Raw genomic sequence first — 54,462 nt, forward strand, 5'->3', positions numbered from 1 at the left:
AAAGCCGCCGATGCCGCCGTCCGTCACCGGTGTCCGCCTCAGGAACACGGTGACCGGCGCGGTCTCTGACATGGCGATCGACGGCGTCTTCGTCGCCATCGGCCATGCCCCGGCGGTCGAGCTCTTCAGGGACAAGCTGAAGCTCAAGTCCAACGGCTATCTCTGGACGGCCCCTGACTCCACTGCGACCAGCGTCGAAGGCGTCTTCGCCGCCGGCGACGTGACCGACGACGTCTACCGCCAGGCGATCACCGCCGCCGGCATGGGCTGCATGGCCGCTCTCGAGGCCGAGCGCTACTTGACGGCCGTCTCCACCCGAGCCGAAGCGGCGGAGTGATCATGATGAGAGGCGGCGGAATGCCACTGGACTGGGACAAGCTGCGCATTTTTCATGCGGCAGCGGAGGCAGGCTCGTTCACGCATGCGGCGGACAAGCTGCATCTGTCCCAGTCGGCGATCAGCCGCCAGGTCAGCGCGCTGGAACAGGAAGTCGGCGTCAAGCTCTTCCACCGCCACGCGCGCGGCCTCATCCTCACCGAGCAGGGCGAGCTCCTCTACCGCACCGCCCACGACGTGCTGCTGAAGCTCGAGACGGTGAAGATGCAGCTCACCGAGACGACGGAGAAGCCGAGCGGCAAGCTCCGCGTCACGACGACGGTCGGCCTCGGCCAGGGCTGGCTCACCGACAAGATCCAGGAGTTCCTGCAACTCTATCCCGACATGTCGATCCAGCTCATCCTCGACAACGAGGAGCTGGACGTGAACATGCGCCATGCGGACTGCGCGATCCGCCTGCGCCAGCCGCAGCAGTCGGATCTGATCCAGCGCAAGCTCTTCACCGTGCACATGCACGTCTACGCGGCCCCCTCCTATATCAACCGCTACGGCGAGCCCCAGTCGATCGAGGACCTCGACAACCACCGCATCATCACCTTCGGCGAACCCGCGCCGATCTACCTGCTCGACGTCAACTGGCTGGAAGTCGCCGGCCGCACCTCCGATAACCCGCGCCAGCCGCACCTGCAGATCAACAGCCTCACTTCGATCAAGCGCGCCTGCTTGCTCGGGATCGGCATCGCGATGCTGCCGGACTATATCGTCGGCCGAGATCCCGGCCTGCTGCAGCTCGTGACTGGCGCGGACGTGCCGTCCTTCGATACCTATTTCTGCTATCCGGACGAGATGAAGAACGCGGCGAAGCTGAAGGCCTTCCGTGATTTCATCGTGGCGAAGGCCCGAAACTGGAACTTCTAATTCGCGCGGTGCGTGCGGATTTTGCAAGGTCTGCAACATGTGCATGCCAGACATGCATTATAATGCATTGTTCACTGCACAAATAACGACCATATCGCACATAGCTGATGCACATGGTGGCTTTTCCTCCCAGTTCCACCGCAGCAGCTGTTCCCCTCTGGAGGTTTTTTTGACCTTCACACTTATAGGGCCCTGGAGCGATCCGGTGGCCCTCTTTTTTTGTCCTTTTCCGCTCCCCTTCGGGGCTGGCGCTATCTCGTATTTTCGAAATATATCGCATTCGCAGGTGTTGATTCTCGGGCGCAGGCTCATATGTCAACGCGGGAGACGCGGAAAGGGAAACGACGGAAATGAACCTCGACGAAGTCCTCAAGGCGCTTGCTCATCCGGCCAGGATCGAAATGCTGACCTGGCTGAAGAATCCGCATGACCACTTCGAGAGCCAGCAGCATCCCTTCGACATCGGGGTGAGCGCCGGGCAATTCGAGCGGTGCGGGCTTTCGCAGTCGACCGTCTCGGCGCATCTTTCGACGCTGCAGAGGGCGGGCCTGCTCTCCTCCACCCGTGTCGGCCAGTGGGTTTTCTACAAGCGCAACGAAGAAACCATCGGCGCGTTCCTCAGCGCCCTTGCCTCGAAACTCTGATTCCTGCCATTCTCCCCTCGCGACGGTCGTCCCGCCCTCCTCCCATCGGCGGATGAGCCGCCTCCTTCCGTTCCGAAAGGCATCATCCCATGACCACGCTCTTTGATCCGATCCAGCTCGGAGATATGCACCTGCCCAATCGCGTCGCGATGGCGCCGCTCACCCGCAACCGTTCGCCGGGTGCAATCCCGAACGACCTCAACGTCACCTATTACGTGCAGCGCGCGACGGCGGGCCTGCTGATCAGCGAAGGCACCGCGATCACCCAGCAGGGCCAGGGCTACGCCCAGGTACCGGGCCTCTACAAGCCGGAGGCGCTCGCCGGCTGGCGGAAGGTGACCGACGCCGTTCACCAGGCCGGCGGCCACATCGCCGTCCAGCTCTGGCACGTGGGCCGAGTCTCCCACACCTCCTTGCAGCCGGGTGGCGGCGCACCGGTCGCCCCCTCCGCGATCCGCGCCAAGTCGAAGACCTACATCATCGGTGAGGACGGCAGCGGCACCTTTGCCGACACGTCCGAGCCGCGGGCGCTCGAACTTTCGGAAATCCCCGGCATCGTCGAGGACTACCGCCGCGCCGCCCGTGACGCGATCGATTGCGGTTTCGACGCGGTCGAGGTTCACGGCGCCAATGGCTACCTGATCGACCAGTTCCTGCGCTCCGGCACCAATCACCGCACCGACGCCTATGGCGGATCGATCGAGAACCGCGTCCGCTTTGCGCTGGAGGTCGTCGCTGCCGTGACGAAGGAAATCGGCGGCAAGCGTACCGGCATCCGCATCTCGCCGGTGACACCGTCCAACGACGCCTCCGACCCGGACCCGCAGCCGCTCTTCAACCATCTCGTCGAACAGTTCGCGGCGTTCGACCTCGCCTTCATCCATGTGATCGAAGGTGCAACCGGCGGCGATCGCGATTTCCGTCAGGGCGACAAGCCCTTCGACTGGGCCGGACTGAAGGCCGCCTATCGCAGCAAGGGCGGCAAGGCCGTCTGGATGGTCAACAACGCCTATGACCGCGACAGCGCCATGGCCGCGGTGGCGAGCGGTTATGCAGAGATGGTCTCCTTCGGCCGCGAATACATCGCCAACCCGGATCTCGTGCGCCGGCTGCAGGAAAACGCCGAACTCAACACGCCGAACCGCGCCACCTTCTACGGCGGCGGCGCCGAAGGCTATACGGACTACCCCTTCCTCCCCTGAGAAGGGCATGCCCCGCAGCGTCAGTTGCCGGGCAACCGAAATGCTCAACCGCGGGCGGCGACGAGCCGCCCGTCCGCCTGCTGTCGGCTTGGCAGGCAGCCGAGGCTTGCCAGCGTCTCGGTGACCGCCAAATCGAGTGGCGTGTGCGGTTCAGCACCGAGCACCTTGACGAGACGCCGGTTGCTCATCCGCAGCGGCACCTGCCAGAGATAGCGCATCTCCATGATCTCCCGGAAGAGCGGGACGAAGGGCGCGGCAAGACGCACGAAGAGCCACGGGAAGCGCCGGATCGGCAGCCTCGGGTCACCGACGACGCGGCGGATCGCTTCGGCAAGCTGCAGGCCGTCCGCATCGAAGACGCCCTCCATATGAAACCGTGCGAACGTCGGCAGACCGTCGGCGCGCTCGACGAGCTGCATCATCGTTTCCGCAACATCCGGCAGATAGGCCCACTGGTGACCGATGCCGGGCGCTCCCGGAAGTGTGACCACCTTCAGCGGCGCCCCGGGCTTGACGAGTCCCAGGGCGAACCAGTTGTTTCCGGCGCCGGGTCCGAAGAAGTCCCCTGCCCTGACGATGATCACCGGCACGCCCTCTGCCGCAGCGGCTTCGAGACGCTCTTCGAGCGCGACGCGAATCTTGCCCTTCACGGTCGCCGGCCGCTGCGGGCTGTCCTCGTCGAGGACCGGGAAGGCGTCGGGACCGAAATTGTAGACGTTGCCGGGCATCAGAATGCGCGCACCGGCCGCCTTCGCCGCAGCGATTGTGTTGTCGATCATCGGCAGCACCAGACGCGCCCAGTCGCGATAGCCGGGCGGATTGACGGCATGCACGATCAGTGACACGCCTTCCGCCGCGGCAACGACGTCGGTGCGGTTCATGGCATCGCCCTGCCGCCAGTCGATCGAGGGATCGCGCGCCGCCATCGCCGCGGCATTCCTGTGCAGCGCGCGGACGCGGTAACCGCGGGCGGCGAGCTTCGCAGTCATGGCACTACCGATGCTTCCCGTTGCGCCGAGAACCAGCGCGACGGGTCGTGAAATCAGTTCCTCGGTCATCATCCTGCTCCGTGTGTCGTCGAGATGAGCGAAGCATGCGTCACGGCAGAGACATACGGAATTGCGATATTTCGTTCATCGGCTATACATATTTGCATGATGAAGGAAACCGAAAGCTGGGACCACTACCGCACCTTTCTCGCCGTACTGGAGGAAGGGTCGCTCTCCGGCGCCGCCCGCGCCCTCGGCCTCACGCAGCCGACGGTCGGGCGCCACATGGACGCGCTTGAGGCCGCAAGTGGCGCGCCGCTCTTCCTGCGTACGCCGCGGGGCCTGCTGCCGACCGAGACGGCACTGCAGATGAAACGCCACGCCGAGACGATGGCCGCCACCGCCGCGGCATTGGCGCGGGTAGCAAGTGCGGCGCCGGGCGAGGTAAAGGGCACCGTGCGCATCAGTGCCAGCGAGGTGATCGGGGTCGAAGTGCTGCCGCCGATCCTCGCCGAGCTTCAGGAGAGCCATCCGGGACTTTCGGTCGAACTCTCGCTCTCCGACGCGGTGGAGGATCTGCTGCGCCGGGAAGCCGACGTCGCGGTGCGCATGACCGCGCCCCGGCAGGAGATGCTCCTCAGCCGGCACGTCGGCGCGATCCCGCTCGGCTTCTACGCCCACAGGCGCTACCTCGCCCGCCACGGCACACCCGCAAGCCTGAAAGACCTTGCCGGCCACCGGTTGATCGGCTTCGACCGGGAACTCGCCTATGTGCGCGCACTGCTGCGGGAGAAGCCGGATTTCGCAGCACTCGATTTTTCCTTCCGCACCGACAGCAACCTTGCCCAACTGGCGGCGATCCGCGCCGGCATCGGCATCGGCATGTGCCAGACGGGGCTCGCCCGCCGCGACAAGGATCTTGTCGGGTTGCTTGCCGGAGCGCTCGACCTGAAGCTCGAGACCTTCGTCGTCATGCATGAAGACCTGAAGACGACGCCGCGATTCCGGGTCACCTTCGACGCGCTTGTTAACGGGCTGCTCGCCTATATCGCCGAAAAATAGCGGTCAGATCCGGGCGTGGGTGCAGAACCCCACCGCCTCGGAAGACGCTGTCATCGGGGATGAGCTGATGCCGCCATCTCCTTGATACAGCTCGATGGAAAGACCGAAGCGCCACGGCGATCGTGGCGTCGTCCGCCGCAGGACTGAGGGCACCGAAACAGGTCGCCGGCGAGCTTAAACCGAAGCCTCGCCGGGACGAAACCGGTCTATGATCTCGACCTCCGGCCGGTCGCCGCCGTCGCTGTACTCTTCGCGCCACTTGCCGGACTCGTCCTGGTAGCTGATCTCGACCGGCTCGTCGCCGACCTGCTGCTCCTGGACCACGATACGGACAGCTTCGAGCGCCTCGTCATGGCTGGCGAAGGTCTCGGAATAGACATCACCAAGCTTGTACGCCCATCCACCGTCGTGCGGCACGATTTCGTAGGTGACCTTGACCATGCATGTCTCCTGGATGCGTTTTCTCGCCCACGGCACTATCTCATCAAAGCCGCCGATCTGCAAATTGCGGGGGCGGCACGAGGATCATGATACGCCGAAAAGGCTATGTCCGGAACACCTTGCAAAATGCCTGCGGCGGTACGACGCCCCTTTCTTCACGAGGCGCTCCGGGAAACGAGATCACTTCCGCGCGAGCTTCCGAAACCTTCGGTCCGCACCGGCCGTTTCTTCGGCCATTCCTTGCAGCCACCGGCGTGCTGCGCCGCAATCTGACCAAAATGCGCGACAACAACGCTTCCGCGCGGGATGGGGCGAAGCAAGTCGGGAGCACGGCTATTGAAGAGACTGGACCTCATCGACGGCATGCGAGGCTACTTCCTCGTCTTCATGCTGCTCAACCATCTGGTTTTCGCCGGCGGGCTGTGGCTTGTCCAGATCAATCACCGCAACCTCGCCTTCGTCGAGGACGCCCAGGGCTTCGTCTTTCTTTCCGGGCTGCTGTGCGGGATGGTCTACGCACGCAAGATGCTGAAGAGCGGCTATGCCGCCGGTCGCGACGGGCTTTGGGCGCGCGCCCTCGAACTCTATCGCTACGCTATGGGTATCGTGCTCGTCATACTTCTGCTGCAGCACCTGCTGCCGGGCGCAGCGGCAATCTGGAAGGACTGGCTCGGCGGCACCCGGTTCGACGATCCGCTGCGACTCGGCACGATCGCGGCCTTCTTGTTCCAGCCGACCTTCATGGACATCCTGCCGCAATACATCGTCTACATGGCCGTGGCGCCGGTCGTGATCCGGCTCTGCCTCGACGGCCGCTGGCGGACCGTCGCCATCACCTCGCTGCTGGTCTGGATGACCGGCCAGCTCGGCCTGCATCGCCTCGTCACCTATCCGCTCGACGGCTGGCTCGGCGCCACGCCACAGAAGGAAGGCATCCGCGCGAGCTTCAACCTGCTCGGCTGGCAGATCGTCTTCTTCACCGGGATCATCGCCGGCACGCTGACCTCGACGAAGAAGGTGGATTGGAAGGAGGTCTTTCGTCCCGACCAGACTTTTCTCGCCAAGATGTCGCTCGCCGTCTGCCTCTTCTTCCTGCCGCTGAGGCTCCTGACAGCGCATGACCTGATGCCCGGTTTCGTTCTCGAGAAGTTCGGACTGATGGAGATCCGCGCCGATTTCGGACCGGTCTACCTGCTGAACTTCGCCGCCGCTGCCTATGGCGTCGCCTGGCTGCTGATCGCCGGTCCCCGCCATCACCGGGCGGTGATCCGCCGGATCGCGTCGATGCTGGCCGGCCTCTTCTCGCTGAATTATCTGCAGCTCCTCGGGCGGCATTCCCTGCAGATCTACGTCTGGCACGTGCTGATCGTCTACGTGATCTTCTATCTCGACGGACGCACCGGCGAATTGACCCAGTTCACCAAGACGGTGATCGCGCTCGGCGCGCTGGCGCTGCTCAGCCTGCCGGCCCTCTGGCGGGAGCGCGACCGCTTCCTCGGCCCGCCCTCGAGCCCGGCGCCGAGCGTCGCAGGCTGAGGCGCCTATACTCCAAAGAAAAAGGGCGGAGCCACGAGGCCCCGCCCTTTCCGGTTCTTATCGTCCGGCCGATTACTTGCAGTCGGCGCAGAAGCGCTGGATGCGGCGGCAGGCTTCCTCGAGCTTGTCGTTCGAGGTCGCGTAGGAGACGCGGAAGTTCGGCCCGAGGCCGAAGGACGAGCCGTGAACAGTCGCAACCCCTTCGGTCGCGAGCAGTTCCATGACGAAGTCCTCGTCGGTCGCGATGACCTTGCCCGACGGAGCCTTCTTGCCGATCAGCGCCGCGCAGGACGGATAGACGTAGAAAGCGCCTTCCGGCTTCGGGCAGACGAGGCCGTTCGCCTGGTTCAGCATGGAGACGACCAGGTCGCGGCGCTCCTCGAAGGCCTTCTTGCTCATCGGAATGAAGTCCTGCGGGCCGTTGAGCGCCTCGACGGCGGCCCACTGGGCGATCGAGCAGGCACCGGAGGTCTGCTGACCCTGGATCATGTCCATCGCCTTGATGAGCTCAATCGGGCCGGCGGCGTAGCCGATACGCCAGCCGGTCATCGCATAGGCCTTGGAAACGCCGTTCATGGTGAGCGTGCGGTCGTAGAGGCCGGGTTCCACCTGCGCCGGGGTGTAGTAGACGAAATCGCCGAACACGAGATGCTCGTACATGTCGTCCGTCAGTACCCAGACGTGCGGATGCCGCATCAGGACGTCGGTCAGCGCCTTGAGTTCGTCATAGCTGTAGGCAGCACCCGACGGGTTCGACGGCGAGTTGAACATGAACCACTTGGTCTTCGGCGTGATCGCCTTTTCCAGCTGTTCGGCCGTCAGCTTGAAATTGTTCTCGATCGTCGTCTCGACGAAGACCGGCGTGCCGCCGCACAGCGCAATCATTTCCGGGTAGGACACCCAGTAAGGCGCCGGGATGACGACTTCATCCCCCGGATTGATCGTCGCCATGAAGGCGTTGAAAAGAATCTGCTTTCCGCCCGTGCCGACGATCGTCTGGCTTGGCTTGTAGTCCAGCCCGTTCTCGCGCTTGAACTTGGCGGCAATCGCCTCGCGCAGCGGCTGGATACCCGAAACCGGCGTGTACTTCGTCTCGCCGCGCTGGATGGCCGCGATGGCCGCATCCTTGATATTCTGCGGCGTATCGAAATCCGGCTCGCCGACCGACAGCGAAATCACATCCTTACCCTGGGCTTTGAGGTCCCGGGCCATCTGCGTGACGGCAATGGTCGCGGAAGGCTTGATGCGCGAAAGGGCGTCGGCGAGAAATGCCATGATTTGTGTGTCCTGAAGCTGTTGAACGGGGGAACCTCGTGGTGCAGGGCTCCAGGTTCAAGTTCTATGGCGAAATCACTCCGCTGTTTCAAGCCCAATCCGGCGTCAGAGCCGGGAAAACGCAAGGCCGGCGGACGTGCCGCGCAATTAATCGGCAGGTAAGCCTTCCGCGATAGAACGGAGGCATGCGTGCAGAATTTCATCCGTGCGGGCCGTTCTGAATGACCACAGCGAGCATCTTCAACAACCTGGTCCGGGGCGAGGACGGCGCGTGGTCGACCGTCTACGGTCCATTTGTTCTCAGGTGCGCGCTGCAACCGGTCTTCCGCCGGCTCTCCCCGAAGGTGCTCGACATCCATTCGTTCCAGGGTCTGGTGCGCGCGGAACGCAATGGCGAGCCCTTCGCGCCGGCGCACTTCTTCCCGCTGGTCGAGCCGAACGACCTCCCGGAAATCGAAAGCCTGCTGCGGACCATCCACATCCTGAATGCCGGCCTGCTGCACAGAAAGCGGGCCATGGCGCTCGTCAGCTTCAACCCGGCGCTCTATCCGGACCCGACGCGCCTGCGCGTCGAATTCGACCGCATTCGTCTGGCAAGCCACAGTGCCGGGCTCGAACCCGGCCGCGTCATCTGCGACATCTCCGGTGCATCCGGGATCGAACTTCCACGGCTGACGCGCCACGTCGAGCGCCTCAAGGAAGCCGGCTTCCGCGTTTCGCTCACCGACCATGGCGCCGGCGACACCGACATCGAGCGGGTCCGCACGCTGCGGCCCGACTTCGTGCGGCTCGACGGCGACTGGGTGCGCGACTACATGCACAATTCCGCGGGCTTCGCACTGCTGCGCGTGGTCGTGCGGCAACTCTCCGAGCACGGCACAGAGACGATCCTCGAACGCCTCGAAGAGATCTGGCAGGTCGACCTCTGCGAGGAACTCGGCGTGTCGCTGATGCAAGGCTATGCGCTCGCAAGGCCCGAAATCGCGCCCACGAACTTCAACGCGGAATATCCCGAGATCATCCTTCCGCTCGCCGGCCGCCACCCGGACCTGCCGGCCCCGGCGCAGACGGCGATCCCTGCGACGACCCAGCCCGCCGCGAAGGCGGGTCCCCAGCGGACCACGCCCGTCTTCGGCAAGCGCCGCAGCTGACGACGGCGACCGGCGCGCGGCGTTGACGAAGCGTTAAGCTTGCCGCGCAATTGCCGCGGAAAGACACACCGACGCCACATTCCCGTCCCGGAGATGTCCACAAAGGCGGCGCACTATCCGAATGGATCCGGCAAACAGGACGTCGGAGTCTGCGAGAATACCAGCTTCCCATTTCCGACGCCCGTCTGCCGTCCGCCGTGTCGGCCGAGCTTCGTGACCGGGAGGCAAGATGCGTCCCCGAGGGCTTCAGTCATGCTGATCGACAACGAAGGAAAGACCGCACGCAAGAGAACGCGTGCGGGTATGACAACCGTTCTTCTCACCGCAGTCCTCCTGCTTCCATCCGGGGTGGGCCTTGCCGGGACGCCCGCGCGCGCCGCCATGCAGGTAACCGTTGCACAGGCGGCTCCCGCGCCTCCGGGGCCGAGCACCCCCGCCCCGCCCTCCGCCGGCATCACCGAGGCGCCGGAGCCCGACATCTCGCCACTCACCACCGGCTCGATCACGCCGGCCATCCGGCCGCAGAGCGCCGGTGTCATGGGGTCGATCGACCGGCGCCTGCTGATGGCGCTGATGATGATCGGCTTCGTCGGGATGGCATCGGCCAGCGTCTCCCTGTGGCGCCGCAGCATTCGTGATTTCATCCAGGCAGAGCGGAAACGCCGCGGCCGATAGAGCGCGCCGCCGGCTCTTCGCCGACGACGATCTTGCCAATCGGCCAGAGCTCTCCAATATTCGGGATGGAGGAAGCGACAACGGCGGGAATGGGAGGCGTCATGCACATCAGGCGATCGTTCGACACGCGAATACTCGTAGCGGTCCTGCCGCTGCTCGGCTTCGGCGCTTCCTCCTCCTTCGCCGAGGAGTATCCCTCGCAGAAGGCCGAGCTGGAGGTCACGAAGATCGCCGGCGGCCTCGACCATCCATGGGCCGTCGAAGTCCTGCCGGACGGGGCCTATATCGTCACCGAGCGACCGGGACGCCTGCGGATCATCCGCGACGGCAAGGTCGGCGAGCCGATCTCCGGTCTGCCGAAGGTCTACGCCGAAGGGCAAGGCGGCCTTCTCGATGTCGCCCTCGCGCCCGACTTTTCCCGCAGCCGCAAGCTCTACTTCACCGCTTCCATCCCCGGCCCCGGCGGACAGGGCACCGCACTCTTCAGCGCCACCCTGTCACAGAACGAGGATCGCCTGGAGAACCTTGCCAAGATCTTCCAGATGAACCGCTTCACGGAAACCGATGTCCACTTCGGCTCGCGGATCGCCATCGCCGCCGACGGCAGCCTCTTCTTCGGCATCGGCGAGCGGGGCGAGATGGACCGTGCGCAGGACCCGCGCGACCATGCCGGCTCCATCCTCCACATCGAGCCGGACGGGAGCATCCCGCAGGACAACCCCTTCGCCAGAAGCGAGACGGCCGCCCATGAAATCTGGTCGATCGGCCACCGCAATCCCCAGGGAACCGTCATCGATCCCGCGGACGGAAAGCTCTTCGTGGTCGAGCACGGTGCCCGCGGCGGCGACGAAATCAACGCCGTGACCGCCGGCAAGAACTACGGCTGGCCGGTGATCGCCTACGGCAAGCACTATTCCGGCGCGGAGATCGGTATCGGGCAGGCGGCAGAAGGCTACGAACAACCGATCTACTACTGGGATCCGTCGATCGCGCCGGGCGCCATCGACGTTTATCACGGCAGGATGTTCCCCGAATGGGAGGGAAATTTCCTCGTCGCCGCGCTCAAATACCAGTTGCTCGCGCGCATCGAGCGCGACGACAGCGGCACGCCCGCCCACGAGGAACGATTGTTCGAGGGGGAATTCGGCAGGCTGAGAGACGTCAAGGTCGCGCCCGACGGTGCGGTGCTGCTGGTGACCGACGAGGACGACGGCACACTTCTGCGGGTTTCCCGCGCCGGCGCGCCCTGACCCTCGCGGCTTGCCTGCCGCCGGCGCTTGCTGCCTGGGAGACCTCCTGATAACTCTTGCCGCCTTCGAACCTCCCCGAGAGAAAGCCTGTCCGCGATGTCACGAATTCAGGCCAACCTGATCTTGCTGCTTGCCGCCGCCATCTGGGGTGGCGGTTTCGTCGCGCAATCGAGCGCCATGGACATGCTTGGGCCGAACTGGTTCAACGGCATTCGCTTCGGCCTCGCCTTCCTCGCCGTCGTCCCGTTCGCCTGGCGCGAGGCAAAGAATGCCGCGCGGCCGCTGGCAGCCGGCGACATCGGCGCATTCGTGGTTATTGGCGCCGTCCTCTTCGCCGCCCAGACGTTGCAGCAGATCGGCATCAAGACGACGACCGTCACCAATGCGAGCTTCCTCACCGGGCTCTACGTCGTCCTGGTCCCTGCGATCGCGGTGTTGATCCTGCGCCGCAAACCGCACTGGATCATCTGGCCCGCGGCGGTGTTGACGCTCGTCGGCATCCTGCTCCTGAGCGGCGGCTCCCTCTCCGGCCTGACGGACGGCGACCTCCTGATCATGGTCTGCGCCGTGCTCTTCGCCGTCCAGATCACCCTGACGCCGATCGCAGTCGGGAGGAGTGGCAGGCCGCTCGCGCTGGCGGCCCTCCAGTTCGGCGTCTGCGCGCTGGGCGGCAGCCTCGGCGGCGCGATCCTCGAGCCGATCACGGTCGATGCCATAACGGGTTCGCTCACCGAAATCCTCTATGCGGGCCTCCTCTCTTCCGGGCTCGCCTTTGTCCTCCAGATCATCGGTCAGCGCTACACGACGGCGCCGCAGGCGGCGATCTTCCTTTCATCCGAGGCCCTCTTCGGAGCGCTCTTCGGCGCCATCCTGATGGGTGATTCGCTTCCGGTGATCGGCTACGCCGGATGTGCGATCATGTTTGCGGCGATGCTGATGGTTGAACTCGTGCCGGAGCTGACGCGCCGCAGGGTAGCGACCGCCTGAAAAGGTGCGCGTCGGGTATGCGATTCTTGGCACTCCGGCGAAGGAAGTGCTGCCCGCGTGATATAACCCTTTTGGGCTAGCCCGCGAAAACTCGTAAAAATGACGAAGGATTTCAATGAAATCCCATAAAACCTTATGGCTACAATGCGTTGGTCGTCGTCGTCCAAAAAGTTTCGCTTGCCAATCTTTTATAAAGAAAGCACTGTTGCGCCGTTCGGGCAGTTTTACGAGCACGGGAAGACCTTAGAACCAATGCGCTCCGGATGCGCAAAAGATATCCGGGCAGCCGAGCGGCGAAGCGGTCGACAGGACTGGTTCGGCGTTTTTTGGTTGTTTAAGAGGGGTTCCTTTCCTCCTGCGTCAAGACGCGCCTGCACCACTCCGAATTGGGGTGAACTTGCAATGCTGCCCGCGATTTCGGGCAGAGAGAAAAGGACCTGACGCATGGCCGAGACTGGCATTGTAAAATTCTTCAATACCGACAAGGGCTTCGGCTTCATTAAGCCCGACAACGGTGGCGCGGACATCTTCGTCCACATTTCCGCCGTTCAAGCTTCCGGACTGACCGGTCTGAGCGAAAACCAGAAAGTAAGCTTCGACACCGAGCCGGACCGTCGCGGCAAGGGCCCGAAGGCAGTCAACCTGCAGATCGCAGGCTGATCTTCACGACGGCTTTCGTCTTCGCGTAGCGGCCCGGCATAACTGCCGGGTTTTTTTGTTCAGCTTGCGTTCAGGTCGGCTGCGTTAACTATTCCTCATCGTCGGAAAGACAGTGCGACGAGAGTCGCAGACGCAGGAAGGCAACGCCATGACCAAGTTCGCAAAATTCACCCTCTTGTCGGCAGCGGTTGCGACCGTCGTGGTGTCGGCTTCGAGCCCCGCCCTGGCCGGTCATCGCCACCACCGCAACGATGCCGCGATCATCGCAGGCGTCGTCGGGCTGGCAGCCGGTGTTGCCGCCGGCAGCGCGCTGGCAAGCCAGCCGCGTTACGTCGAGCCGGACCCGGTCTATGTCGAGCGTCCGCCGGTCTACGTCGAGCCCCAGCCGGCCTATGTGGACGAATATCCGCGAGCACCCCGCCGCACCTACGTCACCTATGATCTCGAGCCCTGGTCGCCGCAGTGGTACCGCTACTGCTCTGACCGCTACCGCAGCTTCAACCCGCGCTCCGGCACCTATGTCGGCTATGACGGCCGCGAGCACTTCTGCACCGCCGGCTGATCTGCGATCCCAAGCCTTGAATGCCCGATGCGCCGCTTCGCCGGCGCATCGTTCGTTTCGGGAAACCTCAAAGCCCCTGGAGATAGGGGTTCGTGCGGCGTTCCTCGCCGATCCGGCCACCCGGTCCGTGGCCGCAGATGAAGCCGACATCGTCTCCGAGCGGCAGGACCTTGTCCCTGATCGAATTCAGGAGCGTCTGGTGGTCGCCCCCCGGCAGGTCGGTTCGACCGATCGAGCCGTTGAACAGCACATCGCCGACATGGGCGAAATTCTGCGCCCTGTTGAAGAAGATGACGTGTCCCGGTGCGTGGCCCGGGCAATGGTAGACCTCGAAGACGTGCTCGCCGAAGGAGACCTGGTCGCCATCCTTCAACCAGCGGTCGGGGATCACGTTGCGCACCTGCATCGGCACGTTGAACATCAGCGCCTGTTTCTCGAGATTCTGCAGCAAGGACAGGTCGTCCTCGTGGGGACCGACGACCGGAACCCCGAGCGCCTCCCGAAGTTCGTCGGCGCCGCCGGCATGGTCGATGTGACCGTGCGTCAGCCAGATCTCCCTGATCGTGATGCCGTTGCGCTCAATGGTCTGCCGGATGACATCGACATCGCCGCCGGGATCGATGACGACCCCTTCCTTCGTCTGCGAATCGAAGAGGATGGTGCAATTCTGCTGGAAGGGTGTGACCGGGATGATTCCGGCCTGCAACTGTCCCATGACGTTCTCTCGAAGCTCCGGTCTCGCGTCTGTTCGGTACGGCGCATAACATGTCTGGCCGGAAACGAAAACCGAAGCCTGCCGGCTCGACACCCTCCTCACCGTTTGGCGGGCGACCGGATGCCTTCCCCGTTCGCCGAAGGTCCGGAAGCAGTCACCACCGCCACGGCCGCACGAGGCCACCCTCACCCGCGAAACTGTGCGATTCTGCTAATTTCATTGGTGTTTCCGGTGATCTCCGCTTAGTTTTGGCCGCGACATCGGCGCGCCGATGCGAGACCTGCCGGCGGATGCCGGACAGCCGAATGAAAGGAAACGAGAAAGTCATGCGACAGTCTGCGGGCAAGACTGCCAGGAAGGAACTTCCGCAAATGCCGGTCGTCGACGACACGACGATCGATTTCGACACGATCGAACGCCTGTTCTTCGCCTACCGCGATTTCGTCTCGGACCCGGACGCGATCCTCGCCAAGATCGGCTACGGCCGCGCCCATCACCGCGTCGTCTACTTCGTGAGCCGCCGGCCGGGCATGACGGTCGCCGACCTCCTCGGCATCCTGCAGATCACCAAGCAGAGCCTTGCCCGCGTGCTGAAGGAACTCATCGATTCCGGCTACATCCGCCAGATCGCCGGTCCGGCGGACCGCCGCCAGCGCAGGCTCTATCCGACCCTTGCCGGCCGGGAACTCGCCCTTGCCCTCTCGCAACCGCAATCACTGCGCATATCACGAGCACTCGAGGGCTTTACCCCGGAGATGAGGGAGGCGGTGAAACGGTTCCTGGAAGGCATGACCCAAACACCGGCAGCCGGCGAGCCACAGACGTCCGGAGACGAATGAATGGCAAGAAAGAAGACGATTGCTGACGACGCACCGCATCTCCTCGTGGTCGACGACGACACGCGCATTCGCGACCTGCTCCACCGCTACCTGACGGAACAGGGCTTCCGTATCACTGTCGCGGCGGATGCCGGCGAGGCGCGGCGCAAGCTCGAGGGGTTGAATTTCGACCTCCTCGTCCTCGACGTGATGATGCCGGGCGAATCCGGCCTTTCGCTGACACGCAGCATCGCCGACGAGAAGAGCATTCCGGTGATCCTGCTGACGGCGCGTTCCGAGGCGGAGTCCCGCATCGCCGGCCTCGAAGCGGGCGCCGACGACTATCTCGCCAAGCCCTTCGATCCGCGCGAACTGGTGCTTCGCATCAACAACATCCTGAGACGCAACACCGTCGCCGATGCGCCGAAGATCGAACAGGTGATGTTCGGCCCCTACACCTTCTCGCTCTCACGACGGGAACTGAAGAAGGCATCGGAACTCATTCGCCTGACCGACCGCGAGCAGGAGATCATGGTGCTCTTCGCCAGCCGTGCCGGCGACACCATCCCGCGGCACGAACTCGTCGGCAACGACACCGAGGTCGGCGAGCGGACGATCGACGTACAGATCAACCGGCTGCGCCGCAAGATCGAGGACGACCCGGCCAACCCGGTCTGGCTGCAGACGGTGCGCGGCATCGGCTACCGCCTCAGCATGGACTAGGGCCGACACGACGGCAGTAAAGGACATCATGGCTCTGTTCGACACCATCCGGCGAGATCACGACCGCCCCGGCGGCAGCGGCTACCGGGCGTTCTCGCGCTGGCTGCGGCACCGGCTGCCGACAGGGCTCTATGCCCGCTCGCTGCTGATCATCATCCTGCCGATGCTGATCCTGCAGACGGTGCTCGCCTTCGTTTTCATGGAACGCCACTGGCAGATGGTGACGGATCGCCTTTCGGCGGCCGTGACGCGCGACATCGCCTCGATCATCGAGTTCATCGAACTCTATCCGGGCGAGCAGGACCTTGAAAACATCGTCCGCATCGCCCGCGAGAAGATGAACCTCACCATTTCGCTGGAGCCGGGCGGCGAACTGCCGGCACCGCGCCCGAAACCCTTCTTCTCCATCCTCGATCAGATCCTGAGCGACCAGATCGAAAACCAGATTCACCGGCCCTTCTGGATCGACACGGTGGGAGATTCCCGTCTGGTGGAAATCCGCATCAAGCTCGAGGAGCGCACGCTCCGCATCTTCGCCCGGCGCAACCAGGCCTATGCCTCGAACACCCACATCTTCCTCGTCTGGATGGTCGGGACTTCGCTGGTGCTGATCGTCATCTCGATCCTGTTCCTGCGCGGACAGATTCGCCCGATCCTGGCGCTCGCCCGCGCCGCCGAGAGTTTCGGCAAGGGCCAGAAGGCCGAAAACTTCGTTCCGCGCGGCGCCGACGAGGTCCGCCGGGCCGGTCTCGCCTTCATCCTGATGCGCGAACGCATCGAACGCCAGATGGAGCAGCGCACCGCCATGCTGACCGGCGTCAGCCACGACCTGCGCACGATCCTCACCCGCTTCAAGCTGCAGCTTGCGCTCGCGGGCGACAATCCCGAACTCGAAAGCATGAACAAGGATGTCGAGGACATGCAGTCCATGCTCGAAGGCTACATGGCCTTTGCGCGCGGCGAGGCGGAGGAGGATGTCGGCTCGCTGCAGCTCAGCACGCTGTTCGAAAAACTGCGCAACGACTTCGCCCGCGAAGGCAAGGCGCTGTCCTATACGATCGAGGGCGAGGACGACGTCATCGTGCGCCCGAACGCCTTTGCCCGGCTCGTCGGCAATCTCGCCTCGAACGCCGGCCGCTACGCACATCGCCTCGACATCGAGGCGAAGCACAGCGCCAAATGGCTGACGATCACCTTCGACGATGATGGGCCGGGGATTGCCCCGGAGATGCGGGAGGAGGTGTTCAAACCCTTCTTCCGGCTGGACAGCGCGCGCAATCTCGACTCCTCCGGGACGGGACTCGGCCTTGCGATCGCCCTCGACATCGCCCGCAGCCACGGCGGCAACATCACCCTCGGCGACAGCCCGCTCGGTGGCCTTCGGGCGACGGTGCGCGTTCCGGCATAATCAAACGGCAAGGGGCAGACGCATGACGATCGGCAACTGGAACGGCATGAGCTGGTTCAATCCGCCTCCTCTGATCGAGATCACGGCCGGAGATCTGCGGCTGGCGACGGGCGACCGGACCGATTTCTGGCAGCGGACCTATTACGGCTTCCGTCGCGACAATGGCCATTTCCTTCACTGCCGCCGCGACGGCGATTTCACCATGGAGACGGCCTTCACCGGCCGCTACGAGGCTCTATACGATCAGGCCGGCCTGATGCTGCGCCACGACGCGGAGAACTGGATGAAATGCGGTGTCGAGTTTACCGACGGCTGCCGCCATTTCAGCACGGTCGTGACCGTCGCTGGGCGTTCGGACTGGTCGGCCTTCGCCTTGCCCGACGGAAATGGTCCGGTGGAAGCCCGCGTCACCCGTCTCGCGGATGCGCTGTTCGTGCAGTACCGGCTCTCGGAACCGGATACCTGGAAAATGGCACGACTCGGCTACTTTCCGCCGGAACTGAAATCGCTGGAGGTCGGCGTGACCGCCTGCTCGCCGCAGAGAGCCGGCTTCGAAGTCACCTTTCACCGCTTCGTGCTCACGGACCCGCTGAGCCGCGACATCCACTGAGGCCGGACGGCCTCACATCAGCTTGCGGCCGTTCGGTACGGATCGTTCGACGGCGGCGAGCACGATGGCGCCGGTTTCGTCCTCGAAGCCGAGGGTCAGCACTTCCGAGCGGAAGGGGCCGATCTGGCGCGGCGGGAAATTGACGACACCGAGAACCTGACGGCCGACGAGCTCGGCGGCGCCATAGTGCACGGTGATCTGGGCGGAGGATTTCTTCACGCCGATCCCGGGGCCGAAGTCGATCTTGAGCTTCCAGGCCGGCTTGCGGGCCTCGGGAAACGGCTCGACCTCGATGATCGTGCCGACGCGGATGTCGACCTTCTCGAAATCGCTGTAGCTGATCAGTTCGCTGGTTCCCTCTGCCTCGCTCATTCGGCGAGCTCCTCGGCGCGCTTGCGGGCGGCCTCGACCGCCCGGTCGAACAGAGGCTGCATGCCGTCGTCGGCCATCAGGACGGAAAGTGCGGCAGCCGTCGTGCCGCCCGGCGAGGTGACGTTCTGCCTCAGTCGCTGAGCGTCGTCTGGGGACTGGTGAAGCAGTTCACCAGCCCCCGAGACAGTCTCCCGTGCAAGGCGCATGGCGAGGTCCGCCGGCAGGCCCGCTTTGCGGCCTGCCTCAGCCATGCATTCCACGAGATAGAAGACATAAGCCGGGCCGCTGCCCGAGAGCGCGGTAACGGCATTGATGTCGGCTTCGGAGGATACCCATTCGACCGGGCCGGAAACCTTGAGCAGGCCGTCGACGACCTGCCGCTGCGCCTCGCTTACCCCGGCATTGGCGAAAGCGCCCGTAATGCCGCGGCCGACCATGGCCGGCGTGTTCGGCATGGCGCGCACCATCGGCGCGGCGCCGAGATGGCTCTCCATGAAGGAGAGCGTCTTGCCGGCCGCGACCGAGACCACGACCGTTTCCGGGCCGACCAGTGACTTCAGCGGCGGCAGTACCGCACCCATGACCTGCGGCTTGACAGCAAGGAACAGGATGCCAACCGAAAGCCCCTGCGGCACCTCGCTGGTATAGGTGGCGCCCGCTTCCCGGATCCGCGCCAGCATGGCCTCGGACGGACCGGGATCGAGGACCGTGATCGAGGAACCCGGAATGCCGCTTTTCAGCCATCCCGCCAGCATGGCGCCGCCCATGTTGCCGGCGCCGACGAGGACGATATTGCCGGTCGCAGCCATGGATCAGGCCTCTCCGGCGGTTTCGAAGAGCACCGCGTCCATGGCGCTCTTGGCGTCCATGCCCGACCACACGACGAACTGGAAGGCCTGGAAGTAGGCTTCGCACGCGTCGATCGCGCTCGAAAGCAGGACCTCGACCTGACGGTTGGTCGGCTCGGCGCCGCCGGCGAGCAGCAGCGACTGGCGGAAGATGATGACATCCTCCTGCCGCCACAGGTCGAAATGCCCCATCAGCACCTGGCCGTTGATGTAGGAGAGGAGCCGGATGACCTCGTTGACACGGGAGTCGGGAATGCGGATGTCGAAGGCGCTGGCGAGATGAAGCGCCTCGAACTCTTCCATCCAGGAGAACGAGACGTGGTAGTCCGCCCATCGCCCCTCGACCGTCATGGCGATTTCGTCTTCGCCCGAGCGCTCGAACGACCAGTCGTTGTTGGCTGCAACGAACTCGATCATGTCAACCGGATTGGACTGACGTTCAAATTCCATTTCCATAAGGCTCATGCAGCACCTTCTTGACCGGAGCGAAAGGCGACAATTCGCGTGGTGGCACACAAACGAACAGACATCATCCTGCCGGAAGCAACACTGGGAATGATTCCCCCGCGACCATCAGGACACCATAGGCACCCTGCCCGAAACTTGTGATGGCCCGTTTCGAATCATCATTTAAAATCAGTGTATAATGGCGAAGTCGAAGTACCAGCCCAGAAATGCGTTTCGGCCGACGGGACTGTGGACAGGTTCTGTTCCACAATATCGGCAAGTAGACTTAAACGACTCTGCCGATTGGCTTTTCGGCCGCTGTCCACATGTGGACAACGAGGACGATTATTTTCGCTTGCAGCGACAGCCGAATCCGGCCGTCGGCGCTTCTTTCCGCAAATGCACCCGTCGAAATGCGACCGCCGCCGAATCCCGCTGGAAGTTCGGTGACTTCCGGAGATTCGGCGGCGGTGTCGATCGTCGGTCGTGAAGGAGCCAAACGGCTCACTTGTCCTTGGCGTCGAGCCGTGCCTCGAGGGCAGCGATGCGGGCGAGCAGCGCGTCGTTTTCCTCGCGCGCCTTCACCGCCATTTCCCGGACGGCCTCGAATTCCTCGCGCTTCACCACATCCATGCTGTTCAGCCAGCGCTCGGCCTGCGCATGGAAGGCGGTCTCCATTTCCTTGCGAACGCCCTGGGCGGCGCCGGCAGCATCGGTCATCAGCTTGGCGAATTCGTCCAGAATGCGGTTCGGTCCAGTGGACATCGGGATCGGCTCCTCTTTCGCGGTCGACGCCGTCCGCCGGCGCCCTTGTTCATGGGTTTGAGGTAGGCATTTGCCGGGAGCGATGCAAGCCATAATCTTGCCGGGAGGGCCGGGCAGCTTGCCGGCCGTCCAGAATCCATCTTGACCGTCCCATTTCAGAACGCCATTTTCCGCCGACAATAACGAAGGTTCAACCGTGCAGTCAGCCGCCGCCCTGCTTTCCATCGTCAGCTTCCCGGCAATCGATCCCGTGGCCATCGCCATCGGGCCGATCGCAATCCGCTGGTATGGCCTCGCCTATGTCGCCGGCATCATGCTCGGCTGGTTCGTCGCCCGGCGCATGCTCGCCAACACGGCGCTCTGGCCGGACGGCACGCCCCCCTGCACGGCCGCACACCTCGACGACTTCCTCGTCTGGGTCGCGCTCGGCATCGTGCTCGGCGGCCGCATCGGCTACATCCTCTTCTACGATCTCGAAGCGGTGCTCGCCGAACCCGTGCGCGCCGTCCAGATCTGGAACGGCGGCATGTCCTTCCACGGCGGCTTCCTCGGCGCGACCACGGCGATGATCCTGTTTTCCCGCCGCCACGCGATCCCGCTCTGGAGCCTCTTCGACATCGTGGCGAGCGTCGCGCCGATCGGCATCTTCTTCGGGCGGCTCGCCAATTTCATCAACGGCGAGCTCTGGGGCCGCATAACCGACGTTTCCTGGGCGATGGTTTTCCCGACCGGCGGCCCGATGCCGCGCCATCCGAGCCAGCTCTACGAGGCGGCCCTCGAAGGCCTCCTCCTGTTCATCGTCCTGCAAATCCTCGCACGCGCCTTCAAGGCGCTGCGCAGGCCGGGAACGGTGACCGGCGCCTTCGTCGCGCTCTATGCCCTCGCCCGCATTCTGGTCGAGTTCTTCCGCGAGCCCGATGTGCAGATCGGCTATCTTGCCGGTAACTGGCTGACCATGGGAATGGTGCTGTCCCTGCCCATGCTGGTGGCCGGGCTCTGGGCAATCCTTCGTGCGCGCCGGGCGAGCGGCCGTTGACAAAACGAGAGGCGTCGACCGTGACCACACCGCTTGCCACCAAGATCAAGGCGCTCATCCGTGCGAGCGGCCCGATCAGCGTCACCGACTATTTCGCGATCTGCCTCGCCGATCCGGAGCACGGCTACTACAAGACCCGCAATCCGTTCGGCAGCGACGGCGATTTCGTGACCGCACCCGAGGTCAGCCAGCTCTTCGGCGAGATGCTCGGCGTCTTCATGGTGATCGCCTGGCGCCGCCACGGCGAGCCGCAGCCGGTGCGCTTCGTCGAGGTCGGCCCCGGCCGCGGCACGATGATGTCGGACATGCTGCGGGTGATCGCCCGCATCGCGCCCGCGCTCTACGAGGCGGCGACCGTCCATCTGGTCGAAACCAGCGGACGCCTTCGCGAGGTGCAGAGGAAGACACTCGCCGGCCATGAGGACAGGATCGCCTGGCACGAGAGCTTCGACGAAGTCCCCACCGGTTTCGTCCTCGTCGCGGCAAACGAACTCTTCGACGCGATCCCGATCCGCCAGTTCGTGAAGACCCCCACCGGCTTTCGCGAGCGCATGGTCGGCCTCGACGCCGACGACGAGCTGACCTTTGCGGTCGGCGTCTCCGGCATAGACCCCGCTCTGTTGCCGACGGCCGGCAACCTGCCGCCGGACGGCACCATTTTCGAGATCGCCCCTGCCCGCCAGGCGGTGCTGGAAACGATGTGCGGCAGACTGCGCGCCTCCGGCGGAACTGCGCTCATCATCGACTACGGCCATATGGCCACGGCCTACGGCGACACCCTGCAGGCGGTTCTCGCCCATGAATTCGATCCGCCGCTCGCCCATCCGGGCATGGCCGACCTGACGAGCCATGTCGACTTCGAGCAGCTTGCGACGACCGCGAGCGCCGCGGGCGTGCACGTCAACGGCTGCATGCACCAGGGCGATTTCCTCGTCGGCCTCGGGATCGAGGAACGCGCATCCGCGCTCGGCCGCGGCAAGGATACCAGGACCCAGACGGAGATCGTGCAGGCGGTCGAGCGGCTGGCCGGCGCCGGTGAAGGGCGGATGGGCGAGCTCTTCAAGGTTCTCGCACTTTCGAGCCCCGCCGTGCCGCTTCCCCCCTTCAAGCCTGCGGATTGACAGAGGCGGCGGGCTTGGGTCACCATCCCGCCAAATCCGGCAGGGGCAGAAGGCGCCGTCTCTTTCACAAGACCCGGCAGGTGGACGAAGATCACTCTCACCAAACGCGGACACCGGAAAGCAATGCAGAATCAAGCGTCTCCAGAGCCGATCGAAAGTACGCTCCTCTCGATGAACGGAAGGGATCGCTTTCGCCACGGCTTCTTCACCCGCAAGGGCGGCGTGTCGGAAGGCATCTATGAAGGCCTGAACGTCGGGCTCGGCTCCAACGATGCGCCCGAGCGCGTGCACGAGAACCGCAGCCGCGTCAGCCGCTGGTTCGGACTGCCTGCGGAACGGCTCGCGACCGTCCACCAGGTCCATTCTCCGGACGTGATGGTGGTCGACGCCCGCTACGAGGGTTCGCGCCCGCAGGCCGATGCCATGGTGACTTCGGTGCCGGGCGTCATTCTCGGCGTCCTCACCGCCGATTGCGGGCCGATCCTCTTCGCCGACCCGGAAAACGGCGTCATCGGCGCGGCTCATGCCGGCTGGAAGGGCGCCCTCACCGGCGTTCTGGAAAACACGATCGCCGCCATGGAACAGCTCGGTGCCGCCCGCGAGCGCATCGTCGCCTGCCTCGGCCCCTCGATCAGCGCACAGAATTACGAGGTCGGCCCCGAATTCGTCGCCCGCTTCCTCGAACAGGATCCGTTCTACGAGGACTTCTTCTCTCCTTCCGCCAAGGAAGGGCACGCAATGTTCGACCTGCAGGGCCTGACGTTGAAACGGCTCACGGATGCCGGCCTCCGCGCCGAAAGCCTCGGCCTCTGCACCTATGCCGACCCCGGTTCCTTCTTCTCCTATCGTCGGACCACACATGCGGGGGAACCAGACTACGGCCGCCAGATTTCCGCAATCGCAATCACGGAGGACTGACATGGCGCTGCACTTCGACGCGAGCGAATACGCTGCCCGGCTCGACCGCCTGACGGCGCGCATGGCCGAAGAAAAGCTCGACGCACTGCTGCTCTTCGCCCAGGAGAGCATGTACTGGCTGACGGGCTACGACACCTTCGGCTACTGCTTCTTCCAGACGCTCGTGGTGAGGGCGGACAGCTCGCTGACGCTGCTCACCCGCTCCGCCGACCTGCGCCAGGCGCGCCACACCTCGACGATCGAGAACATCGTCGTCTGGGTGGACCGCGTGAATGCCGATCCGGCCATGGACCTGCGCAACCTGCTGAGCGACATGGACCTGCTCGGATGCCGCATCGGCGTCGAATACGACACCCACGGCATGACGGGCCGCGTCGCGCGGCTTCTCGACAACCAGCTCACGACCTTCGGGCAGATCGTCGATGCCTCTTACCTCGTCAGCAATCTCCGGCTGTTGAAGAGCACCGCCGAAATCGGCCATATCGAGCGCGCAGCAGCCCTTGCCGACGACGCACTCGACGCCGCCTTGCCGCTCATCAGGGCAGGTGGAAACGAGGCGGACATCCTCGCGGCGATGCAGGGCACGATCCTGGCGGGCGGCGGCGATTATCCGGCGAACGAGTTCATCATCGGTTCCGGGGCGGACGCCCTTCTCTGCCGCTACAAGTCCGGTCGCCGGACGCTTTCCGAGAAGGACCAGCTGACGCTCGAATGGGCGGGCGTCGACGCCCATTACCATGCGGCAATGATGCGGACGATCCTCATCGGCGAGGCGACCACGCGCCACCGCGAACTCTACGCGGCCTGCGAGGCGACGATCCGCGAGATCGAGGCGGTGCTGCGTCCGGGAAACACTTTCGGCGACGTCTTCGACACGCACGCCCGCATCATGGACGAGCGGGGCCTCACCCGGCACAGGCTGAACGCCTGCGGCTATTCGCTCGGCGCACGCTTCTCGCCGTCGTGGATGGAGCACCAGATGTTCCATGCCGGCAATCCGCAGGAGATCCTCCCCGACATGTCGCTTTTCGTGCACATGATCGTCATGGATTCCGAGCGCGAAACGGCAATGACCCTCGGCCACACCTATCTGACGACGGAGGAGGCGCCGCGTGCGCTCTCGCGGCATCCGCTCGAACTTCTCGTCCGCTGACGCGGCCTCGTGAAATTTCGGGGAATTGACAGCACCCCTCCCGGACCCGATAAGAAGGGTGGATGAAAAGCTTGACCGAACAGGAAGGGCAAATGGCAGGATGAAGTGGATCGCGATAGCATTGAACGTGCTGATCCCGGCGCTCGCCCTGTCCGGCTGCAATACCACCGATGCCCTGACGCCGCGCGCCGACGTCGGCGGAGGAACGCAGGTCGCGAGCTCCCCCGTCACGCAGTCCGACACCGACCAGATGGCCGGCGTCTCCGCAGGGCAGCAGTCGCTCGCCGGCCAGGAATACGCGACACCGCCGCAGAACACGCTCGAAGCCCAGGCCCAGGCGCTCGCCGCCGGCAGTCAGCCGATGCAGCCTCCGCCGCCGGTCGGAGGCGTGACGCCCCAGCAGCAGCCGGCCGCTCAAGCGTCTTCACCGGCGCCGACACAGACGGCCGCCCTCGCCCCCGCAAAGGGTACGATCCGCTTCCTGCCGATCATCGGCGCGCCGATCCAGGCGGTAACGCCGCTCTCACGCCAGCTCGGGGCCGAGGCCCGTGCGCACGGACTGGCGATCAAGGGCTCGAACGACCCGGCGGCCGACCACATCCTCAAGGGCTATTTCTCGGCCTTCTCCGAAGGCGGCAAAGTCACGATCATCTACGTCTGGGATATTCTCAACCAGAGCGGAAGCCGCCTGCACCGTATCCAGGGCCAGGAGGTCGTTTCTTCCTCGGCGACAGAGGCCTGGGCCGGCGTGCCCGCCTCCCTCATGCAGCAGATCGCGACCAAGACAATCAACGAATACACGAGCTGGCTGGCCGGACACGGCGGATGACCACTGGTCACAAACTTTTCACGAATTTCGTGGTCGCGACCGCAAGGCCTCTTGCATTCAGGTTCAAGGACGCTAAAAAGCGCCCATCCAGCATGACAACAGGCGGGCCAAAATGAAGGTTTTCGCGGGGAATTCGAACCGGCAGTTGGCCGAGGCGATCTGCAATTATCTCAATGTTCCTCTTGGAAAAGCCACCGTTCGACGGTTCGCGGACCAGGAAATTTTCGTAGAGATCCAGGAAAACGTGCGCGGCGAGGACGTTTTCGTCGTCCAGTCCACCTCCTTCCCGGCCAACGACCACCTGATGGAACTGTTGATCATGATCGACGCGTTCCGCCGCTCCTCCGCCCGCCGCATCACCGCCGTGCTTCCCTATTTCGGCTACGCCCGCCAGGACCGCAAGCCGGGCCCGCGCACCCCGATCTCCGCGAAGCTGGTCGCCAATCTCATCACCGAGGCCGGCGCCGACCGCGTGCTGACCCTCGACCTGCATGCCGGCCAGATCCAGGGCTTCTTCGATATCCCGACCGACAATCTCTACGCCGTGCCGCTTCTCGCCCGCGACGTGAAGGAACGCTACGACACCAAGAACGTCATGGTCGTTTCGCCGGACGTCGGCGGCGTGGTTCGCGCCCGCTCGCTCGCCAAGCGCCTCGACTGTCTTCTCGCGATCGTCGACAAGCGCCGCGACCGTCCCGGTGAATCCGAAGTCATGAACGTCATCGGCGACGTGACCGGCAAGGACTGCATCCTGATCGACGACATCGTCGACTCGGGCGGCACACTCTGCAACGCCGCGGAAGCGCTGCTGAAGAACGGCGCGACCAGCGTGACGGCCTACATCACCCACGGCGTGCTCTCGGGCGGTGCGGTGACCCGCGTCGCCTCGTCCAAGCTGCGCGAACTGGTGATCACCGACTCCATCCAGCCGACGACCGCCGTCCAGTCCGCCCACAACATCCGCGTTCTGACGACCGCCAACCTGCTCGGCGAAGCGATCAACCGCACCAGCGCGGAAGCCTCGGTTTCGAGCCTCTTCGACTGAGGCTCGCCTCCCCTGTCGTAAACAATGACGGATGCCCGCATCGTCGCGGCATCCGAACATTCGACAGTGTTTACTTAAGATTGCCGTAAGCAATTTCCGCGACACTTCCGCGCAATCTAGTTGCGGGAGGAGAATATTTGATGTCGCGCACCGATATAGGGACGGACCGAATCCGTCCTCTGTCGTCCGTCAAGGCGAAATTCGCCGGCCTCGTCGTCGGAGCCACACTGGTCTCGTGCATGGCGGTCGGCCTGTTGAGCTACCAGATCGGCAAGGCGGGCCTGATCGACGCCAGCAAGTTGCGGCTGGAGTCGGTGGCTGCCACCCAGTCGAAGGAAGTCGCCTCCTATCTCGACCGCGTAGGCCAGTCGCTGGCCGAAATCGCGCAGAATACGGCGGTCGGGGAAGCGACCGACATGATGGTCAACATCATTCCCGTCGAGGCGCCGACGATCAAGAAGGTCTTCCAGCCGGACGGCTCGACCGTCGAAGAGCGGATCGCCATCGACGGCAGCAAGCAGAAGCTGCTCTACGGCGTGCGCCACGCGGCCATTCACGGCACGCTGTCGAGCACCTGGAAGAACACCAATGTCAGCGACATTCTGGTTGCCGACGTCAACGGGACGATCGTCTACACCGTAACCAAGGGTGGAGAACTCCTGACGACGCTCGACGATCCGGCCAACGCCCGCCTCAAGGAACTTGCCGAGCGTGTGAAGGCCGGCGGCGACCGCGACGTCCATTTCTCGCCCTTCGGTGACTACCCTTACGAAGCCGGCGTGCCCTCGGCCTTCGTCGCGCAACCGCTCGCCATTTCCGTCTGGGGCGAGACGCAGCGCAAGGGCACCGTCTTCATCCGCGTCTCCGCCGACAAGCTGTCGCAGATGATGAAGCCGGACGGGCTCGGCGCCACCATCGACGACGCCTTCCTCCTCAGTGACGACGGCAGCCTGCGCGGCGGTACGATCACCGGCGGCAAGGATGCGGTCGTCGCACCCGAACTCGTGGAGGCGGCGAAATCCGGTACCAGCGGCGCGACCTTCGCCGGCTCGGCGAACGGCACCTCGTTCTACGCCTATCGCCCCCTCGATCTCTTCGGGCAGAGGCATCTCCTCGCGATCGGCCAGGAGGACGCCAAGGTTCTGGCATCGGCCAACGACCTCGCCAAATGGGCCTTTCTCGCGACCGTCGCGGTGCTCGCCGTGATGGGCGTCATCGGGACGTTCGTCTCGTCGAGCCTCACCCGCCCGCTGACCGACCTCGCGAAGCTGATGAACCGGCTGAACCAGGGTGACAAGAACATCGAAATCCGTGCCGCCGGTCGCCCCGACGAAATCGGCGTCATGGCCCGGGCGCTCGAATCCTTCCGGACCAGCGCGCTGGAAAAGGACCGGATGGAAACGGAAGCGGTCGAACGCGGCGAGCAGATCGAGGAAGAGCGCCGCCAGCGCGAGGCAGAGAAGGCCCGCAGCGCGCAGGAACTTGAATATGCCGTGTCTGCACTCGCCGGCGGACTGCAGGACCTTGCCGACGGCAAGCTGAACGTCCGGATCGACGCGCCCTTCGTGCCCTCGCTGGACCACCTGCGCCTCGACTTCAACCAGTCGCTCGAACATCTCGAACAGACGATCCGCACGATAAGCGAAAGCGCCGACGTCATCCGCAGCGGCTCTGCCGACCTCAAGGCCGCATCGGAGGACCTCGCACATCGCACCGAACGGCAGGCGGCGTCGCTCGAGGAGGCCGCCGCCGCCCTCGGCGACATGACGGGCTCCGTGAACGATGCGCTGAAGCGTTGCGAAACGGCGGTCCAGGTCGCAGCCGAAAGCCTCGCCGGTGCGAAGACCTCGTCCTCGGTCGTCGGCGAGGCGATCACCGCGATGGAGCGCATCGAAGGCTCCTCCTCGAAGATCCGCCAGATCATCGACGTCATCGACCAGATCGCCTTCCAGACGAACCTGCTTGCGCTCAATGCAGGCGTCGAGGCGGCCCGGGCCGGTGACGCCGGCAAGGGCTTTGCCGTCGTCGCGCAGGAAGTCCGCGAACTGGCGCAGAGGTCGTCCGGTGCCGCCCGCGACATCAGCCAGCTCATCAACACCTCGACGTCCGATGTCGAAGGCGGCGTCGCACTGGTGTTGAAGACCGGCGAAAGCCTGCATCAGATCGAGACCAACATCGCCGCGATCAACGACCAGATCGGTGCCATTGCAGCGGCCTCGCGCGAGCAGTCGATGCGGCTTTCCGAGATCAATGCTTCCGTCAACGCGCTTGACCAGGTGACGCAGCAGAATGCCGCCATGGTCGAGGAAACGACGGCAAGCGCCTTCGCGCTGGCGCACGAGGCAGACGGCCTCACCGGCCAGGTGAACCGCTTTGCCATCGACCGCGGCGCAGCAGCCGTAAGACGTCAAGCGGCCTGAGCCGGTGACAATGACGACAGAGCCCGCGGCGCTCCGGTGCCCGCGGGCTTTTCATTTCTCGGGACGGGACAAGGCAGGAATGCCGCACACGGCCTCACCGGATCCGAACAGCCGCGAGCGCGTGAGAAAGCGCCGCTCCCGGCCGTTGTCGAGCGAGAACATGCCTCCGCGCCCCGGCACCACATCGATGATGAGCTGGGTGTGCTTCCAGACCTCGTACTGGCTGCCGCTGATGTAGAACGGCACGCCGCCGATCTCGCCGAGCTTCACGTCAGTCTCCCCGACGCGGTATTCGCTCGCCGGATAGCACATCGGCGAAGAACCGTCGCAGCATCCGCCGGACTGGTGGAAGAGGATGTCCGGGTGGTCGCGCCGGATCTCAGACAGGAAATCGAGCGCCGCTTCGGTGGCAATCACGCGCGGTTCGCCGGTGGGACTTTCGGTCATCGTCGTTCCTTCCAAAGACGTTGCCAACACGCGAAACCCTCCCCTTGAGGGGGAGGGTCGGCACGCAAGTGCCGGGGTGAGGTGACCCTTGGTGGAGGTGCACAATCACCTCACCCGCAGCTCTGCTGCAACCGCCCCCATCGAGGGGGAGGTGGTGGAGGCCTCCTCAGAAGAAGCCGAGCGCCTTCGGGCTGTAGCTCACCAGCATGTTCTTGGTCTGCTGGTAGTGGTCGAGCATCATCTTGTGGGTCTCGCGGCCGATACCCGACTGCTTGTAGCCGCCGAAAGCGGCATGGGCCGGATAGGCGTGGTAGCAGTTGGTCCACACGCGGCCGGCCTGGATGTTGCGGCCGAAGCGGTAGCAGCGGTTGGCGTCGCGGCTCCACACGCCGGCGCCGAGGCCGTAGAGCGTGTCGTTGGCGATCGACAGCGCCTCGTCCTCGTCCTTGAAAGTGGTGACAGAGACCACTGGGCCGAAGATCTCCTCCTGGAAGACCCGCATCTTGTTGTGGCCCCTGAAGACGGTCGGCTGGATGTAGAAGCCGTCGCTCAACGCGCCGCCCAGATGCGCACGCTCGCCGCCGGCGAGCACCTCGGCGCCTTCCTGCTTGCCGATGTCGAGATAGGAGAGGATCTTCTCCATCTGCTCGGTCGACGCCTGCGCGCCCATCATGGTGCTCATTTCGAGCGGGCTGCCCTGCACGATCGCCTTCACGCGCGGAAGGGCGCGCTCCATGAAGCGGTCATAGATCGACTCGTGGATCAGCGCCCGGCTCGGGCAGGTGCAGACCTCGCCCTGGTTGACCGCGAACATGACGAAACCTTCAATCGCCTTGTCGAAGTAATCGTCGTCCTCCGCGGCAACGTCGGCGAAGAAGATGTTCGGCGACTTGCCGCCGAGCTCGAGCGTCACCGGGATCAGGTTCTGGCTGGCATATTGCATGATCAGCCGGCCGGTCGTCGTCTCGCCTGTGAAGGCGATCTTGGCGATGCGCGGGCTGGAGGCGAGCGGCTTGCCGGCCTCGAGGCCGAAGCCGTTGACGACATTGAGCACGCCGGGCGGCAGGAGATCGCCGACGAGGTCCATCAGCACGAGGATCGAGGCAGGGGTCTGCTCGGCCGGCTTCAAGACGACGCAATTCCCGGCGGCAAGCGCCGGCGCCACCTTCCATGCGGCCATCAGGATCGGGAAGTTCCACGGAATGATCTGCCCGACCACGCCGAGCGGTTCGTGGAAGTGATAGGCGACGGTATCGTGGTCGATTTCGCCGATCGAGCCTTCCTGTGCGCGGATGGCGCCGGCAAAATAGCGGAAATGGTCGATCGCTAGCGGAATGTCGACAAGCGTCGTCTCGCGGATCGGCTTGCCGTTGTCCCAGGTCTCGGCGCGCGCCAGAAGCTCGAGATTGGCTTCCATGCGGTCGGCGATCTTGTTCAGGATATTGGAACGCTCGGTGGTCGAGGTGCGGCCCCACTTGTCCTTGGCGGCATGTGCGGCGTCGAGGGCGAGATTGACGTCGTGCTCGTCGGAGCGGGCGACCTCGCAGAGCTTTCCGCCGGTCACCGGCGTGATGTTGTCGAAGTAGCGGCCGTTCACCGGATCGCGCCACTCGCCGCCGATGAAATTCCCGTAGCGCAGCTTGAACGGGCTCTCGGCAATGGTCTGGACTTGGATATTCATGAAATCATCCTCCCTGGATCTAGGTCCCTCCTCAGGACCGATGGGAGAATGATTGCCGGCAACGCCCTTCGCGGATAGGGGGATGACAGGATACCGCAGCGCACACTGTTTCAGTTCTGCGACACTTGCGGCGACGTCACTGGAGGGCGAGGCGCTTCATCTTCCGGTGCAGGGTCGCACGGCTGATGCCGAGCACCTGTGCGGCCTGCGAGACGTTGCCATTGGTACGCGACAATGCCCGGCGCAGCGCCGCACGTTCCGCCTCGTCGAGGTCGGCGACGCCGTCTCCCCTGCTCTCGCAGAGTGCATCCGAAGCCGGCAATCCTTGAGCGATCCGCTGGTCGTCGAGCCTCAGCGCCAGACGCGCCGCCCTGGTGGCTCCGAGCACGAGGTCGTCACCATCAACGGCGAGAAGCGCGACCGAGCCGGCGCTCGCCGTCGGGACCATAACGATACGGGCGCCCGGAAAGGCGAGCCTGAAGAGCGTCGCCTCGACGCGGACGGCGGTATCGCGCACAGCCTGCGAGAGGATCGCAAGCGTCATGTCGGTGACGTCGTTGCGGCAGGTCGAGATGTCGAGCGCCGCGGCCACACGTCCGAGATGATCGCGGATCGGTGCCGTCACGCAGCTGAGCTCCGTGTTCGCGCTCAGGAAATGCTGGTCCCGATGGATCATGACCGCCCGCTGGTCGGCGAGGGCCGTGCCGATGCCGTTGGTCCCGACGCTCGCCTCGCTCCAGACGGTCTGCGGCCAAAGCCCGAGGTCACGGAAGTCCGCATCGTCGGACGGCGCACCGCGGCGATCGAGCACCACGCCGTCGCGATCGGAAAGAAGGATGCAGCAACCCGACCGGCCGACGGTCTGATAGAGCCGATCGACCTCCTCGCTGCAGGCGAAAACCAGATGGCCTGCCCTCTCCCGCGCGGAGCGGAAGACCGCCTCGTCGACACGAACAGGCTTGCGGCGCTCTTCCGGCTGGAGCTGATGAAGGTCGAGGCAGCGGCGCCACGAGGCCGCAATCGGCGAACTGGCGGCGGCAGAACTCTGCGTCGCTGTCTGATAGACCAGGTCCGAGTGGTTGGGCTGCCGAGGCATCTGCTCCTCCCAAAGCATATGACATCATGCCTGCGCATGGACTATCTTTCAATCATCATCCGCTGATACAAGGCCGATACGAATATCACCCTCGCACCTGTCGCAGTTTTGAGACACTCGCGGACGGTTTCATGCCGTTCCTTGCCGCACCGCAATGCGAACGGGTGGTGTTTGTGCCGCCGTTCACGCGAAAAGCCCTGCAATTGCCGGCCTGCGCTTGCCTTTCGCGGCCTTCTGGTCTATAGCGCCCCCGTCCGCGTAGACACCCTTGGAGGCAACGCGGATGAGGCCGTCGCAAGACACCTCGGTTTCGCATGGCAGGTCAACATCGCCCTGCCCCGGAACTCTCCAAATAACCTTGAAAGGATAAAGCCATGAGCCACGCTTCTTACGAGCTCAAGGCCGTAGCACGCGAACGGGTTGGTAAGGGGTCCTCCCGTGAACTTCGCCGCAACGGTTCCATTCCCGCTGTCATCTATGGTGACAAGCAGGCCCCCATTTCCATCGCGCTCGACACCAACGAAGTCACCAAGCGCATCCACGCCGGCGGTTTCATGACCACCGTTGCGACGATCGACCTGAACGGCGAGAAGATCAAGGTCCTGCCGAAGGACTACCAGCTCGACCCGGTTCGCGATTTCACGATGCACGTCGACTTCCTGCGCGTCTCGGCCGACAGCCAGGTTTCGGTCCAGGTTCCGGTTCACTTCATCAACGAAGAGAAGTCGGCAATCAAGATCGGCGGCGTTCTGAACGTCGTTCGCCACGAAGTCGAGCTGCACTGCCCGGCCGATGCGATCCCGGAATTCATCACCGTCGACCTCGCCGGCCACAAGATCGGCGACAGCCTGCACATCTCGCATGTGAAGCTGCCGGCCGGCGTGACCCCGGTCATCGCCGACCGTGACTTCACGATCGCAACCATCGTCGCCCCGGCTGGCGGTGTTTCCGAAGGCGGGGAAGCTGCCGAAGCGTAATCGCGCAATCGGCACTCCTGACTTTTCCGATCCCGTCTCCGAAAGGAGGCGGGATTTTTCGTTTCCGGGCTCGAAAACCGGCCCGCTGCCGCATGAAAGCCCGTTGCATGAGGGCTTTAGCGACATTTAATGATTTCGTGTCAGCCTTACCTGCCGCAAAAGTTGCGTAAGGGGGGAAATGACACCGTGAGGGAAGCGATATCGGATCAACCATATCCTGGCGGTGACAAGCCATGACACGGTCGGTCGAAAGCCGTTTTCTCGCGATCATCGCAATCGCCGTCGGCATCCTCGTCATCCCTCTCCTCGGGCTCTTCCTCGCCCTGTCGTCGGAGCGCTCCGCGAAGGAGCTTGACGACCACGTCGAGATCCTCCTCGCCGCCAATGCACTGGCGCTGGCAAAGCCGCTCTGGGACTTCGACCTCGAGAGCGCTGAGCGGATCACCGCCGCACTTACCTCCGACGACGCGATCACCAAGGTCCGGGTCCGCGACGTGTCCGGCGGCATCAACGTCTCCATGCCGCCGATGCCGGCCTGGCCCAAAGGCGGCGTCCAGTCTCGTTATCGTCCGATCATCTACAAGACGCTGGACGGCCCGAAGACCGTCGGCACCATCACCGTCTATTACCACCGGCTCGGCATCTTCTCGGCTCTCCGGGAGGCGGAAGGTGTCTTTATCGGCATCTTCATCGTCGCGATCCTCGCCATGGTCGGCGCCGCCATCCTCGGCAACCGCATCATGATCGTCAAACCGCTGCTGAAGCTGACGGCCGCCATTGAGGCGACCCGAAGGCTCGGATCGCGCCATCACGTCGACTGGAACTCAAACGACGAAATGGGCCGGCTCGCAAAGAGCTTCAACGCCATGCAGACGCAGCTGGAGCAGGAGGAACGCGAGCTCAAGATCGCGCACCGGCGAGCAACGGACATCTACAATCTGACACCCGCCATGCTGTTCTCGATCGATGAGAACGACCGTATCACCGACGTCAGCGACTATTGGCTGCTGGCGACGGGCTACGCGCGCGAGGACGTCGTCGGCAAGCACTTCGCGGATCTCGTCGACAGCCCCGTGCGCGGTGCGTATCTGGTCCACCGCCACGGTCCGAGCGACCGCAAGGTCGTCGAATGCACCACCAGGTTCGTCTGCAAGGACGGCCGTGTCATGGACGTGCTGATCGTCGAAAGCGGCAAGGCCGCCGGTGACTGCGAGACAGGCCTTTCCCTCAGCGTCATGACCGACGTGACCGAGCTCAAGCAGTCGGAAGCCAGGATCCGTCGCCAGGCGGTGACCGACCATCTGACCGGCCTCTTGAACCGGCAAGGCTTCGAGAGTGTCCTCGATGAGGAAATCCGCGAGACCGACGCCCGCCAGGGCGAGCTCGCCTGCATCTTCGTCGATCTCGACCGCTTCAAGTGGATCAACGACAATCTCGGCCACCAGGCCGGTGATACGGTGCTGCGCCGGCTCGTCGAACTCATGGAACAGCAGCTGCCGCCGGCAGCCACCGCCGCGCGTATCGGCGGCGACGAGTTCGCGGTCCTGCTTCGCTCAGACAATGCCGAAGCGGATGCGCTCGCCCTCGCCCATCGTCTCTGCGGGATGCTGGAGGAGCCCCTCCTCATCAACGGATCGACGGTGCGGCTGAGCGCCAGCATCGGTGTCGCGCTCTATCCCCGCCACGCGCACAATGCGGCGGAACTGCTGCAGAAGTCGGACATGGCGATGTACACCAAGAAGCGTGGCGGCAAGAACGGCGCGCTGCTCTACGACCCGCTGATCCAGGACAACACCCGCCAGCGGGCGGAGATCGAGCAGGACATCGAGGAGGCGCTTACCAACGACTGGTTCGAGGCCTATTTCCAGCCGATCGTCGACCTCGGCAATAACCGGGTGATCGGATACGAGTCGCTGATGCGCCTCGCTCACCCGCGAAAGGGACTGCTGCCACCCTCCGACATCATCAGGATCGCCGAGGAAACCGGCGCGATCGGTCGCATCGGCAATCGCGTATTCGAAAAGGCGCTCGCCAACCTCGTCGCGCTCACCCGGGCGTCCGGCGACGACAAGACCTATCTCGCGGTCAATTTCTCTCCGCTCCAGCTCGAGCAGACGCTGCCGATGCTGCTGACGACGTTGACTGCCCGCCACCACATCGATCCGCGGCGCATCGTCGTCGAGATCACCGAGGCGACGCTGCTCCACGACAACCCGCAGATCCGCATGGTACTCGACGAATTCAGCCGCATCGGCTGCCGCATCGCACTCGATGATTTCGGCACCGGTTATTCTTCTCTCAGCTATCTCAGCCGCTTCCCCGTCGATATCGTGAAGATCGACCAGTCCTTCATCCGTTCCCTCGCCGCCGACGAGGCGGAATTGCGCCACAAGAGCCGCATGCTCGTCGAAGGCATCACCGCCATCTCCCACAAGATGGAATGCTCGGTGACTGCGGAAGGCGTCGAGACGAAGGAGCAGCGCGACCTCCTTCAGGGGTTTGGTGTCGACTGTGGACAAGGCTATTTCTTCGCGCGGCCGCAACCCGTGGAGCAATTGATCGCAGCCTACGACACTGCCCGAAAGACAACCTCCGTCGCCTGACCGCGGCGACAACCGAGCAAGGATGGCATGACATGAAGAGGCTTGCATTACTGCTGCTGCTCGGCACGGCGCCAGCCGCCGAGGCCGAAACCGTCCATTTCACGACGGAGAACTATCCGCCCTACAATTTCCGCGAAAACGGCGAGTACCGCGGCCTCGGCTACGAGCAGGTGGTGGCGCTGATGAAGGACACCGGCGTCGACTACACGATCGAGATGATGCCATGGGCCCGTGCGATCGCGCTTGCCGAGAGCGAGCCGCTCCACTGCGTCTTCACGACTGCGCACATCGCCGAACGCAACAGCCGTTTCAAATGGGTGGAGCCGCTCGCGATCGACCGCAACGTCATGGTGGCGCGGGAAGGTGCCGGCATCAAGGCGATCACCATCGCCGAGGCGCGGGAATACGTCGTCGGAACCCAGCGCAACGACTATACCCAGCAATTGCTGGAGCGGAACGGTTTTCCGAAGATCGACCTCGCGACCGATCTCGACCTGACACTCAAGAAGCTCCTGAGCGGCCGCGTCGACATGATGCCGATCTCGGAACGCTACTATCTCCAGCTGCGCGAAGAGGGCCACCGGCTCGAAAAGCGCTTCGTGCTGGCGGAGCAGAAGTTCAGCATCGCCTGCAACCTGAACTTTCCCGAGGATATCATCCGGAAGATGCAGGCAGGCCTCGACAAGCTGATTGCCGACGGCACGCAGAAGGCGCTCCTCACCAAGTACGGAATGCAAGTCCTCAACTGACGCGGACGCCCGCAGGGCTTGACATCCGCGCGGTTTCGCGGTGGTGGATCACAGACCCATTCCAAAGGCGGACCGTCCCATGCTCATCATCGCCGGCCTCGGCAATCCGGGCGCCAAGTATTCGGAGAACCGGCACAATATCGGCTTCATGGCGGTGGATGCGATCCATCGCCGCCACCGCTTCTCGCCCTGGAGCAAGAAGTTCAAGGCGGAGATCGCCGAAGGCGAGATCGGCGGCGAGAAGGTGCTGCTGATAAAACCGCAAACCTTCATGAACCTTTCCGGCGAGGCGGTGGGCGAGGCCATGCGCTTCTACAAGCTTAAGCCTGCCGACATCGTCGCCATCCACGACGAGCTCGACCTTCCCGCCGGCAAGGCGCGGATGAAGACCGGCGGCGGCCATGGCGGCCACAACGGGCTGAAGTCGCTCGACGCCCATTGCGGCAAGGACTACCGCCGGCTCCGGCTCGGCATCGGTCATCCCGGAGACAAGGAGCGCGTGCACGGCCATGTGCTCGGCGATTTTGCCAAGGTCGACCGGACCTGGCTCGATCCGCTGCTCGATGCGATCGCCGACAATGCCGACCTGCTGCTCCAGCCCGACGAGTCGAAGCTCATGAACAAGCTCGCACTTGCGACCGGCGGCAAGGAGGAGCCGGCGAAAGCGAAAACGGAGAAACCGGCCGGCCAGTCGCACATCCACCAGGCCCGCAACAATGCCCAGCCGAAGAAGCTGCCCGAAACCGGACCGATGGCGGAAATGCTGAAGCGGATGTTCTCGAAGAAGGACGATTGATGCGATGGCGAACCCGGTCGAGATACGGGCGCTGGGAAAGCCGGATCTACAAGGTCTGCTGTCACTCTACGACCAGTTGATCGAGAGCGATCTGCCGCTGGCGCCCGATCTCGCGGAAGTCCGCTTCGATGAAATCCTCGGTCACGACGGTCTCACCGTGTTCGGCGCCTTCGTCGACGGTACGCTCGCCAGCACCTGCACGCTGATCGTGGTGCCCAATCTCACACGCGGCGGCATGCCGTACGCCTTCATCGAAAACGTCGTCACCGATGCCCGGCATCGCCGCACCGGCCTGGGACGCCGGACCCTGCAAGCCGCAATCGACGCCGCTTTTCACGCCGGGTGCTACACCGTGCGGCTGATGACGGGCGCCAAACGACCGGGCACACTCGACTTCTACAGAAGCTGCGGCTTCGACACGACGAAGCACGGGCTGGAAATCCGCCGAATTCCACCGCGCTGAGCCGCGCCGCTATTCCTCCGGCTCGGTCGTGAACATCAGCGGAAAGCCCGCCTGCTTGCCGAGCTCCGTGCCTTCCTTGGCCTTGGTCTCGGCGATGTCGCGGACATAGACGCACACGACGCAGCTTCCCTTCCGGTGCGCCGTGATCATCACCCGGTAGCACATGTCTTCGCTCATGCGGAAAACCGCCTTGAGCACGACGATCACGAATTCCCGCGGCGTGTAGTCGTCGTTGACGAGGATGACCTTGTAGAGTCTCGGCCGTTCGATCCTGGGCCTGGTGCCCGGTTTCACCTTGACCGCAATATCATTGTCACTCATCGGAACGCTCCCGTGATGACAGATGGATGGGCAAAGCCTGACCGGACGATCTTGCCTCGCCGGCGGACGCCGTTCAAGGTCTTCGGGGCCGTCCATGCTCTGCAGACAGCAATTCAACCCCGCCGAACGGCCTTCCGATCGGCGCTCCGGTGACGACAGCCCTTGACCTTGCCCCGCCCATTTCGCAAAAGGCAGCAACGGAATTCTCAAGCTGAGCAGGTATTCAAGCCATGGGCTTCAAATGCGGTATCGTCGGACTGCCGAATGTCGGCAAGTCCACCCTCTTCAACGCGCTGACCAAGACGGCGGCGGCGCAAGCCGCCAACTATCCCTTCTGCACGATCGAGCCGAACACCGGCGAAGTCGCCGTTCCCGATCCGCGCATGCCGAAGCTCGCGAAGGTCGCCGGCTCGAAGGAAATCATCCCGACGCGCATCTCCTTCGTCGACATCGCCGGCCTAGTGCGCGGCGCGTCGAAGGGCGAAGGCCTCGGCAACAAGTTCCTCGCCAATATCCGCGAAGTCGATGCCATCGTGCACGTCCTGCGCTGCTTCGAGGATCCTGACATCACCCACGTCGAAGGCCGCATAGATCCGGTCGGCGATGCCGACACGATCGAGACCGAGCTGATGCTCGCCGACCTCGAAAGCCTGGAGCGCCGCGTCGAACAGACCCGCAAGCGCGCGACCGGCAAGGACAAGGAGTCCATGGCGCAGCTTCCGGTCATGGAAGCGGTCATCAAGCTGCTGCAGGAGGGCAAGCCCGCCCGTCTGCTCCTGAAGACGCTCGGCGCCGACGAGATCCAGATCCTGAAGGAGCTGAACCTCCTCACCTCGCATCCGGTCCTCTATGTCTGCAACGTCGCGGAGAGCGACGCCTCGACCGGCAACAAGTACACGGAAGCCGTCGCTGAGATGGCGAAGGAACAGGGCGCCGAAACGGTCATCATCTCCGCGGCCATCGAGGCCGAGGTCGCCCAGCTTCCGGAAGAGGAATCGAAGGAATTTCTCGCCGCACTCGGCCTGGAGGAAGCCGGTCTCGACCGGCTGATCCGTGCCGGCTATCACCTGCTCGACCTGATTACCTACTTCACCGTCGGTCCGAAGGAATGCCGCGCCTGGACGATCGTCCGCGGCACCAAGGCGCCGCAGGCCGCCGGCGTCATCCACAGCGACTTCGAACGCGGCTTCATCCGTGCCTTCACCATCGGCTATGACGACTTCATCACCTGTGGCGGGGAAGTCGGCGCCAAGGAAGCCGGCAAGGCTCGCGACGAAGGCAAGGAATACGTCGTCAACGACGGCGACGTGATCCACTTCCGCTTCAACACCTGAGCGGACCAACTCCCATCACACGACGACGAAGGCATCGCCACCAGCGTGGCGATGCCTTCTTCTCTTACGATCGGCGGGAACGCCTCACGCCTTCTTCGTAGGGCAGGACGAGATGCCCAGCATCGAATAAAGCAGGCAGGTTCCGAAGAGCCCCGTCAGCAGCGGCACGATCCCGATCAGCGTATAGTAGCGCCACCACGCGCCCGGATAGTAGAAGAACAGGGACAGCAGCACGAGGCCGAGTACAATGCGTATGACCCTGTCGACCGTTCCGACATTCTTGGCAAACATTGTCTTTCCTTTCCGCGTTGCAGGAGATTCCGCAATATCGCAAGCATAACCAAACGTGGTGCCCCGTCAGTGACTTAGTCACAGGACAGGAAACTTGGGCGGGATGCGCCCGTCAGTCGGGCGACGCCATGCGCCGGAGCTGGACGGGATCGAGGATGCGGATCTGCCCGCGCTCGCTGCTGACGATGCCGCGCGCTGAAAGCTCCTCCAGCCGCCGCGACACCACCTCGCGGGCCGAGCCGATCATCGCGGCGAGTTCCTGGTGGGTGGCGACGACGATGCCTTCCGGTCCCGCCCTTTCGAGCAGGGACTTGGCAAGACGCCGCTCGACCTTCACGAACGCCACCTGCTCCAGAAGCAGCATCAGTTCCGAAAGGCGACCGGCGAAGGCGCGGAAAACAAAGCCGCGGAAGGCGGCGGATGTCGCGAGCAGATCATCGAACATCTGCGGCGGCATCATGACCGCCACCAGATCCGTTTCGGCGATCGCCTCGCCGGTATACGGCGCACCGCCGAGAACGCCGAGCGTCGTCTGCACACAGGTCTCGCCGGGGCAGACGGAATAGAGGAGAAGCTCGCGGCCGTTGCGGCCGGTCATGTAGACGCCGATACGCCCGGACAGAAGGATGAGAAAGACCTCGGCCCTGTCGCCCGGCCGGAAAAGCGTCGTCCGGTCCGGCACGTAATGCGGCTTCAAGGTGCCAAGCTGCGCACGCACCTCCGGCTCCAGTGCGGAAAGAAAGCCTGCCTGATCCACCCAACCCGCCATGGACCCTCCAGCGATTCCGGGGCATAAGACCCATTGTGCACACTTGGCGGACGGAGGGAACAGCCGATGCAGGCCGAACGGCTCCACTACGAGGACTTCACCCCCGGGCGACGCTTCGAGCTCGGGCCGCGGACGGTGACGGCCGCGGAGATCATAGAGTTCGCGAAGGAGTTCGACCCGCAGCCGATGCATCTTTCCGAAGAGGCGGGACGCGCGAGCATTCTCGGCGGATTGTCGGCGTCCGGCTGGCATACGAGCAGCCTCTTCATGCGCATGATGATCGACAGCTACGTGCTGGCGACGGCCTCGGAAGGGGCGCCCGGCATCGACGTCATGCAGTGGAGAAAGCCGGTCATCGCCGGCGATACGCTGAGCGGCCATTCGACGGTCGAGGCCGCGCGGCCGATGCGCTCGCGCCCCGGCCTCGGCATCGTCACCTTCGGCCACGAACTCTTCAACCAGCGCGGAGAACTCGTCCTTTCCGCCCGCAATTCCATCATGGTGCGTCAGCGCAACCCCGAAAAGGCTTCTGCATGAGGATGCTCGATCTTTACCCCGCCGGTACGCGCCTCGCGCTCGGGTCGGCGAGCTTCTCCGCAGGGGACATCGTCCGTTTTGCCGAAAAGTTCGACCCGCAGCCCTTCCATGTCGACGCCGAGGCTGCGAAGAATTACGTCTTCGGAGCACTCTGCGCCTCCGGCTGGCACACCTGCGCCTGCTGGATGCGGTGCTTCATCGGCTTCTGGGAACGCGAGACGAAGCGCCTTTCCGCCGAAGGCATCGTACCGCCGAGGCTCGGTCCCTCCCCCGGGTTTGCCGAGCTGCAATGGCTGAAACCCGTCTATGTGGGCGATGTCGTCAGCTATTCGCTCACCAGCGTCGACAGCCGACCGCTGGCCTCCCGACCGGGGCTCGTTCTCAACACCGGCCTCGCCGAAGGCATCAACCAGAACGGCGAGCCGGTGCTGCGGTTCAAAAGCAACATTCTCGAATTCCTGCCGGAAGACGAGGCCTGAAGGCCGGATCTCGCCAGGCTCAGTGGCCGGAGAATTCGACCAGCGTCCGCACCTCGACGCCAAGTTCCTCGAGCTTCTTGCGCCCGCCGAGATCCGGCAGGTCGATGACGAAGCACGCGGAGACGACGTCGGCGCCGATCTGACGCAGCAGCTGAACCGCCCCGACGGCGGTACCGCCGGTCGCGATCAGGTCGTCGACGAGGATCACCTTCTCACCCGGCTCGACGGCATCCACATGCATCTCCATCTCGTCCACGCCGTATTCGAGGCTGTAGGCGATCCTGACCGTATCGTGGGGAAGCTTGCCCTTCTTGCGGATCGGCACGAAGCCGGCGGACAGCTGGTGAGCCACGGCGCCGCCGAGGATGAAGCCGCGCGCCTCCATGCCGGCGATCTTGTCGATCTTCATGCCCGCATAGGGCTGGACGAGGGCGTCGACAGCCCGGCGGAAGGCCCGCGGGTTGCCGAGCAGCGTGGTGATGTCGCGAAAGACGATGCCGGGCTTCGGATAATCGGGGATCGAGCGGATCGAGGATGCGAGCTCAAGCGCAAAGTTGCTCATGGTCTGTCCAGTGTCATTCACATTTCGGGAAGATTGCGCTGGACAGTAGCAAGTCCGGCTTTCCCGACCAACAAAAAAGGCGGTCCGAAGACCGCCTTTTCGAAGCACCGATCGCGGGGATCAGTGTTCCTTGTTCGCGTAGACCGACTTCTTCGTCAGGTAGACCAGAGCGGTGAAGATCGCGAGGAACACCATGACCATGAAGCCGGTGTGCTTGCGCTCTTCGAGGTGCGGCTCGGCAGCCCACATCAGGAACGCGGCAACGTCCTTCGCGTACTGGTCGAGCGTTTCCGGCGACCCGTCGTCATAGGTGACCTGGCCGTCGCTGAGCGGCGGAGCCATCTTCAAGGCAGAGGCGCCTGCGAAGTAGGGGTTGAAATTCGTTCCCTCAGCCACTTCGACGCCTTCCGGCGCCGCCTGGTAGCCGGTCAGCAGCGAGTAGATATAGTCCGGACCGCCTTCCTGATACTGAGTAAAGATATCGAAGATGAAGGTCGGGAAACCGCGCTCGATGCCGCGAGCCTTGGCGAGCAACGACATGTCCGGCGGAGCGGCGCCGCCATTGGCAGCCGCAGCTGCTTCCTTGTTCGGGAAGGGCGACGGGAAGTAGTCCGACGGAACCGCCTTGCGGGTGAACATCTCACCGTCGGCGTTCGGACCGTCCTGAACCTCATACTCGCCGGCAAACGCCTTGACCTGCTCTTCCGAGTAGCCGAGGTGCTCGAGCGTGCGGAAGGAAACGAGGCTCATCGAGTGACAGGCCGAGCAGACTTCCTTGTAGACCTTGAGGCCGCGCTGCAGCTGGCCCTTGTCGTACTTGCCGAACGGACCGGCAAAGGTCCACTCGACGTTCTTCGGCTTGAAGATCGGGTAGTGGCCGGCAGCCGCGGCGTGTTCCGCCGCCGCAGCAAGATCGGTTGCTTCCTGCGCGACCGCGGAAGAGGCGCCGAAGCCCGCCATGGCGGCGATCAGCGCGATGCTCGTTACAAGCTTTTTCATCTTATAATCCCTCTTTCGCGCGCTCAGGCCTGGGTTGCGGCGGATTTGCCGCTCTTTTCGAGAACCGCCTCGGTGATCGAGTTCGGAACACGGCGCGGCTTTTCGAACAGGCCGAGCAGCGGCATGATCACGATGAAGAAGCCGAAGTAGTAGAGCGTGCCGAACTGGGCCATCAGCGTGTAGAGGTCCGAAGGCTGACGCGAGCCGAGCCAGCCGAGCAGGATGCAGTCGGCGACGAACAGCCAGAAGAACAGCTTGTACCAGGGGCGGTAGACGGCCGAGCGGACCTTGGACGTGTCGAGCCAGGGCAGGAAGAACAGGATGATGATCGAGCCGAACATCACCAGAACGCCACCGAGCTTGGAGTCGATGATCCAGATGTTGAAAGTGATGGCGCGCAGCATCGCGTAGAACGGCAGGTAGTACCATTCCGGAACGATGTGGGCCGGGGTCTTCAGCGGATCGGCCATCGTGTAGTTGTCGGGGTGACCGAGGTAGTTCGGCAGGTAGAAGATGAACCACGCATAGACGATCAGGAAGACCGCTACGCCGAAGGCATCCTTGAGCGTCGCATAAGGCGTGAACGGAACGGTGTCCGTCTTCGACTTGACTTCGACGCCGGTCGGGTTGGTCTGGCCGGTGACGTGCAGCGCCCAGACGTGCAGGACGACGACGCCGGCGATCATGAACGGCAGCAGATAGTGCAGCGAGAAGAAGCGGTTGAGCGTCGGATTGTCGACCGCAAAGCCGCCGAGCAGGAACTGCTGAATCCATTCGCCGACCCCCGGGAAGGCGGTGAAGAAGCCGGTGATGACGGTCGCACCCCAGAAGGACATCTGACCCCAGGGCAGAACGTAGCCCATGAAGCCCGTCGCCATCATCAGCAGGTAGATCACGACGCCGAGGATCCAGAGGATTTCGCGCGGCGCCTTGTAGGAGCCGTAGTAGAGGCCGCGGGCGATGTGGAGATAGACGGCGATGAAGAAGAACGACGCGCCGTTGGCGTGCATGTAGCGCAGCAGCCAGCCGTGGTTGACGTCGCGCATGATCTTCTCGACCGAATTGAAGGCGATCGTCGTTTCCGCGCCGTAGTGCATGGCGAGAACCACGCCGGTCAGGATCTGCACAACGAGCATCACCGACAGCATGGCACCGAACGTATAGGCATAGTTCAGGTTGCGGGGAACGGGATAGGCGACAAAACTGTCATAGACCATGCGCGGCAGAGGCAGCCGCGCGTCGATCCACTTCCCGAGACCGCTCGACGGCTGGTAGCTAGAATGACCACTCATATTATGTATCCCCTCAACCGATCTTGATCACAGAATCGGAAACGAATGCAAAGGTAGGAACGGCAAGGTTCTGCGGCGCAGGACCCTTACGGATACGGCCGGCGGTGTCGTAGTGCGAGCCGTGGCAGGGACAGAACCAGCCGCCGAAATCGCCTGACTGGCCGAGCGGAACGCAGCCGAGATGGGTGCAGGAGCCGATCATCACGATCCAGTTTTCCTTGCCTTCGCCTGCGGAGCGGTCGAGATCGTTCGCTTCTGCATCAGGTGCGAGATTGGCGTTGCGGGCGACCGGATCCTTGAGGTCGGTGAGCGCGACCTGCTTGGCCTCTTCGACTTCCTTGTCGGTGCGGTTGCGGATGAACACCGGCTTCCCGCGCCACTTGACGGTGAGCGACATGCCCGGCTCGATCGCCGAAACGTCCACTTCGATCGAAGCGAGCGCGAGCGTCGAAGCGTCCGGACGCATCTGGTCGATGAAGGGCCAGGCAACCGCAGCGGCACCGACCACACCGGCCATACCGGTCGTCAGATAAAGAAAGTCGCGGCGAGAAGGCTCGCCCAAGGTCTCGCTATTGATGTCGTGTTCGCTCACGGTCAAACCATCCTCTTCGCAAACGTCTGCGATAAACCGCATTGCCTCCGCGACAGGAAGCCTGTGCGCAGACACAGTTGCGCCACAGATTCCCCGCCAATTTGGCGCGTTCTAAGCCCGATAACAAAAGATGTCCAGCCTTGGCAGGGGGATGGGGGCACATTGTCGCGGAAAATCTTGGGAGAGTTCCGTCCGCGTCACACGAGGGGCTTTCAGGCGACACCAGACCTCCTCCGAAAGGCGTAGAAGGCACCTCCCGGCCTGTCATTCGTCAACCTCACCGGCCTCGGCGACCGTATTTCAACCGCCGCGCCAACGCCCGGCGAGGTATCCGTCCTCAGCGCCGCGGCATCGGCGCCGAGACGGAGGACACCCTCCCCTCGCCACCCTCGCGGTCGCCCGCTCCGAGAAACCCGCCCGACTGCCGCGCCCAGAGCTCGGAATAGAGCCCGCCCGAGGCGACCAGTTCGGCGTGGGTCCCCTCCTCGACGATCCGGCCACTGTCCATCACCACGAGCCGGTCGAGGGCCGCGATCGTCGACAGCCGGTGGGCGATCGCCAGCACCGTCTTGCCCTGCATCAGCCGGTCGAGATTGGACTGGATCGCCGCCTCGACTTCCGAGTCCAGCGCCGAGGTCGCCTCGTCCAGAACGAGGATCGGCGCGTCCTTCAGCATCACGCGGGCGATGGCGATCCGCTGGCGCTGGCCGCCGGAAAGCTTCACGCCGCGCTCCCCGACATGCGCATCGAAGCCGCGCCGCCCGCGCTGGTCTTCGAGCCTCAGAATGAAATCGAGCGCCTCGGCCCGCTCCGCCGCGCGTTCGAGCTGTTTTTCATCGGCGTCATGGCGGCCGAACAGGATGTTGTCGCGGATCGAGCGATGGAGCAGCGCCGTATCCTGCGTCACCATGCCGATCTGCCGGCGCAGGCTTTCCTGCGTCACGGTCGCGATGTCCTGTCCGTCGATGAGGATACGCCCGCCTTCGAGGTCGTAGAAGCGCAGCAGCAGGTTGACGAGGGTCGACTTGCCGGCGCCCGAACGTCCGACAATGCCGACTTTCTCGCCGGGCCGGATGGTCAGCGTCAGGTGGTCGATGACGCCGCTCTTCCTGCCGTAGTGGAAGGATACGTCCTCGAACCGGATTTCCGGTCGCGCCACCTTGAGCTCCCCGGCACCGGGACGGTCGACGAGTGCCAGCGGCTTCGAGACGAGCTCGGCCGAATTCTGGATGGTGCCGATATTGCGCATGATGCTGTTCATCTGCGTCATCATGCGGCCGAGCAGCATGTTGAGGCGCAGCACGAGACCGAGCGTGAAAGCGACGCCGCCGGCGGTGACAGCGCCCTTGAACCAGAGATCCACCGAAAGGAAGGCAATCATCAGGATCATCACACCCGAGAGCGTCGCAAGCGCCGCCCGCACGCCGGTCAGAAGCCGGGCGAAGGGCGTGAGTGTCGCCTGGAAGCGGTCGAAGCCGGCACGGATATAATGGTCGTTCTCGCGCTCGCGCCCGAAAAGCTTCAACGTCTGGATGTTGGAATAGCTGTCGACGAGCCGGCCATTCAGCATCGAGGCGGCTTCCGCCGTCGCCCGGGCGTGGCGGCGGATGCGCGGCACGAAGTAGCGGGCGAGCAGGAGGAAGATGACCACCCAGCCGGCGATGATCGCCGCCAGCCGCCAGTCGAGCTGGGCGACGAGCGCCATGGTCGAAACCGTATAGATGACCATGAACCAGGCGACCTGCAGCAGCGAGGTCATGAGATCGCCGGTCGCCTGCCCCGCCGACCAGACCTTGGTGACGATGCGGCCGGAAAAGTCGTTCTGGAAAAAGGAAAGCGCCTGCCGCGCCACGTGCACATGCGCCTGCCAGCGCACGAGATTGAAGAAGTTGAGGACGATCACCTGTTCTTCGACCAGCGCGCCGAGCGTCACCACGACGAGGCGCACGACGAGCACGGTCAGCGCCATCACCGCGAGCTCCACGCCGTGCGCTGCGATCAGTCCGTTCCAGCCGCCTTCCCGCGGCACGGTGTCGAGGAGGTCGACGAGCCTGCCGACGAACCAGAAGAGCGCCGCCTCCAGCATGGCGACCGCGCCGCCGAGAACGGCCATGGCGGCGAAGGCCCATTTCGCCTGGCACACGTAGAACCAGATGAACGCGGCGGTCCCTTCCGGCGGACGCAGGTCGTCCGAACGCGCAAAGGGGTCGATCCAGTTCTCGAAGAGGCGGGCGATCGGGCGAAACAGCATGGAAGGGATATAGGCGGATTCCCGCTCGGCGGAAAGGACGGCTGCCGCCGCACCACGGATGGTGATGCGGCGACAGCCGGGATGGCGTGAGCCCGTAGTCTTTGCCGGCGGCAGAGTTACTCCGCCGCCTGCTCCGTCTCGTCGAGGTCGTGGTCGGCGAGGAAGCCACCGGACTGGCGGTTCCAGAGATCGGCGTAGATGCCGCCGAGCGCCACCAGCTCCTGATGGGTGCCGGTTTCGATGATCCGGCCCTTGTCGAGCACGATCAGCCGGTCCATCTGCGTCAGCGTCGAGAGCCGGTGGGCGATCGCGATCACCGTCTTGCCCTCCATCAGCGAGAACAGGCTTTCCTGGATCGCCGCCTCGACTTCCGAGTCGAGCGCCGAGGTTGCCTCGTCGAGCACCAGGATCGGGGCGTTCTTGAGGAACACCCGGGCGATCGCGATGCGCTGCCGCTGGCCGCCGGAGAGCTTGACACCGCGCTCGCCCACCTGGGCGTCGAGGCCGGTGCGACCCTTGTAGTCGACGAGTCCTTCGATGAACTCCCAGGCATTCGCCCGCTTCGCCGCCTCGATCACCTCGGCGTCGCTCGCCTGCGGCCGGCCGTAGGCGATGTTGTCGCGGATCGAGCGGTGCAGGAGTGAGGTGTCCTGGCTGACGACGCCGACCATCGAGCGCAGGCTGTCCTGCGATACGGTCGCGATGTCCTGACCGTCGACCAGGATCTTTCCCTTCTCGAGGTCGTAGAAGCGCAGAAGCAGGTTCATCAGCGTCGTCTTGCCGGCGCCGGAGCGGCCGACCAGACCGACCTTCTCGCCCGGATTGACGACCAGCGAGAAGTCCTCGATGACGCCCTTCGCCTTGCCGTAGTGGAAACGGACGTGATCGTAGACGATCTCGCCCTTCGCCACGGTGAGCGGCCTGGCGCCGGGTGCATCGACGACGTCATGCGCCTTGGTCATCATCTTCATGCCGTCGTAGACGGTGCCGATGTTCTCGAAGAGCGCCGAGACCTCCCACATGATCCATTGCGACATGCCGTTGATGCGCATGGCGAGGCCGATGGCGATCGCAATCGCCCCGACGGAGATCGAGCCGCCCAGCCAGAAGGCGATGCCGAGCGAACCGACCGCAAACAACGCGATACAGTTGTTGACGTAGACGAGGACGTGGAAGAGCGTCACCATCCGCATCTGCCGGTGCACGGTGACGAGAAACTCGTCCATGCCGTTGCGGGCGTAGTCCTCCTCGCGGCCAGCATGGGAGAAGAGCTTCACCGTCGCGATGTTGGTGTAGCTGTCGACGATCCGGCCCGTCATCATCGAGCGCGCATCCGCCTGATCGGCCGATACCTTCCGCAGCCGCGGAACGAAATAGCTGACGATCGACACGTAGACGACGACCCAGATGACGAGCGGCGCGACGAGCCTCAGATCGGCCGTGGCGACGATCACGATCATCGAGATGAAATAGGTGACGACATAGACGAAGACGTCGAGCACCTTCATCACCCCTTCGCGCACCGCAAGCGAGGTCTGCATGACCTTCGTCGCGACGCGCCCGGCGAACTCGTTGGCAAAGAAGGTCATCGAGTGTCGAAGCAGGAAGCGGTGCATCTGCCAGCGCGCGATCATCGGCATGTTGCCGAGCAACACCTGGTGCATGATGAGGGAGTCGATTGCCACGACGAGCGGCAGCCCGACGAGGACGACGAGCGCCATGCCGATGAGCCGCGGAGCTTCCGATTGCAGGAAGGTTTCTCTATCGGCCTTGGAAAGCCAGTCGACGATATCGCCGAGAAAACGGAAGAGCGTCACCTCGCCGACGGCGATCAGCGCGGTGCAGATCGCCACCCCGAGAAGCCAGGGCGCCGCCGGCTTTGAATAGTACCAGCAGAAGCGGAAGAGCCCTTTCGGCGGCAGGGTCGGAACACCCGCCGGATAGGGATTGAGTCGCTGTTCGAACCAGCCAAGCATGAATATCTCCACTCGTCTTGCCCCTGTCGACACCGCGCGGCGATGCCGCGACAAACGGAGTCAGGGGTTTGAACGGACGGCGCAATCCATCGGGGACTGCGCCTTGAACAAAACGGAAAGTCAGAAAAGGAGCGAACTGATCGCTACCACGCCGTCGGATGCATGTCCGGGACCGGGAGGCAAATAACGCCAGTGGGTATCATCAAGGCCTCCCTGTTGCGTGTTGAAGAGATGCGAAACCTAGCCGCCTCCCGTCGAATTGAAAAGCGTCAATCTGCTCCTTCTGCGCGCATCACTGCCGCGGTGTTGCCCATTGACCACAACTCTACCGCTCGCCGAACCGGCACTTGAGCTTGCGGCTCCACCTGGCCTAAGAAACGCGCCATGACCTCGTTGCGCATCGCCCTCTACCAGCCGGACATTCCAGGCAATACCGGCACCATCCTTCGCCTCGCCGCCTGCCTGGGCCTCGGCGTCGACGTCATCGAGCCGGCCGGTTTCGACATATCCGACCGCAACCTGAAGCGCGCCGGCATGGACTATCTCAACGCGGTTTCCCTCATGCGCCACGTCAACTGGGAACGCTTCGAGGCATGGCGGGCGACGACCGGCCGCCGCCTTGTCCTGGCCTCGACGAAGGCAGCCGTTCCCTATGTCGACTTCGCCTTCCGCCCCGACGACATCCTTCTCTTCGGCCGGGAAAGCGCCGGCGTTCCCGATCTCGTCCACGACGCTGCCGAGGGCCGCGTGATCATCCCGATGATGTCGGGCCAGCGCTCGATCAACGTCGCGATGTCGGCGGCGATGATCGCCGGCGAGGCCCTGCGGCAGACCGGGTTCGGGCAAGCCTGACCGCCTCTCGCCGCGCTGCGACCCGCTTGGAAAAGCGTCTGTTTGACCGTATAAGACCTCAACCAATATTGAGGTCAACATGGTCGCGAAGAAATCCGATCCCGAAAAGCCGCGGCGCGAGCTAAGCGTCGGCGAGGTCGCCGAGCGCAGCGGCGTCGCCGTCTCGACGCTGCATTTCTACGAAGCCAAGGGTCTCATCCACAGCAACCGCAACCGCGGCAACCAGCGCCGCTATCCCCGCTCGGTGCTCCGGCGTGTCGCCGTCATCAAGGTCGCGCAGAAGACCGGGATCCCGCTTGCCGAGATCGGCGAGGCGCTCTCCGTGCTGCCGCACGACCGGCCGCTGACGGCCGAGGACTGGAGCCGCCTCTCCGAACGCTGGCGCGACGCGCTTGACCGGCGGATCGACCAGCTGCAGTCGCTCAGGAACCACCTCACCGGCTGCATCGGCTGCGGCTGCCTGTCGATGAGCGACTGCCCGCTCAGAAATCCCATGGACACTCTGGCCGAGAAGGGCGGCGGACCGCATCTGCTCGAAAGTTGAAGACGGCTGCGGCAAACACGCGCTTGGCGAAGTCCCGCCGTTGTGTCATGCTGCAGCGCGAAAGAACGACGAGGTGGCCTTATGTTCGATACGGCATTCACCCTGGGCTTGACGCAGTTCGCGCGCAGCCTGAGCATCCCCGAAAGGCTGCAGCACCGCCCCTTCCGAAACGTTGCGCTGGAGGCGCTGAGGGCGCGCAACACCGGCCTCGATGCGCTCTTCTATGACGTGAAGGCGCTTACCTCCGAGGAAGTCTTCTATATCAGCGACGCCATCACGGCCGAAGGCTTGATCATGATCGTGCCGCCGACCGGCGCCGGCATGCTGACGCTGTGCGACAGCGTCGACGAATACCTGCTGCGCGGCGGCAAGGACGTCCACGTGCTGGCGATCGCCGGTGTCGGCGGTTCGGCAATCGGGGCTGCGGCCTTCGCCCGCAACGTCGCGGACGCGGTCGGTGCTCCCGTTGCGGCGATCGTCTCCGGCTATGGCCTCGGCGACGTTTTCGTCGAGGCGATGGGCGGAAGCTTCTTCTTCGGCTGGCTCGGGCATTTCCGCAGTCAGATGGAAACGCTGGACGATGCGGTCGGCCGCCCGCAGCTCGGCGCCTATGCCCAGCGCCACCTGAACCCCGGGCGCGAGGGCGGGTCCTGCCTCGACGCCGACACGGCAGCCGAACTGCTCGGTGATCCGCGGCTCTCCTTCCACATGCTAGCGGCCCATTCGAGCGGCAACCGGGTGCTCTCGGAAGCGCTCTATGGACTGAGGCGCACGAATCCGCAGCGCGTCCGCACGCTCGCCGACGGACTGAGGATCGTGACTTTCGGCGGACGCATCGTGATGCCGCCGGAATTCACCGACGTCGTCGACGTGGTCGGCGAACTCGACTGGTATGGCGAAGTCAACTCGCGGCCGCAGATCGGCACCGACATCCGCGTGCCGCTCGCCGGGCATTCGACGAACACTGACTTGCCCGGCTCGCTACAGGTCACGAGTGTATTGAAGGAGCTCATCGGGCACAGCCTGCCGGTCGTCGTGGAGACCGCCGCGCCGGCTCCGGCGGAGGTGACGGCTCTTCCGCACGTCGCCCCCGTCGCGGATGTCGCCGACACGGCGAAGGACGAGGTGGTCTCGATTGTGCCTGAGAAAGCCCCTGCCGCACCCGGCACACGCAAGCCCGCGGCACGGCAGAGATCTCCCAAGAAGAACTCCATCCACTGACGCGGCGCCTTCCGCCTGACGGTCGAGAAGAAGCCGTCAGCGGAACAGGTCGGACAGTGCCCGCATGTCGCCGTTTGCGATGTTGAGGCCGGTCGCCTGAAGCTGGTCGCGGACCTGCAGCGCCGCACGCAGGGCCTCGTCACCGGTCATGCCGGTTTCGATGCGTTCGCCGACAGCGCTTTCGGTCATTTCCGGGATGCTGTCGAGGAAACCGTCGTCGCCGGCGATGCCCTTGCGCATGACGCCGAGCGAGGCGCCGGCCTCGTAGAGACCGGTCAGCATGCTGTCGACGGCGGCGATCATGCCGTCGAGTTCCGTCGAACTCGTGTTGCCGGCAAGGGAAACCTCGCGCGCCGGCGAGGACGGCGGAACGGCGGCATTGGTATCGAGGAGGAAGTAGGCGTAGCCCCCGCCGCTGCGAGTAAGCCCGGCATGGGCGCGCGTCAGAACGCCGTCGGCGGCGTTTTCGCTGCTGGTGACCACGGATCGGCCGGTATCGAAATCCGCGACGTTGACGGAAAGCTCGCCCGGCCCCGAGCGTGACACGGAGGCGATGACGGACTGCACCTTCGGCCGCTGACCCGCGTCGAGATGGAGCCAGTTCTGTCCGTCATAGGTACTGGAAGCGGCAGCCGCCGCCAACTGCTCCTTCAGCGCGCCGATCTCCGTATTGAGTGCATTGCGGTCGGCGCCCGGCGAGCGGGCCTCGATGAGCCGCTCGCGGATGTCCATGACGATACCGGTGGTCGTCTCGATGCCGAGGGCGGCGACATCGGTCAGCGCGGCCGCACGCCCCGTCGCGTCTGCGGCACTCGACAGGGAAAGACTGCCCATCCCGAGGCTCGTGGTGATCGACCAGTAACTGTCGTTTTCGGCGGCTGCGTCGACCTTCCGCGCGGTGACGGCTGGAGCCGGTACAACGGCGGATGGCGCGACACGCTCGCCGGCCCGCGAGAACGTTGCGGCAGAGGACAGGGATTGCAGGAGACTCATTCTCTATTGGTACTTTCCGATATCATTGCGGACGGATGGCCGGAGAGTGCCAAACCGGCATTTCGAAAGCTTTCAGCGCACGGATAAAATTTTACCGATCCCTGCCGCCGAGAGGGGGAAACATCCGATAGAACCAGAAAAGGTCAGTCGGCGGATGGAAGGCGCCGCATGGTGAACTCGATCCGGTCACCATCGAGCTGCCGCCAGCTTTCGACCTCGGTCCAGTAGGCGGCCTTGGGAAAGGCGTCGAACCACTCCCTGGCCTTGGCCCTCGCCTCCTCGCGCGACAGACAGAAGGTCTCGCGAACAAAATGCCCGGTCTCGGAACGGGACTTCGCCCTCCGATGTTTGGCAATTTCCTTCCTGAGACCGTCGAGCGGCGGCAAGCCGGGTATCTTCGTCATGAAACACCTCGCCTACCCTGAAATGTAGTCGCGCAGCCGCCCGTTTGCGAGTCGAAATTCGGGGGACGGCGGGGAGCCTCTCTGGCCCGCCGCCGGGCGACCTGCTAAGCCATGGGTCGATGCGGCCGACTCGTTCAAGACGGCCGGAGACGAGGACCTGAGGAATGGAAAGACCCGACCTGCCACGGGAATTGCCCGAGAACATCGAAGAGAAGAAGAACGAGGCGCGCGCCTGGTTCGAGACGCTGAGGGACACCATCTGCGCCTCCTTCGAAACGCTCGAACAGGAGCTGGCGGGACCGCTCTCCAATCAGCCGCCCGGCCGGTTCGTCGGCAAGGACTGGCTGCGCGATGGCGGCGCCGGCGGCGGCGGCCGGATGTCGATGATGGAAGGCCGCGTCTTCGAGAAGGTCGGCGTCCACACCTCCACCGTCTACGGCGAGTTCTCGCCGGAATTCCGCAAGCAGATGCCCGGTGCCGAGGAAGACCCGCGGTTCTGGGCCTCGGGCATTTCCCTGATCGCCCATCCGGTCAATCCGAACGTTCCCGCCGTTCACATGAACACCCGCATGGTGGTCACCACCAGCCAGTGGTTCGGCGGCGGTGCCGACCTCACGCCGGTGCTCGATCGCCGCCGCACCCAGGAAGATCCCGACAGCCGTCTCTTCCACCGGGCGATGGAAATCACCTGCGGCAAGCACGCGGCCGTCGCGGACTACCCGCGCTTCAAGGCCTGGTGCGACGAATACTTCTTCCTGAAGCATCGCAACGAGCCGCGCGGCATCGGCGGCATCTTCTTCGACTGGCTGCATTCCGGGGCGGAACAGGGCGGCTGGGCCGCCGATTTCGCCTTCGTGCAGGATGTCGGCCGTGCCTTCAACCTCGTCTATCCGCGGATCGTCCGTTCGAACTTCAACAACGACTGGACGGAGGCCGATCGCGACGAACAGCTCGTACGGCGCGGACGCTACGTCGAGTTCAACCTGCTCTATGACCGTGGCACGATCTTCGGGCTCAAGACCGGAGGAAATGTCGAGTCGATCCTGTCTTCGCTACCCCCGGTCGTACGCTGGCCATGAAGACTGACCGCGTCGATTGAGTCACAAACCCTAACGAATTTTATATTTTAGTGATCCCTAACGTCGTGCTATTCTCCCCGCGGTTTGCAGGAGGAGAAATGCAATGGCCCGTTCGACTAGCGCTCCCACTCCCAAGAACAGCGAAAACGCTGCCGAAACCGAGCGCATCATCGACCGTCTCGCGGAAGAACTCAGGGCGTCGGGCGGCGTCGACCTTCCCCACTCCTATTTCGTGGAG

At 64.1% G+C, this 54,462-nt stretch carries 58 protein-coding genes (2 of these 58 running past the window's edge); 36 read left to right on the forward strand and 22 right to left on the reverse strand.

What is annotated here, in order from left to right; genetic code table 11:
• The 4 genes from trxB to NHF53_RS12270 all read left to right on the forward strand — a co-directional run.
• Window positions 1-337: the 3' portion of a thioredoxin-disulfide reductase gene (trxB, locus tag NHF53_RS12255; protein WP_252834408.1), read on the forward strand. The gene continues 638 nt to the left of window position 1, outside the view; only the last 337 of its 975 coding nucleotides appear in the window; the start codon falls outside the window, past its left edge; it ends in the stop codon at window positions 335-337.
• A 20-nt stretch (window positions 338-357) separates the two neighbouring features.
• On the forward strand, window positions 358-1,254 hold the full coding sequence (locus NHF53_RS12260) for a LysR family transcriptional regulator VtlR (RefSeq protein WP_114361804.1): 897 nt from the start codon (window positions 358-360) through the stop codon (window positions 1,252-1,254).
• A gap of 350 nt (window positions 1,255-1,604) precedes the next feature.
• Window positions 1,605-1,898: a helix-turn-helix transcriptional regulator gene (locus NHF53_RS12265; protein ID WP_252834409.1), complete on the forward strand. Its 294-nt coding sequence runs from the start codon at window positions 1,605-1,607 to the stop codon at window positions 1,896-1,898.
• A gap of 89 nt (window positions 1,899-1,987) precedes the next feature.
• Window positions 1,988-3,100: an alkene reductase gene (locus tag NHF53_RS12270; protein WP_252834410.1), complete on the forward strand. Its 1,113-nt coding sequence runs from the start codon at window positions 1,988-1,990 to the stop codon at window positions 3,098-3,100.
• 44 nt (window positions 3,101-3,144) lie between these two features.
• Here the strand turns inward: NHF53_RS12270 and NHF53_RS12275 are convergent, their stop codons facing one another.
• Window positions 3,145-4,158: an NAD-dependent epimerase/dehydratase family protein gene (locus NHF53_RS12275; protein WP_252834411.1), complete on the reverse strand. Its 1,014-nt coding sequence runs from the start codon at window positions 4,156-4,158 to the stop codon at window positions 3,145-3,147.
• A gap of 99 nt (window positions 4,159-4,257) precedes the next feature.
• Here NHF53_RS12275 and NHF53_RS12280 point away from each other — a divergent pair, with 99 nt between their 5' ends.
• On the forward strand, window positions 4,258-5,151 hold the full coding sequence (locus NHF53_RS12280; protein WP_374591184.1) for a LysR family transcriptional regulator: 894 nt from the start codon (window positions 4,258-4,260) through the stop codon (window positions 5,149-5,151).
• A gap of 174 nt (window positions 5,152-5,325) precedes the next feature.
• Here NHF53_RS12280 and NHF53_RS12285 read toward each other — a convergent pair whose 3' ends face one another.
• The gene (locus tag NHF53_RS12285; RefSeq protein WP_114361361.1) at window positions 5,326-5,592 is read right to left on the reverse strand and encodes a DUF2188 domain-containing protein; all 267 of its coding nucleotides are present in this window, start codon (window positions 5,590-5,592) and stop codon (window positions 5,326-5,328) included.
• A gap of 336 nt (window positions 5,593-5,928) precedes the next feature.
• Between NHF53_RS12285 and NHF53_RS12290 the strand changes: the two genes are divergently transcribed.
• Window positions 5,929-7,128 (forward strand): OpgC family protein, encoded by a 1,200-nt coding sequence (locus NHF53_RS12290; RefSeq protein ID WP_252834413.1) that lies wholly within the window; start codon window positions 5,929-5,931, stop codon window positions 7,126-7,128.
• A gap of 72 nt (window positions 7,129-7,200) precedes the next feature.
• On the opposite strand, the gene NHF53_RS12295 is transcribed toward NHF53_RS12290, so the two are convergent.
• The gene (locus NHF53_RS12295; protein ID WP_114361359.1) at window positions 7,201-8,403 is read right to left on the reverse strand and encodes a pyridoxal phosphate-dependent aminotransferase; all 1,203 of its coding nucleotides are present in this window, start codon (window positions 8,401-8,403) and stop codon (window positions 7,201-7,203) included.
• A 221-nt stretch (window positions 8,404-8,624) separates the two neighbouring features.
• On the opposite strand from NHF53_RS12295, the gene NHF53_RS12300 reads away from it, so the two are divergent.
• The 6 genes from NHF53_RS12300 (at window position 8,625) to NHF53_RS12325 (ending at window position 13,688) form a co-directional block, all read left to right on the forward strand.
• On the forward strand, window positions 8,625-9,554 hold the full coding sequence (locus NHF53_RS12300; protein WP_252834414.1) for an EAL domain-containing protein: 930 nt from the start codon (window positions 8,625-8,627) through the stop codon (window positions 9,552-9,554).
• A 303-nt stretch (window positions 9,555-9,857) separates the two neighbouring features.
• Window positions 9,858-10,229 (forward strand): hypothetical protein, encoded by a 372-nt coding sequence (locus NHF53_RS12305; RefSeq protein WP_252834415.1) that lies wholly within the window; start codon window positions 9,858-9,860, stop codon window positions 10,227-10,229.
• Window positions 10,230-10,330: 101 nt separating this feature from the next.
• A complete protein-coding gene (locus NHF53_RS12310) occupies window positions 10,331-11,479 on the forward strand; it encodes a PQQ-dependent sugar dehydrogenase (RefSeq protein ID WP_252834416.1) in 1,149 nt (382 codons plus the stop codon).
• 96 nt (window positions 11,480-11,575) lie between these two features.
• Complete coding sequence (locus tag NHF53_RS12315; protein WP_252834417.1) at window positions 11,576-12,466, forward strand: DMT family transporter; 891 nt, start codon at window positions 11,576-11,578, stop codon at window positions 12,464-12,466.
• A gap of 444 nt (window positions 12,467-12,910) precedes the next feature.
• The gene (locus tag NHF53_RS12320) at window positions 12,911-13,126 is read left to right on the forward strand and encodes a cold-shock protein (RefSeq protein WP_112690789.1); all 216 of its coding nucleotides are present in this window, start codon (window positions 12,911-12,913) and stop codon (window positions 13,124-13,126) included.
• A 148-nt stretch (window positions 13,127-13,274) separates the two neighbouring features.
• On the forward strand, window positions 13,275-13,688 hold the full coding sequence (locus NHF53_RS12325) for a BA14K family protein (RefSeq protein ID WP_252834418.1): 414 nt from the start codon (window positions 13,275-13,277) through the stop codon (window positions 13,686-13,688).
• 67 nt (window positions 13,689-13,755) lie between these two features.
• Here the strand turns inward: NHF53_RS12325 and NHF53_RS12330 are convergent, their stop codons facing one another.
• The gene (locus tag NHF53_RS12330) at window positions 13,756-14,403 is read right to left on the reverse strand and encodes an MBL fold metallo-hydrolase (RefSeq protein WP_252834419.1); all 648 of its coding nucleotides are present in this window, start codon (window positions 14,401-14,403) and stop codon (window positions 13,756-13,758) included.
• A 326-nt stretch (window positions 14,404-14,729) separates the two neighbouring features.
• Between NHF53_RS12330 and NHF53_RS12335 the strand changes: the two genes are divergently transcribed.
• From NHF53_RS12335 to NHF53_RS12350, 4 genes are read left to right on the forward strand one after another with little or no spacing between them, the layout of a single operon-like run.
• On the forward strand, window positions 14,730-15,242 hold the full coding sequence (locus tag NHF53_RS12335; protein ID WP_252834420.1) for a MarR family winged helix-turn-helix transcriptional regulator: 513 nt from the start codon (window positions 14,730-14,732) through the stop codon (window positions 15,240-15,242).
• A complete protein-coding gene (locus NHF53_RS12340) occupies window positions 15,243-15,944 on the forward strand; it encodes a response regulator (RefSeq protein WP_252834421.1) in 702 nt (233 codons plus the stop codon).
• A 28-nt stretch (window positions 15,945-15,972) separates the two neighbouring features.
• Window positions 15,973-17,352, forward strand: a complete 1,380-nt coding sequence (locus NHF53_RS12345) for an ATP-binding protein (protein ID WP_252834422.1) — start codon at window positions 15,973-15,975, stop codon at window positions 17,350-17,352.
• A gap of 22 nt (window positions 17,353-17,374) precedes the next feature.
• Window positions 17,375-17,962, forward strand: coding sequence for a DUF1349 domain-containing protein (locus tag NHF53_RS12350; RefSeq protein WP_252834423.1), 588 nt, complete (start codon window positions 17,375-17,377; stop codon window positions 17,960-17,962).
• Window positions 17,963-17,974: 12 nt separating this feature from the next.
• On the opposite strand, the gene NHF53_RS12355 is transcribed toward NHF53_RS12350, so the two are convergent.
• From NHF53_RS12355 to NHF53_RS12370, 4 genes are all read right to left on the reverse strand, one after another.
• A complete protein-coding gene (locus tag NHF53_RS12355; protein ID WP_114361349.1) occupies window positions 17,975-18,334 on the reverse strand; it encodes a tRNA-binding protein in 360 nt (119 codons plus the stop codon).
• Window positions 18,331-19,143 (reverse strand): pyrroline-5-carboxylate reductase, encoded by an 813-nt coding sequence (gene proC / locus NHF53_RS12360; RefSeq protein ID WP_252834424.1) that lies wholly within the window; start codon window positions 19,141-19,143, stop codon window positions 18,331-18,333. Before proC ends, NHF53_RS12355 begins: the two co-directional genes overlap by 4 nt.
• Window positions 19,144-19,146: 3 nt before the next feature.
• On the reverse strand, window positions 19,147-19,647 hold the full coding sequence (locus tag NHF53_RS12365; protein WP_112690798.1) for a YbjN domain-containing protein: 501 nt from the start codon (window positions 19,645-19,647) through the stop codon (window positions 19,147-19,149).
• Window positions 19,648-20,133: 486 nt separating this feature from the next.
• Window positions 20,134-20,394 (reverse strand): accessory factor UbiK family protein, encoded by a 261-nt coding sequence (locus tag NHF53_RS12370; RefSeq protein ID WP_114361346.1) that lies wholly within the window; start codon window positions 20,392-20,394, stop codon window positions 20,134-20,136.
• Window positions 20,395-20,590: 196 nt separating this feature from the next.
• On the opposite strand from NHF53_RS12370, the gene lgt reads away from it, so the two are divergent.
• From lgt to NHF53_RS12405, 7 genes are all read left to right on the forward strand, one after another.
• Window positions 20,591-21,430 (forward strand): prolipoprotein diacylglyceryl transferase, encoded by an 840-nt coding sequence (gene lgt, locus NHF53_RS12375; RefSeq protein WP_252834425.1) that lies wholly within the window; start codon window positions 20,591-20,593, stop codon window positions 21,428-21,430.
• A gap of 20 nt (window positions 21,431-21,450) precedes the next feature.
• On the forward strand, window positions 21,451-22,551 hold the full coding sequence (locus tag NHF53_RS12380; RefSeq protein WP_252834426.1) for a class I SAM-dependent methyltransferase: 1,101 nt from the start codon (window positions 21,451-21,453) through the stop codon (window positions 22,549-22,551).
• A 123-nt stretch (window positions 22,552-22,674) separates the two neighbouring features.
• The gene (pgeF, locus tag NHF53_RS12385) at window positions 22,675-23,469 is read left to right on the forward strand and encodes a peptidoglycan editing factor PgeF (protein ID WP_252834427.1); all 795 of its coding nucleotides are present in this window, start codon (window positions 22,675-22,677) and stop codon (window positions 23,467-23,469) included.
• A gap of 1 nt (window position 23,470) precedes the next feature.
• Complete coding sequence (locus NHF53_RS12390) at window positions 23,471-24,622, forward strand: Xaa-Pro peptidase family protein (protein ID WP_252834428.1); 1,152 nt, start codon at window positions 23,471-23,473, stop codon at window positions 24,620-24,622.
• Window positions 24,623-24,722: 100 nt separating this feature from the next.
• A complete protein-coding gene (locus tag NHF53_RS12395; RefSeq protein ID WP_252834429.1) occupies window positions 24,723-25,451 on the forward strand; it encodes a hypothetical protein in 729 nt (242 codons plus the stop codon).
• Between the two features lie 112 nt (window positions 25,452-25,563).
• Window positions 25,564-26,496 (forward strand): ribose-phosphate pyrophosphokinase, encoded by a 933-nt coding sequence (locus tag NHF53_RS12400; RefSeq protein WP_112690805.1) that lies wholly within the window; start codon window positions 25,564-25,566, stop codon window positions 26,494-26,496.
• A 140-nt stretch (window positions 26,497-26,636) separates the two neighbouring features.
• Entirely contained in the window at window positions 26,637-28,916 is a 2,280-nt protein-coding gene (locus NHF53_RS12405; RefSeq protein WP_252834430.1) for a methyl-accepting chemotaxis protein, read from the forward strand.
• A gap of 51 nt (window positions 28,917-28,967) precedes the next feature.
• On the opposite strand, the gene NHF53_RS12410 is transcribed toward NHF53_RS12405, so the two are convergent.
• The 3 genes from NHF53_RS12410 to NHF53_RS12420 form a co-directional block, all read right to left on the reverse strand.
• Window positions 28,968-29,363 (reverse strand): DUF779 domain-containing protein, encoded by a 396-nt coding sequence (locus NHF53_RS12410; RefSeq protein ID WP_252834431.1) that lies wholly within the window; start codon window positions 29,361-29,363, stop codon window positions 28,968-28,970.
• A 166-nt stretch (window positions 29,364-29,529) separates the two neighbouring features.
• Window positions 29,530-31,044, reverse strand: coding sequence for an aldehyde dehydrogenase (gene adh / locus NHF53_RS12415; protein WP_252834432.1), 1,515 nt, complete (start codon window positions 31,042-31,044; stop codon window positions 29,530-29,532).
• 136 nt (window positions 31,045-31,180) lie between these two features.
• The gene (locus NHF53_RS12420; protein ID WP_252834433.1) at window positions 31,181-32,140 is read right to left on the reverse strand and encodes a helix-turn-helix domain-containing protein; all 960 of its coding nucleotides are present in this window, start codon (window positions 32,138-32,140) and stop codon (window positions 31,181-31,183) included.
• A 374-nt stretch (window positions 32,141-32,514) separates the two neighbouring features.
• Here NHF53_RS12420 and NHF53_RS12425 point away from each other — a divergent pair, with 374 nt between their 5' ends.
• The 5 genes from NHF53_RS12425 (at window position 32,515) to NHF53_RS12445 (ending at window position 37,728) form a co-directional block, all read left to right on the forward strand.
• Window positions 32,515-33,117 carry a 50S ribosomal protein L25/general stress protein Ctc gene (locus NHF53_RS12425; RefSeq protein ID WP_114361337.1) on the forward strand — a complete coding sequence of 201 codons (603 nt, stop codon included), beginning with the start codon at window positions 32,515-32,517 and terminating at the stop codon, window positions 33,115-33,117.
• Window positions 33,118-33,350: 233 nt separating this feature from the next.
• Window positions 33,351-35,720: an EAL domain-containing protein gene (locus tag NHF53_RS12430; RefSeq protein ID WP_252834434.1), complete on the forward strand. Its 2,370-nt coding sequence runs from the start codon at window positions 33,351-33,353 to the stop codon at window positions 35,718-35,720.
• Window positions 35,721-35,752: 32 nt separating this feature from the next.
• The gene (locus tag NHF53_RS12435) at window positions 35,753-36,469 is read left to right on the forward strand and encodes an ABC transporter substrate-binding protein (RefSeq protein WP_114361335.1); all 717 of its coding nucleotides are present in this window, start codon (window positions 35,753-35,755) and stop codon (window positions 36,467-36,469) included.
• A 79-nt stretch (window positions 36,470-36,548) separates the two neighbouring features.
• The gene (gene pth / locus NHF53_RS12440) at window positions 36,549-37,265 is read left to right on the forward strand and encodes an aminoacyl-tRNA hydrolase (RefSeq protein ID WP_252834435.1); all 717 of its coding nucleotides are present in this window, start codon (window positions 36,549-36,551) and stop codon (window positions 37,263-37,265) included.
• A 4-nt stretch (window positions 37,266-37,269) separates the two neighbouring features.
• Window positions 37,270-37,728: a GNAT family N-acetyltransferase gene (locus NHF53_RS12445; protein WP_252834436.1), complete on the forward strand. Its 459-nt coding sequence runs from the start codon at window positions 37,270-37,272 to the stop codon at window positions 37,726-37,728.
• Between the two features lie 9 nt (window positions 37,729-37,737).
• Here the strand turns inward: NHF53_RS12445 and clpS are convergent, their stop codons facing one another.
• Window positions 37,738-38,049, reverse strand: a complete 312-nt coding sequence (gene clpS, locus NHF53_RS12450; RefSeq protein WP_252834437.1) for an ATP-dependent Clp protease adapter ClpS — start codon at window positions 38,047-38,049, stop codon at window positions 37,738-37,740.
• A 230-nt stretch (window positions 38,050-38,279) separates the two neighbouring features.
• Here clpS and ychF point away from each other — a divergent pair, with 230 nt between their 5' ends.
• Window positions 38,280-39,383, forward strand: a complete 1,104-nt coding sequence (gene ychF / locus NHF53_RS12455; protein ID WP_252834438.1) for a redox-regulated ATPase YchF — start codon at window positions 38,280-38,282, stop codon at window positions 39,381-39,383.
• An 84-nt stretch (window positions 39,384-39,467) separates the two neighbouring features.
• Here ychF and NHF53_RS12460 read toward each other — a convergent pair whose 3' ends face one another.
• Window positions 39,468-39,674, reverse strand: a complete 207-nt coding sequence (locus NHF53_RS12460) for a DUF2892 domain-containing protein (RefSeq protein ID WP_252834439.1) — start codon at window positions 39,672-39,674, stop codon at window positions 39,468-39,470.
• 112 nt (window positions 39,675-39,786) lie between these two features.
• The gene (locus NHF53_RS12465; protein ID WP_252834440.1) at window positions 39,787-40,443 is read right to left on the reverse strand and encodes a Crp/Fnr family transcriptional regulator; all 657 of its coding nucleotides are present in this window, start codon (window positions 40,441-40,443) and stop codon (window positions 39,787-39,789) included.
• A gap of 66 nt (window positions 40,444-40,509) precedes the next feature.
• Here NHF53_RS12465 and NHF53_RS12470 point away from each other — a divergent pair, with 66 nt between their 5' ends.
• Entirely contained in the window at window positions 40,510-40,980 is a 471-nt protein-coding gene (locus tag NHF53_RS12470) for a MaoC family dehydratase (protein WP_252834441.1), read from the forward strand.
• Window positions 40,977-41,459 carry a MaoC family dehydratase gene (locus tag NHF53_RS12475; RefSeq protein WP_252834442.1) on the forward strand — a complete coding sequence of 161 codons (483 nt, stop codon included), beginning with the start codon at window positions 40,977-40,979 and terminating at the stop codon, window positions 41,457-41,459. The genes NHF53_RS12470 and NHF53_RS12475 overlap by 4 nt, the downstream gene beginning before the upstream one ends.
• 19 nt (window positions 41,460-41,478) lie before the next feature.
• Here NHF53_RS12475 and NHF53_RS12480 read toward each other — a convergent pair whose 3' ends face one another.
• The 6 genes from NHF53_RS12480 to NHF53_RS12505 form a co-directional block, all read right to left on the reverse strand.
• Window positions 41,479-42,021 (reverse strand): adenine phosphoribosyltransferase, encoded by a 543-nt coding sequence (locus NHF53_RS12480; RefSeq protein WP_112690822.1) that lies wholly within the window; start codon window positions 42,019-42,021, stop codon window positions 41,479-41,481.
• Between the two features lie 120 nt (window positions 42,022-42,141).
• Complete coding sequence (locus NHF53_RS12485) at window positions 42,142-43,020, reverse strand: cytochrome c1 (RefSeq protein ID WP_252834443.1); 879 nt, start codon at window positions 43,018-43,020, stop codon at window positions 42,142-42,144.
• Between the two features lie 23 nt (window positions 43,021-43,043).
• The gene (locus NHF53_RS12490) at window positions 43,044-44,312 is read right to left on the reverse strand and encodes a cytochrome b N-terminal domain-containing protein (RefSeq protein WP_252834444.1); all 1,269 of its coding nucleotides are present in this window, start codon (window positions 44,310-44,312) and stop codon (window positions 43,044-43,046) included.
• Window positions 44,313-44,325: 13 nt separating this feature from the next.
• Entirely contained in the window at window positions 44,326-44,904 is a 579-nt protein-coding gene (gene petA / locus NHF53_RS12495) for a ubiquinol-cytochrome c reductase iron-sulfur subunit (protein ID WP_252834445.1), read from the reverse strand.
• Window positions 44,905-45,241: 337 nt separating this feature from the next.
• Window positions 45,242-47,155 (reverse strand): ABC transporter ATP-binding protein, encoded by a 1,914-nt coding sequence (locus NHF53_RS12500; RefSeq protein WP_252834446.1) that lies wholly within the window; start codon window positions 47,153-47,155, stop codon window positions 45,242-45,244.
• A gap of 116 nt (window positions 47,156-47,271) precedes the next feature.
• A complete protein-coding gene (locus NHF53_RS12505) occupies window positions 47,272-49,131 on the reverse strand; it encodes an ABC transporter ATP-binding protein (protein ID WP_252834447.1) in 1,860 nt (619 codons plus the stop codon).
• Between the two features lie 384 nt (window positions 49,132-49,515).
• Here NHF53_RS12505 and NHF53_RS12510 point away from each other — a divergent pair, with 384 nt between their 5' ends.
• From NHF53_RS12510 to NHF53_RS12520, 3 genes are all read left to right on the forward strand, one after another.
• Entirely contained in the window at window positions 49,516-49,983 is a 468-nt protein-coding gene (locus NHF53_RS12510; protein ID WP_252834448.1) for a tRNA (cytidine(34)-2'-O)-methyltransferase, read from the forward strand.
• Window positions 49,984-50,062: 79 nt separating this feature from the next.
• Entirely contained in the window at window positions 50,063-50,527 is a 465-nt protein-coding gene (gene soxR / locus NHF53_RS12515; protein WP_252834449.1) for a redox-sensitive transcriptional activator SoxR, read from the forward strand.
• Window positions 50,528-50,608: 81 nt separating this feature from the next.
• Complete coding sequence (locus NHF53_RS12520) at window positions 50,609-51,748, forward strand: cell envelope biogenesis protein OmpA (RefSeq protein ID WP_252834450.1); 1,140 nt, start codon at window positions 50,609-50,611, stop codon at window positions 51,746-51,748.
• 36 nt (window positions 51,749-51,784) lie between these two features.
• On the opposite strand, the gene NHF53_RS12525 is transcribed toward NHF53_RS12520, so the two are convergent.
• On the reverse strand, window positions 51,785-52,741 hold the full coding sequence (locus tag NHF53_RS12525; RefSeq protein WP_252834451.1) for a flagellar hook associated protein: 957 nt from the start codon (window positions 52,739-52,741) through the stop codon (window positions 51,785-51,787).
• A 143-nt stretch (window positions 52,742-52,884) separates the two neighbouring features.
• Window positions 52,885-53,145, reverse strand: a complete 261-nt coding sequence (locus NHF53_RS12530) for a hypothetical protein (RefSeq protein ID WP_252834452.1) — start codon at window positions 53,143-53,145, stop codon at window positions 52,885-52,887.
• Between the two features lie 164 nt (window positions 53,146-53,309).
• Between NHF53_RS12530 and hemF the strand changes: the two genes are divergently transcribed.
• Both hemF and NHF53_RS12540 read left to right on the forward strand, forming a co-directional pair.
• Entirely contained in the window at window positions 53,310-54,224 is a 915-nt protein-coding gene (gene hemF, locus NHF53_RS12535; RefSeq protein WP_114361315.1) for an oxygen-dependent coproporphyrinogen oxidase, read from the forward strand.
• Window positions 54,225-54,327: 103 nt separating this feature from the next.
• Window positions 54,328-54,462 carry the start of a hypothetical protein gene (locus tag NHF53_RS12540; RefSeq protein WP_112690833.1) on the forward strand. The gene runs 138 nt beyond the window's last position, so only the first 135 of its 273 coding nucleotides appear in the window; the start codon lies at window positions 54,328-54,330; its stop codon lies off the right edge, out of view.

The sequence above is a fragment of the Ciceribacter sp. RN22 genome, from assembly GCF_024054295.1.
GTDB classification, from domain to species: Bacteria; Pseudomonadota; Alphaproteobacteria; order Rhizobiales; family Rhizobiaceae; genus Allorhizobium; species Allorhizobium lividum.

What these genes read in the sequence shown, in the direction of transcription:
- NHF53_RS12260 (WP_114361804.1), top strand. Translation starts at nt 358, where the DNA reads ATGCCACTGGACTGGGACAAGCTGCGCATTTTTCATGCGGCAGCGGAG.
- NHF53_RS12265 (WP_252834409.1), top strand. Translation starts at nt 1,605, where the DNA reads ATGAACCTCGACGAAGTCCTCAAGGCGCTTGCTCATCCGGCCAGGATC.
- NHF53_RS12270 (WP_252834410.1), top strand. Translation starts at nt 1,988, where the DNA reads ATGACCACGCTCTTTGATCCGATCCAGCTCGGAGATATGCACCTGCCC.
- NHF53_RS12275 (WP_252834411.1), bottom strand. Translation starts at nt 4,158, where the DNA reads ATGACCGAGGAACTGATTTCACGACCCGTCGCGCTGGTTCTCGGCGCA.
- NHF53_RS12280 (WP_374591184.1), top strand. Translation starts at nt 4,258, where the DNA reads ATGAAGGAAACCGAAAGCTGGGACCACTACCGCACCTTTCTCGCCGTA.
- NHF53_RS12285 (WP_114361361.1), bottom strand. Translation starts at nt 5,592, where the DNA reads ATGGTCAAGGTCACCTACGAAATCGTGCCGCACGACGGTGGATGGGCG.
- NHF53_RS12295 (WP_114361359.1), bottom strand. Translation starts at nt 8,403, where the DNA reads ATGGCATTTCTCGCCGACGCCCTTTCGCGCATCAAGCCTTCCGCGACC.
- NHF53_RS12300 (WP_252834414.1), top strand. Translation starts at nt 8,625, where the DNA reads ATGACCACAGCGAGCATCTTCAACAACCTGGTCCGGGGCGAGGACGGC.
- NHF53_RS12305 (WP_252834415.1), top strand. Translation starts at nt 9,858, where the DNA reads ATGACAACCGTTCTTCTCACCGCAGTCCTCCTGCTTCCATCCGGGGTG.
- NHF53_RS12310 (WP_252834416.1), top strand. Translation starts at nt 10,331, where the DNA reads ATGCACATCAGGCGATCGTTCGACACGCGAATACTCGTAGCGGTCCTG.
- NHF53_RS12315 (WP_252834417.1), top strand. Translation starts at nt 11,576, where the DNA reads ATGTCACGAATTCAGGCCAACCTGATCTTGCTGCTTGCCGCCGCCATC.
- NHF53_RS12320 (WP_112690789.1), top strand. Translation starts at nt 12,911, where the DNA reads ATGGCCGAGACTGGCATTGTAAAATTCTTCAATACCGACAAGGGCTTC.
- NHF53_RS12325 (WP_252834418.1), top strand. Translation starts at nt 13,275, where the DNA reads ATGACCAAGTTCGCAAAATTCACCCTCTTGTCGGCAGCGGTTGCGACC.
- NHF53_RS12330 (WP_252834419.1), bottom strand. Translation starts at nt 14,403, where the DNA reads ATGGGACAGTTGCAGGCCGGAATCATCCCGGTCACACCCTTCCAGCAG.
- NHF53_RS12335 (WP_252834420.1), top strand. Translation starts at nt 14,730, where the DNA reads ATGCGACAGTCTGCGGGCAAGACTGCCAGGAAGGAACTTCCGCAAATG.
- NHF53_RS12340 (WP_252834421.1), top strand. Translation starts at nt 15,243, where the DNA reads ATGGCAAGAAAGAAGACGATTGCTGACGACGCACCGCATCTCCTCGTG.
- NHF53_RS12345 (WP_252834422.1), top strand. Translation starts at nt 15,973, where the DNA reads ATGGCTCTGTTCGACACCATCCGGCGAGATCACGACCGCCCCGGCGGC.
- NHF53_RS12350 (WP_252834423.1), top strand. Translation starts at nt 17,375, where the DNA reads ATGACGATCGGCAACTGGAACGGCATGAGCTGGTTCAATCCGCCTCCT.
- NHF53_RS12355 (WP_114361349.1), bottom strand. Translation starts at nt 18,334, where the DNA reads ATGAGCGAGGCAGAGGGAACCAGCGAACTGATCAGCTACAGCGATTTC.
- proC (WP_252834424.1), bottom strand. Translation starts at nt 19,143, where the DNA reads ATGGCTGCGACCGGCAATATCGTCCTCGTCGGCGCCGGCAACATGGGC.
- NHF53_RS12365 (WP_112690798.1), bottom strand. Translation starts at nt 19,647, where the DNA reads ATGAGCCTTATGGAAATGGAATTTGAACGTCAGTCCAATCCGGTTGAC.
- NHF53_RS12370 (WP_114361346.1), bottom strand. Translation starts at nt 20,394, where the DNA reads ATGTCCACTGGACCGAACCGCATTCTGGACGAATTCGCCAAGCTGATG.
- pgeF (WP_252834427.1), top strand. Translation starts at nt 22,675, where the DNA reads ATGCAGAATCAAGCGTCTCCAGAGCCGATCGAAAGTACGCTCCTCTCG.
- NHF53_RS12390 (WP_252834428.1), top strand. Translation starts at nt 23,471, where the DNA reads ATGGCGCTGCACTTCGACGCGAGCGAATACGCTGCCCGGCTCGACCGC.
- NHF53_RS12395 (WP_252834429.1), top strand. Translation starts at nt 24,723, where the DNA reads ATGAAGTGGATCGCGATAGCATTGAACGTGCTGATCCCGGCGCTCGCC.
- NHF53_RS12400 (WP_112690805.1), top strand. Translation starts at nt 25,564, where the DNA reads ATGAAGGTTTTCGCGGGGAATTCGAACCGGCAGTTGGCCGAGGCGATC.
- NHF53_RS12405 (WP_252834430.1), top strand. Translation starts at nt 26,637, where the DNA reads ATGTCGCGCACCGATATAGGGACGGACCGAATCCGTCCTCTGTCGTCC.
- NHF53_RS12410 (WP_252834431.1), bottom strand. Translation starts at nt 29,363, where the DNA reads ATGACCGAAAGTCCCACCGGCGAACCGCGCGTGATTGCCACCGAAGCG.
- adh (WP_252834432.1), bottom strand. Translation starts at nt 31,044, where the DNA reads ATGAATATCCAAGTCCAGACCATTGCCGAGAGCCCGTTCAAGCTGCGC.
- NHF53_RS12420 (WP_252834433.1), bottom strand. Translation starts at nt 32,140, where the DNA reads ATGCCTCGGCAGCCCAACCACTCGGACCTGGTCTATCAGACAGCGACG.
- NHF53_RS12425 (WP_114361337.1), top strand. Translation starts at nt 32,515, where the DNA reads ATGAGCCACGCTTCTTACGAGCTCAAGGCCGTAGCACGCGAACGGGTT.
- NHF53_RS12430 (WP_252834434.1), top strand. Translation starts at nt 33,351, where the DNA reads ATGACACGGTCGGTCGAAAGCCGTTTTCTCGCGATCATCGCAATCGCC.
- NHF53_RS12435 (WP_114361335.1), top strand. Translation starts at nt 35,753, where the DNA reads ATGAAGAGGCTTGCATTACTGCTGCTGCTCGGCACGGCGCCAGCCGCC.
- pth (WP_252834435.1), top strand. Translation starts at nt 36,549, where the DNA reads ATGCTCATCATCGCCGGCCTCGGCAATCCGGGCGCCAAGTATTCGGAG.
- NHF53_RS12445 (WP_252834436.1), top strand. Translation starts at nt 37,270, where the DNA reads ATGGCGAACCCGGTCGAGATACGGGCGCTGGGAAAGCCGGATCTACAA.
- clpS (WP_252834437.1), bottom strand. Translation starts at nt 38,049, where the DNA reads ATGAGTGACAATGATATTGCGGTCAAGGTGAAACCGGGCACCAGGCCC.
- ychF (WP_252834438.1), top strand. Translation starts at nt 38,280, where the DNA reads ATGGGCTTCAAATGCGGTATCGTCGGACTGCCGAATGTCGGCAAGTCC.
- NHF53_RS12460 (WP_252834439.1), bottom strand. Translation starts at nt 39,674, where the DNA reads ATGTTTGCCAAGAATGTCGGAACGGTCGACAGGGTCATACGCATTGTA.
- NHF53_RS12465 (WP_252834440.1), bottom strand. Translation starts at nt 40,443, where the DNA reads ATGGCGGGTTGGGTGGATCAGGCAGGCTTTCTTTCCGCACTGGAGCCG.
- NHF53_RS12470 (WP_252834441.1), top strand. Translation starts at nt 40,510, where the DNA reads ATGCAGGCCGAACGGCTCCACTACGAGGACTTCACCCCCGGGCGACGC.
- NHF53_RS12475 (WP_252834442.1), top strand. Translation starts at nt 40,977, where the DNA reads ATGAGGATGCTCGATCTTTACCCCGCCGGTACGCGCCTCGCGCTCGGG.
- NHF53_RS12480 (WP_112690822.1), bottom strand. Translation starts at nt 42,021, where the DNA reads ATGAGCAACTTTGCGCTTGAGCTCGCATCCTCGATCCGCTCGATCCCC.
- NHF53_RS12485 (WP_252834443.1), bottom strand. Translation starts at nt 43,020, where the DNA reads ATGAAAAAGCTTGTAACGAGCATCGCGCTGATCGCCGCCATGGCGGGC.
- NHF53_RS12490 (WP_252834444.1), bottom strand. Translation starts at nt 44,312, where the DNA reads ATGAGTGGTCATTCTAGCTACCAGCCGTCGAGCGGTCTCGGGAAGTGG.
- NHF53_RS12500 (WP_252834446.1), bottom strand. Translation starts at nt 47,155, where the DNA reads ATGCTGTTTCGCCCGATCGCCCGCCTCTTCGAGAACTGGATCGACCCC.
- NHF53_RS12505 (WP_252834447.1), bottom strand. Translation starts at nt 49,131, where the DNA reads ATGCTTGGCTGGTTCGAACAGCGACTCAATCCCTATCCGGCGGGTGTT.
- NHF53_RS12510 (WP_252834448.1), top strand. Translation starts at nt 49,516, where the DNA reads ATGACCTCGTTGCGCATCGCCCTCTACCAGCCGGACATTCCAGGCAAT.
- soxR (WP_252834449.1), top strand. Translation starts at nt 50,063, where the DNA reads ATGGTCGCGAAGAAATCCGATCCCGAAAAGCCGCGGCGCGAGCTAAGC.
- NHF53_RS12520 (WP_252834450.1), top strand. Translation starts at nt 50,609, where the DNA reads ATGTTCGATACGGCATTCACCCTGGGCTTGACGCAGTTCGCGCGCAGC.
- NHF53_RS12525 (WP_252834451.1), bottom strand. Translation starts at nt 52,741, where the DNA reads ATGAGTCTCCTGCAATCCCTGTCCTCTGCCGCAACGTTCTCGCGGGCC.
- NHF53_RS12530 (WP_252834452.1), bottom strand. Translation starts at nt 53,145, where the DNA reads ATGACGAAGATACCCGGCTTGCCGCCGCTCGACGGTCTCAGGAAGGAA.
- hemF (WP_114361315.1), top strand. Translation starts at nt 53,310, where the DNA reads ATGGAAAGACCCGACCTGCCACGGGAATTGCCCGAGAACATCGAAGAG.